Annotated in this window: 42 protein-coding genes and 1 tRNA gene (1 of these 43 running past the window's edge); 35 read left to right on the top strand and 8 right to left on the bottom strand. The window is 37.6% G+C overall.

Features of this window, described 5'->3' with window-relative positions; genetic code table 11:
• The 3 genes from IX38_RS18040 to IX38_RS23580 all read right to left on the bottom strand — a co-directional run.
• Positions 1–305 (bottom strand): LptF/LptG family permease (locus tag IX38_RS18040; protein ID WP_034707274.1); only part of this gene is annotated, 305 nt, incomplete at its 3' end.
• A gap of 110 nt (positions 306–415) precedes the next feature.
• Complete coding sequence (locus IX38_RS18035; RefSeq protein ID WP_034707273.1) at positions 416–1,063, bottom strand: LolA family protein; 648 nt, start codon at positions 1,061–1,063, stop codon at positions 416–418.
• 64 nt (positions 1,064–1,127) lie between these two features.
• Positions 1,128–3,671, bottom strand: coding sequence for an FtsK/SpoIIIE family DNA translocase (locus IX38_RS23580; RefSeq protein ID WP_034707271.1), 2,544 nt, complete (start codon positions 3,669–3,671; stop codon positions 1,128–1,130).
• Positions 3,672–4,169: 498 nt separating this feature from the next.
• On the opposite strand from IX38_RS23580, the gene ccsA reads away from it, so the two are divergent.
• The 3 genes from ccsA (at position 4,170) to IX38_RS18015 (ending at position 9,128) form a co-directional block, all read left to right on the top strand.
• The gene (gene ccsA / locus IX38_RS18025; RefSeq protein WP_034707270.1) at positions 4,170–7,439 is read left to right on the top strand and encodes a cytochrome c biogenesis protein CcsA; all 3,270 of its coding nucleotides are present in this window, start codon (positions 4,170–4,172) and stop codon (positions 7,437–7,439) included.
• A gap of 475 nt (positions 7,440–7,914) precedes the next feature.
• Positions 7,915–8,778: an SPFH domain-containing protein gene (locus IX38_RS18020; protein WP_034707268.1), complete on the top strand. Its 864-nt coding sequence runs from the start codon at positions 7,915–7,917 to the stop codon at positions 8,776–8,778.
• Between the two features lie 152 nt (positions 8,779–8,930).
• On the top strand, positions 8,931–9,128 hold the full coding sequence (locus IX38_RS18015) for a hypothetical protein (protein ID WP_034707267.1): 198 nt from the start codon (positions 8,931–8,933) through the stop codon (positions 9,126–9,128).
• Positions 9,129–9,252: 124 nt separating this feature from the next.
• Here IX38_RS18015 and IX38_RS18010 read toward each other — a convergent pair whose 3' ends face one another.
• Complete coding sequence (locus IX38_RS18010; RefSeq protein ID WP_034707266.1) at positions 9,253–9,453, bottom strand: hypothetical protein; 201 nt, start codon at positions 9,451–9,453, stop codon at positions 9,253–9,255.
• A 134-nt stretch (positions 9,454–9,587) separates the two neighbouring features.
• Here IX38_RS18010 and amaB point away from each other — a divergent pair, with 134 nt between their 5' ends.
• The 11 genes from amaB to IX38_RS17955 all read left to right on the top strand — a co-directional run bounded on the left by amaB (position 9,588) and on the right by IX38_RS17955 (position 21,785).
• Positions 9,588–11,138 (top strand): L-piperidine-6-carboxylate dehydrogenase, encoded by a 1,551-nt coding sequence (amaB, locus tag IX38_RS18005; RefSeq protein ID WP_034707264.1) that lies wholly within the window; start codon positions 9,588–9,590, stop codon positions 11,136–11,138.
• 106 nt (positions 11,139–11,244) lie between these two features.
• On the top strand, positions 11,245–12,570 hold the full coding sequence (lat, locus tag IX38_RS18000; protein ID WP_034707262.1) for an L-lysine 6-transaminase: 1,326 nt from the start codon (positions 11,245–11,247) through the stop codon (positions 12,568–12,570).
• Between the two features lie 62 nt (positions 12,571–12,632).
• Positions 12,633–12,863 carry a DUF2007 domain-containing protein gene (locus tag IX38_RS17995; RefSeq protein WP_034707261.1) on the top strand — a complete coding sequence of 77 codons (231 nt, stop codon included), beginning with the start codon at positions 12,633–12,635 and terminating at the stop codon, positions 12,861–12,863.
• A 261-nt stretch (positions 12,864–13,124) separates the two neighbouring features.
• Positions 13,125–13,637 (top strand): GNAT family N-acetyltransferase, encoded by a 513-nt coding sequence (locus IX38_RS17990; RefSeq protein WP_034707259.1) that lies wholly within the window; start codon positions 13,125–13,127, stop codon positions 13,635–13,637.
• A gap of 116 nt (positions 13,638–13,753) precedes the next feature.
• Entirely contained in the window at positions 13,754–14,209 is a 456-nt protein-coding gene (locus IX38_RS17985) for a P-loop NTPase family protein (protein ID WP_034707258.1), read from the top strand.
• Position 14,210: 1 nt separating this feature from the next.
• A complete protein-coding gene (locus IX38_RS17980; RefSeq protein ID WP_034707257.1) occupies positions 14,211–15,395 on the top strand; it encodes an efflux RND transporter periplasmic adaptor subunit in 1,185 nt (394 codons plus the stop codon).
• A 1-nt stretch (position 15,396) separates the two neighbouring features.
• Positions 15,397–18,543 (top strand): efflux RND transporter permease subunit, encoded by a 3,147-nt coding sequence (locus IX38_RS17975; RefSeq protein ID WP_034707255.1) that lies wholly within the window; start codon positions 15,397–15,399, stop codon positions 18,541–18,543.
• 89 nt (positions 18,544–18,632) lie between these two features.
• Positions 18,633–20,048, top strand: coding sequence for a TolC family protein (locus IX38_RS17970; protein ID WP_034707254.1), 1,416 nt, complete (start codon positions 18,633–18,635; stop codon positions 20,046–20,048).
• 522 nt (positions 20,049–20,570) lie between these two features.
• Positions 20,571–21,059: a GNAT family N-acetyltransferase gene (locus IX38_RS17965; protein WP_034707253.1), complete on the top strand. Its 489-nt coding sequence runs from the start codon at positions 20,571–20,573 to the stop codon at positions 21,057–21,059.
• Positions 21,060–21,063: 4 nt separating this feature from the next.
• Positions 21,064–21,543 (top strand): MarR family winged helix-turn-helix transcriptional regulator, encoded by a 480-nt coding sequence (locus IX38_RS17960; RefSeq protein ID WP_034707251.1) that lies wholly within the window; start codon positions 21,064–21,066, stop codon positions 21,541–21,543.
• A 168-nt stretch (positions 21,544–21,711) separates the two neighbouring features.
• Positions 21,712–21,785, top strand: a tRNA-Ala gene (locus IX38_RS17955).
• Between the two features lie 475 nt (positions 21,786–22,260).
• On the opposite strand, the gene IX38_RS22090 is transcribed toward IX38_RS17955, so the two are convergent.
• From IX38_RS22090 to IX38_RS17940, 3 genes are all read right to left on the bottom strand, one after another.
• Positions 22,261–24,099, bottom strand: a complete 1,839-nt coding sequence (locus IX38_RS22090; protein ID WP_051884857.1) for an acyltransferase family protein — start codon at positions 24,097–24,099, stop codon at positions 22,261–22,263.
• A 545-nt stretch (positions 24,100–24,644) separates the two neighbouring features.
• A complete protein-coding gene (locus IX38_RS17945) occupies positions 24,645–25,004 on the bottom strand; it encodes a hypothetical protein (RefSeq protein ID WP_034707249.1) in 360 nt (119 codons plus the stop codon).
• A 169-nt stretch (positions 25,005–25,173) separates the two neighbouring features.
• Positions 25,174–25,491, bottom strand: coding sequence for a hypothetical protein (locus IX38_RS17940; RefSeq protein WP_034707248.1), 318 nt, complete (start codon positions 25,489–25,491; stop codon positions 25,174–25,176).
• Positions 25,492–25,778: 287 nt separating this feature from the next.
• Here IX38_RS17940 and IX38_RS17935 point away from each other — a divergent pair, with 287 nt between their 5' ends.
• From IX38_RS17935 to IX38_RS17885, 11 genes are all read left to right on the top strand, one after another.
• Positions 25,779–26,600, top strand: coding sequence for an alpha/beta fold hydrolase (locus tag IX38_RS17935; protein ID WP_034707246.1), 822 nt, complete (start codon positions 25,779–25,781; stop codon positions 26,598–26,600).
• A gap of 127 nt (positions 26,601–26,727) precedes the next feature.
• Positions 26,728–27,360 (top strand): hydrolase, encoded by a 633-nt coding sequence (locus IX38_RS17930; RefSeq protein WP_034707244.1) that lies wholly within the window; start codon positions 26,728–26,730, stop codon positions 27,358–27,360.
• Between the two features lie 20 nt (positions 27,361–27,380).
• Positions 27,381–28,769 carry an alginate export family protein gene (locus tag IX38_RS17925; protein ID WP_034707243.1) on the top strand — a complete coding sequence of 463 codons (1,389 nt, stop codon included), beginning with the start codon at positions 27,381–27,383 and terminating at the stop codon, positions 28,767–28,769.
• A gap of 266 nt (positions 28,770–29,035) precedes the next feature.
• Positions 29,036–29,782 (top strand): M17 family peptidase N-terminal domain-containing protein, encoded by a 747-nt coding sequence (locus IX38_RS17920; RefSeq protein ID WP_034707241.1) that lies wholly within the window; start codon positions 29,036–29,038, stop codon positions 29,780–29,782.
• A 2-nt stretch (positions 29,783–29,784) separates the two neighbouring features.
• Positions 29,785–31,674, top strand: a complete 1,890-nt coding sequence (locus IX38_RS17915; RefSeq protein ID WP_034707239.1) for an amidohydrolase — start codon at positions 29,785–29,787, stop codon at positions 31,672–31,674.
• An 11-nt stretch (positions 31,675–31,685) separates the two neighbouring features.
• A complete protein-coding gene (locus IX38_RS17910; RefSeq protein WP_034707238.1) occupies positions 31,686–32,111 on the top strand; it encodes a DoxX family protein in 426 nt (141 codons plus the stop codon).
• Position 32,112: 1 nt separating this feature from the next.
• Positions 32,113–32,586, top strand: coding sequence for a Dps family protein (locus IX38_RS17905; protein ID WP_034707237.1), 474 nt, complete (start codon positions 32,113–32,115; stop codon positions 32,584–32,586).
• Positions 32,587–32,592: 6 nt separating this feature from the next.
• Positions 32,593–33,258: a YoaK family protein gene (locus tag IX38_RS17900; RefSeq protein ID WP_034707235.1), complete on the top strand. Its 666-nt coding sequence runs from the start codon at positions 32,593–32,595 to the stop codon at positions 33,256–33,258.
• 45 nt (positions 33,259–33,303) lie between these two features.
• Positions 33,304–35,565 carry a histidine kinase dimerization/phosphoacceptor domain -containing protein gene (locus IX38_RS17895; RefSeq protein ID WP_034707233.1) on the top strand — a complete coding sequence of 754 codons (2,262 nt, stop codon included), beginning with the start codon at positions 33,304–33,306 and terminating at the stop codon, positions 35,563–35,565.
• A gap of 23 nt (positions 35,566–35,588) precedes the next feature.
• Complete coding sequence (locus IX38_RS17890; protein WP_034707232.1) at positions 35,589–36,941, top strand: sigma-54-dependent transcriptional regulator; 1,353 nt, start codon at positions 35,589–35,591, stop codon at positions 36,939–36,941.
• Positions 36,942–37,408: 467 nt separating this feature from the next.
• Positions 37,409–38,026 (top strand): TMEM175 family protein, encoded by a 618-nt coding sequence (locus IX38_RS17885; RefSeq protein WP_034707231.1) that lies wholly within the window; start codon positions 37,409–37,411, stop codon positions 38,024–38,026.
• 60 nt (positions 38,027–38,086) lie between these two features.
• On the opposite strand, the gene IX38_RS17880 is transcribed toward IX38_RS17885, so the two are convergent.
• Positions 38,087–39,670, bottom strand: coding sequence for a sigma-54 interaction domain-containing protein (locus tag IX38_RS17880; protein ID WP_034707229.1), 1,584 nt, complete (start codon positions 39,668–39,670; stop codon positions 38,087–38,089).
• A 642-nt stretch (positions 39,671–40,312) separates the two neighbouring features.
• Between IX38_RS17880 and IX38_RS17875 the strand changes: the two genes are divergently transcribed.
• From IX38_RS17875 to IX38_RS17830, 10 genes are all read left to right on the top strand, one after another.
• Positions 40,313–41,038, top strand: a complete 726-nt coding sequence (locus tag IX38_RS17875; RefSeq protein WP_034707228.1) for an NUDIX hydrolase — start codon at positions 40,313–40,315, stop codon at positions 41,036–41,038.
• 18 nt (positions 41,039–41,056) lie between these two features.
• Positions 41,057–42,541 carry a xylulokinase gene (locus IX38_RS17870; protein ID WP_034707226.1) on the top strand — a complete coding sequence of 495 codons (1,485 nt, stop codon included), beginning with the start codon at positions 41,057–41,059 and terminating at the stop codon, positions 42,539–42,541.
• 107 nt (positions 42,542–42,648) lie between these two features.
• Entirely contained in the window at positions 42,649–43,977 is a 1,329-nt protein-coding gene (xylA, locus tag IX38_RS17865; RefSeq protein ID WP_034707292.1) for a xylose isomerase, read from the top strand.
• Between the two features lie 81 nt (positions 43,978–44,058).
• The gene (locus tag IX38_RS17860) at positions 44,059–46,917 is read left to right on the top strand and encodes a SusC/RagA family TonB-linked outer membrane protein (protein WP_034707225.1); all 2,859 of its coding nucleotides are present in this window, start codon (positions 44,059–44,061) and stop codon (positions 46,915–46,917) included.
• A 10-nt stretch (positions 46,918–46,927) separates the two neighbouring features.
• Positions 46,928–48,877 (top strand): RagB/SusD family nutrient uptake outer membrane protein, encoded by a 1,950-nt coding sequence (locus tag IX38_RS17855; protein ID WP_034707224.1) that lies wholly within the window; start codon positions 46,928–46,930, stop codon positions 48,875–48,877.
• Between the two features lie 81 nt (positions 48,878–48,958).
• A complete protein-coding gene (gene uxuA, locus IX38_RS17850) occupies positions 48,959–50,134 on the top strand; it encodes a mannonate dehydratase (protein ID WP_034707291.1) in 1,176 nt (391 codons plus the stop codon).
• A gap of 107 nt (positions 50,135–50,241) precedes the next feature.
• Positions 50,242–51,057, top strand: a complete 816-nt coding sequence (locus tag IX38_RS17845; protein WP_034707223.1) for an SDR family oxidoreductase — start codon at positions 50,242–50,244, stop codon at positions 51,055–51,057.
• A 115-nt stretch (positions 51,058–51,172) separates the two neighbouring features.
• On the top strand, positions 51,173–52,591 hold the full coding sequence (gene uxaC, locus IX38_RS17840; RefSeq protein WP_034707222.1) for a glucuronate isomerase: 1,419 nt from the start codon (positions 51,173–51,175) through the stop codon (positions 52,589–52,591).
• Positions 52,592–52,761: 170 nt separating this feature from the next.
• The gene (locus IX38_RS17835) at positions 52,762–53,763 is read left to right on the top strand and encodes a sugar kinase (protein WP_034707221.1); all 1,002 of its coding nucleotides are present in this window, start codon (positions 52,762–52,764) and stop codon (positions 53,761–53,763) included.
• Positions 53,760–54,372, top strand: partial view of a bifunctional 4-hydroxy-2-oxoglutarate aldolase/2-dehydro-3-deoxy-phosphogluconate aldolase gene (locus tag IX38_RS17830; RefSeq protein ID WP_034707220.1) — the 5' portion only. 23 nt of this gene lie beyond the right edge of the window; only the first 613 of its 636 coding nucleotides appear in the window; its start codon is at positions 53,760–53,762; its stop codon lies beyond the right edge, outside the window. Before IX38_RS17835 ends, IX38_RS17830 begins: the two co-directional genes overlap by 4 nt.

The following is a 54,372-nucleotide window of genomic DNA, read 5'->3' as shown; positions in this document are numbered from 1 at the left end:
GCCATGACCCGCGTCAGGGAAATTCCCGCCGCCTTCATTGCAGCAAGTTCGTACCGTTCTCCAAATTCCCCGAAGGACATAATACTTGCCAGAAGGATGGTAAGCGGGAGTACCAGACTGATAACACTCACCCCAAGGTAAAAAAGAAGTTTGAGGATCTGCCAGTAGCTTAACCCTTTCCCCATGAACTGCCCCAGCTGAACCCAGATAATGTTTACAATAAAGATGAAAAACAAAACGCTGAATATAAAGAAAAACGGCCCAAAGAAGGTTTTTATGATATATCGGTCTAGTATTTTTAACATGCGTCAAAATTAATCAAAAAGCCACAAAGTTTACTTGTGGCTCTTATAATTTTTATTACTTTTTATTTAGCAGATAAGGAGATCCATTACTCCTTTTTCATTTTCGCCTTTTAAAGCTCTGTGATTACGTAGTTTTTAAACTTATTCTTGTCAAAAACGAACATATTGGAATCCAGAGTCTGGTTTTCCTTGTATTCTTTGATGGCAATTACAGCTACATCTTTATTGTTTCCGTGCTGTTCAAGCTTTACCATCTGTTTTTTTTCAGAATCTACAAAAAGATATACGTACTGGATACCGTTGGATTTTATAGGAGTTAATTTAATGAAATCTGCATTGACTCCGTTTACATTTTTTTTGCCGTTATAAGTTACGTTATAATCGTTTCTGTAAGTTGTAAGATAGTTAATAGGGGAGAACATACTGCCGCTTCCGTTGGGTTTTGCAACCGTTACTTCCATATCATCTGCATTGATGTTGTAGATTTTACTTCCATCAAAGATCTGTTCCGTATCCATGATCTTCAGCTTATATTTTTCTCCTGCAGAATAATAAATTCCCGGTTCTGTTTTGGTAACCTGTCCGTTCACACCCGTCCCGAAAGAAAATTTGAAGTATGAATTCTTTTTAGACTTATAGTTGGCTGTGATATCATCAAGGATCTTTTTGGCTTTCGCATCAATTTTCTGAGCATCGGCAAATCCTACAGCACCTATTACAAAACTTCCGATTATGATTTTTGAAATACTATTTTTCATTTTTTTATTTAATAAACTTTAAACATTCTAATGCTTCAAGGTTTAATTGATAAGCATTTTTCCTTTAACTACGCAGATCTTCCAAAAACTGTTCCAAAGAATGAAGGTCACTGATAATGACTTCTCTTGCCTTTGCCCCATTAAATCCTCCTACAATACCGGTAGCCTCAAGCTGGTCCATGATTCGTCCTGCTCTGTTGTAGCCCAATTTCAGCTGTCTCTGTAACATGGAAGTAGATCCCTGCTGTGTAGAAACAATGATTCTTGCCGCTTCTTCAAATAAAGCATCCTTTTCATTAGGATCAAAAGTGCCTACTGTACTGGTAGAATCTTCAGAAACAAATTCAGGAAGCAGGAATGCAGATGAATAGCCTTTCTGTTCGCCGATATATTCTGCAAGTCTTTCCACTTCCGGTGTATCTACGAAGGCACACTGAAGTCTTAAGATCTCGTTTCCGTTGAAATAAAGCATATCTCCCTTACCGATCAGCTGGTCTGCACCCGGAGAGTCAAGGATCGTTCTTGAATCCACACTGGAAATTACTCTAAATGCTGCTCTTGCGGGGAAGTTGGCCTTGATCATACCTGTAATTACGTTTACAGAAGGTCTCTGTGTAGCAACGATCAGGTGAATCCCTACGGCTCTTGCAAGCTGCGCAAGTCTGGCGATAGGAAGTTCAACTTCTTTTCCGGCAGTCATGATAAGGTCGGCAAATTCGTCTACAACCAGTACAATATAAGGGAGAAAACGGTGGCCGTTTTCCGGATTCAATTTTCTTTCCGTAAACTTTTTATTGTATTCCTTTAAATTCTTACAGAATGCGTTTTTAAGAAGATCATACCTTGTGTCCATTTCTATACAAAGAGAGTTCAGGGTATTGATCACTTTGTTTGTGTCTGTAATGATCGCTTCCTCAGCATCCGGAAGTTTAGCCAGATAATGTCTTTCAATTTTTGAGTATAATGAAAGTTCCACCTTTTTAGGATCCACCATAACGAATTTCAGTTCGCTCGGATGTTTTTTATAAAGAAGTGAAGTAAGAATGGCATTAATACCTACAGATTTGCCCTGTCCCGTAGCACCTGCCATCAGTAAGTGAGGCATTTTTGCCAGGTCGGCCATGAATACCTCATTAGAAATCGTTTTCCCGAATACAACCGGAAGATCCATGTCCGTATTCTGGAATTTGTGAGAAGCAATAACCGAACGCATGGAAACCATCGTAGGATTTTTCCTCGGCACTTCAATCCCGATCGTTCCTTTTCCAGGCATCGGTGCAATAATTCTGATTCCCAGTGCGGAAAGATTCAAAGCAATATCATCCTGAAGTTTTTTAATTGCAGATACGCGGATTCCTGCTTCCGGAACAATTTCGTATAAAGTAACGGTAGGACCGATCGTTGCTTTGATCTCGGAAATACCAACATTGAAGTTCTTTAAAAGTCCAACAATTTTGTTTTTATTTTCCTCTAATTCTTCCTGATTAATTGAGATTTCTTCGTTACCGTAATCTTTTAGCAATTCCACTGTTGGCATCTGGAAACCTGCCAGGTCAAGCTTGTGATCATACAGGCCGTGTTTTTCTACCAGTTCCTGGGATTTTCTGTCCGAATCATCCAGTATATCAATAACAGGAGCTACCTCTACATTGAACTTAATATTGTCCTGAGGTGGTGTAGAAACTGGTGGAACCGGAGTAATAGGGGGACTCACCGGCGTGATGTCGAAAGCCTGTTCCGGAGTTGAAACAGGGAAGGAAGGTTTTGTATTCAAATTTAAACTGACAGGCTTTTCCTCTTCAAAAGAAGTCTGATTAGGCGTTATGATAGGTTCTAAATCTGTTACAGGCTGAACTTCAGGAAATCCTTTAGGAACTCTTACCGGGTCCTGTTCTTTAGCTTTTGCCTTATTTGAAACATCCGTAACAGTAACATTGTGGCCGGCCTGTTCAGCTTCCTCTTCAAGTTCTGCATCCGCATCAAAGCTTTCCTCTGAGCTTGGCATCATCGATTTAACTTTCCCGATCGTATTATCATTGATCATGTCCAGCTTGGCTTTAATAGAGCTTGGACGAAGATTGAATTCAAGAATGAAATATAAAAGGATGCTTGAAACAAGCACTACCCAAAGCCCTACCGGCCCGATGATGGCGTTCAGATAATCCATGATCTGGTAGCCGTAAACACCTCCTAAAACACCCTGTCCTTTAGTGACAGCTCCCATGAAAATAGGAAGCCAGCAGATAAAAAACAAAGAATGTCCGATAGTTTTCCAGGGCTTGAAGGTTCTTTTTTTAAGAATTAAGGTTCCTACAACCAAAAACAGGAAGGCAATGATAAACGATGCAATACCTATGCTTTCGAATATGAAAATATTCCCCAGCCAGTCACCCACCTTCCCAAAGATATTTGAAGATTTTATAGTTTTATCCGTCATAGTTCCTGCCTGGCTCTGATCTGCCTTCCAGTTCATCAAATAAGAGACGAACGAAAATGCCAGAACAACAGATAACAGTATAAAAGTAAGCCCGAAAAATATACGCGGCTTAGATAAGATTTTGCCTTTGTCAGGCGATTGCGTTTGTTTTGTCTGTGTCTTTTTATCCATAATATCAATGTGGGCAAATTTAATGTTTTTTCAACATTAATAGAATCTTTTTTTGTTCAAAAAGATAGCGTAATTTAGGGTTATTTTTTAAAATTATACAAGCGTTTTCAAGATATTTTTTTGATTAAAATATAATACAGCAGGTGTTTTTAAAGTAATTCAAATGGCAGTTACTGCTCTACTAATTCTGTTCCATAAAGTTTAAAAAAGTGAAAAAAACATGAAAAATACAGGTAAAAAACTTTTAGTATCGTACCTGGCTTTAATTTTAGACAAATAAATTAGGCTGTAAAATACAGGTCTGTAATTCTGAACTAAGCAGGAATTGAAATAGAAGCTTTTATTGTCATTTAAAGCATTGAATTTTCCTTAAAAAAAATAACATTATTAAGAATGATTCAAAATAACTGAAATAGGTCTCAAAGTGACAAAAAACAGCTTTTTTTAGCCTCTTTGTTGTTTATCATCCTTATTTTTGCAAGTCAAGTAAAATAAATCATGAAGAAGCTCCAAGATATTCTTATCTCAACCAGAACAATGGCTGTTCTGTTACTGGTGTATGCATTTGCAATGGCTTATGCAACGTTTTTAGAAAACGACTACGGAACCCCTACAGCTAAAGCGCTAATTTATGAAGCAAAATGGTTTGAATTAATCATGGTACTGCTCATTCTCAACTTCGTAGGAAATATCGCGAGATATAGGCTGTGGAGAAAAGAAAAATGGCCGGTTCTGGTCTTTCACCTTGCCTTTATCCTTATTTTCATAGGAGGTGCTATCACAAGATACATCAGTTTTGAAGGCACAATGCATATCAGAGAAGGTGAAACTTCCAATGAGATTGTGACGGATAAGAATTTCTTTAAGATCCAGATCGAAGAGAAGGGAGATGTTCTTAACTATCAGGATGTTCCTTATCTGATGTCACCCCTGCACAAAGACTTTAACGCAACCTACGATTTCCACGGAAAAGAAATAAAGGTTTTTACCAAAGACTATATCCAGAGAAAAAAAGACAGCTTAATTGCTGAGCCAAACGGTGCGGAATACCTTCACCTGGTATCTACCGGAACTACCGGAAGACAGAATATTTACATCAAGCCGGGAGAGACAAAATCCATCAACGGAACTCTGGTGACGTTCAACAGGGCAATTGAAGGTGCTGTAGAATTCAAAAAAGAAGACGGAAAACTGTTCATCAAAACACCTGTTGATGCAGCCTTTATGACGATGGCAACACAGGCAACCGGAAGTACTAAAAAAGATGAATTCCAGCCTTTGGTATTGAGAAGTTTATATACCATCAATGAATTGAAACTGGTTGTTCCTGAAGGTCTTAAAAAAGGAAGACTGATGGCTTTTGAAGGCGATAAAAAGAAAGATGCCATGGTGCCGGATGTACTGAGAGTAGAACTTCAGGGGCCAAAAACAAAGCAATTGGTAGATCTTTCCGTTGAAAAAGGAAATCCGAATGCATTCAAGCAGGTAACTATGGACGGACTTAATATTATGGTAGGTTTCGGGCCTAAAGTTTATAATACGCCTTTCGCACTGAAACTGGATGATTTCGTGATGGAAACTTACCCTGGAAGTACATCTCCAAGTGCCTATGAAAGCCATGTAAAGATCATTGACGAAGGAAAAGAAACCCCTTATAAAATCTATATGAACCACGTTCTGAATCATAAAGGATACCGTTTCTTCCAGTCGAGTTTTGATCCGGACAGAATGGGAACAGTGCTTTCGGTGAACCATGATTTCTGGGGAACAATTATCTCATACATCGGATACGGACTTCTGTTCCTGGGAATGTTTGTGATCTTCTTCTGGAAAGGAACTCACTTCTGGAAACTGAATAAAATGCTGACCGATGTCAACAAAAAGAAAACGGCAGCAGTACTTTTGGTCTTATTAAGTTTAGGCTTAAATGCACAGAAAATTGAAACCCATGGTACAACAGACGGAAGCAGGGAACATATTCATGTGGAAGGAGACAATCATTCTCACGCGCCGGCTCCGTCTACCCAACCGCTTGATGGGGCTGCTCCAAAGCAGAACTCTCTGGCAACACCAATGGGCAAAATGAGATCTATCTCTCCAGATGAAATTATTGCAAGAAACAAAATCAGCAAAGAACATGCAGATAAATTCGGATATCTTTTGGTTCAGAATTTTGAAGGAAGGATTGTTCCTATCAATACGGAAGCATTGGATATTTTAAGAAAATTATATAAAAAAGACGAGTTCAAAGGAACAGACGGAAAGTCTCTTACGGCTAACCAGTGGTTCCTGTCCATCAATACGGATACACCAAGCTGGACGATGGTTCCGATGATCAAAGTGGGAACGAAAGGAGGGGATGAGTTGAAAAATAAAACCAAAGCTGATGACGAAGGATACACTTCACTGATGAACCTTTTCCCGGCAGATGCCAACGGTAACCTGACTTATATCCTCGAACATGATTATAACACGGCATTCCGTAAAAAACCTTCCGAGCAGACCAATTATGATAAAGAAGTAATTTCTGTAAACGAAAGAGTACAGATCTTCAACGAGTTCTTCAGCGGTCAGTTTATGAGAATTGTACCTGTGAAAAATGATGCCAACCATACATGGCATTCATGGTTAGACCAGAAATTCGAGCCGGATATGGAATCGCAGCAGGTAATGGGACCTTATTTTGCGGAAGCTCTTACGGCACAGAAAACCGGAAACTGGAGCAAAGCAGATGCTGAACTGGCAAAGCTTTCGGAATACCAGCAGAAATGGGGGAAAGCAGTAGTTCCTGCAAAATCTAAAGTGGATCTTGAGGTGTTCATGAACAAAGTGAATATCAATTTCAAATTATTGATTTTCTATACTCTGATTGGCGGACTTCTACTGATCTTAGGATTTGTAGAATTATTCAAAACTAATAAGGTTTTAAATAAAGTAATCAAAGTAATCATTGCACTAGGTTTAGTAGGGTATTTCTGTCACTTCCTGGGTCTTGTAGCAAGATGGTATATCTCCGGGCATGCACCATGGAGTAACGGGTATGAGGCGATTATCTTCATCTCCTGGGTAGGTATTACGGCAGGACTTATTCTATACAGAAATTCCAATGCACTTATTCCGGCAGCCGGATTTATGGTGGCGGTTATTATGATGGGATTTGCGCACGGAGGTTCAGCACTTGATCCGCAGATCACACCGCTTGTTCCGGTATTGAAATCTTACTGGCTGATTGTTCACGTAGCAATTATTACATCAAGTTACGGTTTCTTTGCCCTGTCCATGATTATTGCTGTAATATCTCTGGTATTTTATATCATTTCAAATAAAGACACCTACAAGCTTCACCATGATACAACATTAAAAGAATTGGTCATTGTTTCTGAAATGTCACTGACGATCGGTCTTTTTGCTTTGACTGTAGGAAACTTTTTAGGAGGAATCTGGGCTAATGAATCGTGGGGAAGATACTGGAGCTGGGACCCGAAAGAAACATGGGCTTTCATTTCCATCATGGTATACGCATTCGTATTGCACATGAGATTGGTTCCGGGATTAAGAAGCAGATGGGCATTCCATGTAGCAACAATGTTTGCATTCTGTTCTATGGTCATGACCTATTTCGGAGTTAACTATTACCTGAGCGGACTTCACTCCTATGCTGCAGGAGATCCGGTTCCGGTTCCGGCCTGGGTATATATCGGATTGGGAACTATGATTCTTTTATCAGCAGTTTCTTACTTCAAGTTTAAAACCTTAACGAAGAAATAAAACGTTAACAATATAACAACTGAAATCCTGGAATTTTTTTTCCGGGATTTTTTTTGTTCGGGTTTCGGGATGCGAGATGCGGGGTCAGGGTTGGGGTTATAAATTATGAGTTATGAATAATGAGTTTATTGTGAGATGAGATTTTTGTGATTCAGGATGCTGTCTGCAATTTCTATGGATCACCAATTTATCTAAGCCTTCATTCCCATTCCCTGAAGGGGTGAATTTTTGCAAAGCAAAAATACGGGTAGCTAAAAGAATTATAAACCCGTCAAAGCATTCAGATTGTACCACTCATCAAACACTCATCCAACCTTTCAATTCTATGCCTATAACCCCGAACCCTCACACCTCGCATCCCGTATCTCGAAACTCGCATCCCGAAATCCAAAAAAACTCCTCACCCATCACTCAAAATTCAAAACTAATTTATATCTTTATGATATCAAAATAATATCAAATTAAAATTACAATCATGGAAAAAGTTTTAAAGCCAATGTCAGGCTATCTGGCATTAGTATTCTGTCTGATTTTATTTGCCGGAGCCGTTTACTTTTTTATTTCCGGCGTTGAGCAGAGCATCACCTTTGTTGTCCTTGCCATGCTGTGCTTTCTGCTGTTCTGTTTCTTTCTGAAGGGACTGATGATCATTCAGCCGAACCATTCAAGAGTATTGAATTTCTTTGGAAAGTATGTGGGAACAGTGAAAGACAACGGACTGTTTTTTATCAATCCTCTGTATTCATCGCAGAAAATGTCATTACGTTCCGAGAACCTGCAGGGGCAAACTTTGAAAGTAAACGACAAGATGGGTAACCCAATTGAAATCGCGGTGGTAATGGTCTGGAAGGTAGGAGATACCTATAAGGCAGCTTTCGATGTGGAGCGTTATTCAGATTTCGTAAGAATGCAGAGCGAAGCTGCGGTACGTCATTTGGCGATGAGTTTTCCTTATGATAATTTAGAAGATGACCATGCCCCGATTACTTTGAGAGAAGGTGGTGATAAGATCAATTCTATTTTGGAGCAGGAGCTTACGGACCGTCTTTCAAAGGCTGGAATCACTATCCAGGAAGCGAGAATTTCTCACCTTGCCTATGCTTCAGAAATTGCAGGAGCCATGCTTCAGAGACAGCAGGCAACGGCAATTGTAGCGGCAAGAACAAAGATTGTAGAAGGTGCTGTTGGAATGGTGGATTTGGCATTGAAAAAGCTTTCAGAAGAAAATATCGTAGAGCTTGATGATGAAAGGAAAGCAGCTATGGTAAGCAATTTAATGGTGGTGCTTTGCGGTGAAAAAGCAGCCCAGCCCATCTTAAATGCAGGAACTCTTTATTAAAATGAAGAGAGAAAAGTGAAGAATGAATAGATTTCATAACAAACTTAGCTGATTAAAACGCCTTTGCGAACTAGTATAAAAGCTTATTTAAACGAAATCTTTGCGTCTTTTGCGTTATTAAAAAATATTACTAAACAGGCAAAGAGAAAAGAATGAAATCGGAAAAAACCTCAAAACCCTCCGAAAGCAAAGGCAAAAAATCCTTTGTCATCAGGATCGATGAATCTACCTATAAACAGGTAGAGAAGTGGGCAAATGACGAATTCAGGAGCGTAAACGGGCAGATTGAATACCTGCTGCATCAGAGCCTGGTCAATTCAGGAAGGAAAAAGAAAGATGAAGAAGGATAGGAGGGCAATGGTGAAAAACAATTTTATAATCTGACCAATAAGAGAACAATAACAATTCAGTTAACCTTACTAAATACAAAAAGCAGAGAAAATTTTCTCTGCTTTTTGTCAATATATCAAGTATTTATTCAAATAATGTAGTAAAGTAATTGCTGATCACTGTCCAGAAATTTTTACCGAGAAAATAAATAAGGGTAGAAGTAATGATTCCTTTTACGGTGAAGAATATAATCCCGCCTATCCCGAATTTTTTAACCAGGCTTTTCCATTTGGACATCTTCTTTTCTTCCATTGTATTATCCTGCACTGTATTATTATTTTCCATTCCTGAAATTCAAAAGATTACCCCGCAAAGATAAGCATGTTTATAATTAGTCCAAATAAAAAGGATGTTAAAAATTAAAATTTTGAGGTTCGCATAATATTTCTATCTTTAGAGGAAACGAAAAGTAACATTTTATGTCTAAAAAAGTAAAGGATTTCGGAATCGAGAAAACACTCAAAAACCTTGGTATCAAAGAAGAAAATAAGGGGACTTCAGTGGGCGGAAAATATTTTGCTTCGGGGAAAACGATAGAAAGTTTTTCTCCCGTAGATGGCAGATTAATCGCCAGAATTAAGACTTCCGGAGAAAGTGATTATGACAAAGTAATTGAGACGGCTCAGAAGGCGTTTCAGGAGTTTAGATCCATCCCTGCTCCTAAAAGAGGTGAGATCGTTAGGCAGTTAGGCCAGAAATTAAGAACATATAAAGACGACCTTGGAAAACTGGTTTCCTATGAAATGGGTAAATCCCTTCAGGAAGGCCTTGGAGAAGTTCAGGAAATGATTGATATCTGCGATTTCGCAGTGGGGGTATCCAGACAGCTTCACGGCTACACGATGCATTCAGAAAGACCCGGTCACAGAATGTACGAGCAGTACCATCCGCTTGGCGTGGTAGGAATTATCACTGCTTTCAACTTCCCGGTTGCCGTTTGGGCCTGGAACACAGCTTTAGCATGGATCTGTGGAAACGTTACCATCTGGAAGCCATCAGAAAAAACACCATTATGTGCTATCGCATGTCAGAATATTATGGCTGAAGTAGTGAAGGAAAACAATCTTCCTGAAGGTATTTCAAGCGTATTGGTTGCTGATCACGAGATCGGACAGAAACTGGTTGATGATAAAAGAGTTTCATTAGTATCCTTCACAGGTTCTACAAGAGTAGGAAGAATGGTTTCTTCTAAAGTAGCCGAAAGATTCGGAAAATCTATCCTTGAATTAGGAGGAAACAACGCGATCATCATCTCTAAAGATGCAGATATTGATATGTCTATCATTGGAGCTGTTTTCGGAGCCGTAGGTACTGCAGGACAGAGATGTACGTCAACAAGAAGACTGATCATCCATGAAAGTGTTTACAATGAAGTGAAAAACAGATTGGTAAAAGCTTACGGACAGCTGAAAATCGGAAATCCGCTAGACGAAAATAACCATGTAGGACCGCTTATTGATGTAGACGCAGTGAATCAGTATGAAGAAGCCATCAAAAAATGTAAAAAAGAAGGCGGAAAATTTGTAGTTGAAGGAGGCGTACTAAGCGGAAAAGAATACGAATCGGGATGTTATGTGAAACCATGCATCGCAGAAGTGAAAAACTCTTACGAGATCGTTCAGCACGAAACTTTCGCGCCGATCTTATATCTTATCAAATATAAAACATTGGAGGAAGCTATTGCTATCCAGAACGATGTTCCTCAGGGATTGTCATCTGCGATCATGACCCAGAATCTTAGAGAAGCAGAATTATTCCTTTCTCATGCAGGTTCAGACTGCGGTATTGCGAACGTAAACATCGGAACTTCAGGTGCAGAAATCGGAGGAGCTTTCGGTGGTGAAAAAGAAACCGGAGGCGGAAGAGAATCAGGTTCAGACGTTTGGAAATACTATATGAGAAGACAAACCAATACTATAAATTATACAGCTCAACTTCCTTTAGCACAAGGGATTAAATTTGACCTGTAAGAATTTACTTTAAATTATTATTAACGATTTGAAAATTTAAAAACTGATAACCTGGAATGTTTAAATCCTTTTATTCATTCAATTTTTGAATCAAGCACAATTAATTATGGAACAGACAATTGATATAAAAGCAAATAAAGTAAAAGAAACCATAGGCAGACACGTTTTGGCAGATGGCTTTGATTTTGTGATGGATATTGAAAAATCCCACGGATCATGGCTGTATGACAAGCTTACCAACAAAGAATATCTGGATATGTTCTCTATGTTTGCATCAGCTTCAATAGGGTATAACCACCCTTATCTTGTCGAAAGATCCGAGTGGCTGGGCAAAATGGCCGTGAACAAACCCACTTTGGCCGATGTGTATTCAGAAGAATATGCTCACTTTCTGGAAGTTTTTGAAAGAGTGGTGATTCCTGAAGAGCTGCAGTATGCTTTCTTTATTGAAGGAGGAAGTTTGGGAGTAGAAAATGCAATGAAAGCCTGCTTCGACTGGAAAACCCGTAAGAATTTTGAAAAAGGACTTCAGACGGAAGCCGGAATCTGCATCCATTTCAGACAGGCATTCCACGGAAGAAGCGGTTATACACTAAGCTTAACCAATACTTCCGATCCAAGAAAATATCAGTATTTCCCAATGTTTGACTGGCCAAGGATCTTAAATCCTAAGTTATCTTTCCCTATCACAGAAGAAAATTTAGAGGAAACCATCAAGAACGAAAATTTGGCTCTTCTTCAGATCGAGGAAGCCATCCTTATGAACCCTGATAAAGTTGCGTGTATCATCATTGAGCCTATCCAGGCTGAAGGCGGTGACAATCATTTCAGAGACGAATTCCTGTTAGGCTTGAGAAAACTGTGTGACCAGAATGAAATCTTACTGATCTTTGATGAAGTTCAGACAGGTATCGCGATTACAGGAAAAATGTGGGCATTCCAGCATTTTACGGCAAAACCGGATATCATTTCTTTCGGTAAAAAAGCACAGGTTTGCGGCGTTTTAGCGAATAAAGAAAAATTCGATGAAATCCCCAACAACGTTTTCAGAGAAAGTTCCAGGATCAATTCCACTTTCGGAGGAAATTTTATCGACATGCTCCGTTTCCAGTTGGTAATGGAAGTGATCGAACAGGAAAATCTGGTAGAAAATGCAAGAGTAGTGGGTGATTATCTTCTGGAAAGATTAAAAGAACTGGCTCAGAAATATCCTGGGAAAATTTCAAATGCAAGAGGAAGAGGCCTGATGTGTGCCATAGATCTGCCTTCAGCAGAAGACAGAAACCATTTAATGAACGAGCTTTTCAAAGACGGATTGATCATTCTTTCGTGCGGGGATCAGTCTCTTCGTTTCAGACCACATCTTAATGTTACCACGGAAGAAATCCAATTGGCAATAGATAAAATTGAGAATAATCTTAATAAAATTTAAAACCAAAGATTTGTAATTTTAAAAAAAACATTGTACATTTAGATACTCAAACGATATAGAATATGGAAAGAAGTACGAGAGTGTCGGTTTTTGAAAGTGATAAGCCTTCAGAAATCCAGCTAATAAAGTCTAAATTGGATGATGCACAAATTACAAACAGCGTCGAAAACAATTATCTTACCTTCACGACAACGCCTACCGCAACGTCGTTGAAAATTATGGTAGACTTGGAAGACGAGAAGAATGCATTTGAAATTATAGATGCTTATCTTCAACAAAATGAAAATCAATAAAAAAATTTCATAATTTTAAATTTTACTACTTCGAACCGAAAATTAATTTTAATTAGTTTTCGGTTTTTTGATTCAAATAATGATGGTTTATTTAAAGATTTAAGAATTAAATGATTAAAAGATGAAGAATTGAATGGTCTTGGTTTTAATATTTACTGTAATTTTATTAAATGAACTCAAAATCAAACCATTGCAATTCCATTTTCAGCCAAACTTAAAATACCAATTTCCCCACTCCCTTAATTTAATATCAAAACAATAATGAATTTAGAAACTAAACTAAGAAAAGCCGAAATTGAAGATAAAGATACCATTTGGGCCATCATTCAGCAATCCATTGAAAGAAGAAAACAGGATGGAAGTACCCAGTGGCAGAACGGATATCCAAACATGAATACCGTAGAAAATGACATTGCGAAAGGCTTTGGATACGTTCTTACCGTAGATGGGAAAATTGCTGTATATGCAGCATTGATTTTAAATGACGAGCCGGCTTACAGCACTATTGAAGGAGCCTGGCTGAGTAACGGAGAATTTGTTGTTGTTCACAGAGTAGCCGTTGATGGAAAATTTGCCGGACAGGGAATGGCTAAAAAACTTTTTGACCATATTGAGGATTTTACAAGATCAAAAGGGATCCAAAGTATAAAAGTAGACACCAATTACGATAACCCGGCCATGCTGAAGATCCTGGAAAGCAAAGGATATTCCTATTGTGGTGAAGTCCTTTTAAAAGACGGAATGAGGAAGGCTTATGAGAAGATTATAATTTAACCGGAAAGTTAAATCCATTCTCATTGAATTTTTAAAAGAAGGTCTATTTATAAACTCTATCGGGTTTGTTCGTTTAGTTCTGAACTAATTTATACTTTTGTGAAAATTTTTATATTATGCACCAAAGTATAGAAATTGATGAAAAAATTTTTCAGGATGCCGTAAAATTTTATAGCACCGTTTTCAATCTACCGCCTTTAGCTTCAAAAATTTATTCCTACCTTCTTTTCGATTATGAGAAAGTAGGGATTACATTTGATGAATTTGTCGAAGTGCTTTCTGCAAGCAAAAGTTCTGTTTCCACCAGTATTTCATTACTGCTGAATGCTCAGCTTATTATCGACCACAACAAAATGGACGAGCGGAAACGGTATTTTTTCATCAATGACGAGTACAAGAAGATCAGATTTGAAAAAATTGTTCAAAAAATGAAGGATGAACTCAAACTGCTGGATGACCTCAACAACTTTAAAAAAAATCATGACAATGAGTACAACGAACGGATAGAAGCCTATAAAGCACTTTTATATAAAAACATAGAAAATATTCAGGAATCTCTTAATAAACTTTAAAATGAATAATAAGCTAGTTATACTTTCTATTGCAGCGTTTTCACTTACAGCCTGCAAAAAAGAAGCTCCAAAACAGGATGGCCCGAAAACTTTTCCTGTGGTTTCTGTAGAATCAAAAAATATAGTGGGCTATCAGACTTTCCCGGCTACCATACAGGGAAGGGTCAACAATGATGTCCGCGCAAAAATACAGGGATATATTACTCAGGTGTTGGTAGACGAAGGACAGTATGTTACAAAAGGACAGCCATTGTTCCGTCTTGAAACCAATATCCTTACCGAGAATGCTGCTGCCTCCAAAGCCGGTATCGGTGCTGCGGAATCTACAATTGCAGCAGCACAGGCTTCTGTAAATGCAGCGCAGGTGGAAGTCAATAAACTGAAACCTCTTGTTCAGAAAAATATCATCAGCAATGTTCAGCTGCAGACGGCACAGGCCAATTTAGCCCAGGCCCAGGCTCAGCTCCAGCAGGCTAATGCTGCCAAAAGACAGGCCGTTGCCAATTATAAAGGTGTGGAAGCCAATATCGACTATTCAGTGATCCGTGCACCTATTTCCGGAGTTATCGGAAAGCTTCCTTTAAAAGCAGGAAGTTTGGTGGGACCAACTGACCAGACTCCTTTGACGACAATTTCAGATACATCTCAGATTTTCGCTTACTTTTCAATGAACGAAAAAGAATATTTCGACTTCCTTGAAAAATCTCCGGGCTCATCTATGCCCGACAAAATTAAAAATCTTCCAATGGTGGAACTTCAGCTGGCCAACGGAAGTCTTTATCCTGAAAAAGGAACAATTGAAGCCATTACAGGCCAGATCGATCCTACAACGGGAACTATTCAGTTCAGAGTGGCTTTTAGCAATGAACAGAAATTATTAAGTAACGGTAACAGCGGAACCATCAGATTCCCTCAGCATTATGACAACGTATTGGTAGTGCCGGAAAGCGCAACGTACGAGCAGCAGGGAATTGTCTATGTTTATAAAGTTGAAAAAGATACAGCTAAAAATGTTGTGGTGAACGTCATAGACAGAATAGACAATCTTGCCCTTATAAAATCCGGTATCAATAAAGGAGAAATTATTGTAGCGGCAGGTATTGGAGGCCTGAAACCGGGAACAGCCATTAAGAAGAAACCCGTTAAAATGGATAGCCTTGTTCAATCAATAAAACCGAAATTCTAAGATGATTAAAAATTTTATAAACAGACCGGTTTTATCCACCGTAATCTCAATTCTGATTGTGATTCTCGGTGTTCTGGGACTAGTCTCGTTACCGGTTACACAGTATCCGGACATTGCACCGCCAACGGTAAGCGTTAGTGCAAGCTACACCGGAGCCAATGCGGAAACGGTCATGAAAAGTGTGGTAGTGCCTTTGGAAGAGCAGATCAACGGGGTGGAAGGAATGGATTATATTACTTCCAGTGCCGGAAATGACGGTTCTGCGAGCATCCAGGTATTCTTTAAACAGGGAATTGACCCGGATATCGCTGCGGTAAACGTACAGAACCGTGTGACAAGAGCTACACCTTTGCTTCCAAGTGAAGTTACGCGTTCCGGCGTTGTTACCCAGAAACAGCAGACCAGTGCTTTGATGTATATGTCCTTCTATTCTGAAAACAAGGACCTGGATGATGTATACCTTCAGAACTTTCTGAATATCAATATTATTCCAAATCTGAAAAGAATTAACGGGGTAGGTGATGCCAACGTTTTCGGGGGTAAAAATTACTCCATGAGAGTCTGGCTGGATCCTGCAAAAATGGCAGCTTACAGCATAACTCCTACGGATGTTACCAATGCCATCAACGAGCAGAGTAGAGAAGCTGCTGCCGGTTCTATCGGGCAAAACAGCGGAAGCTCTTTTGAATACATCATTAAATATGTAGGTAAATTCAACAACAAGGAACAATATGATAACATCATCATTAAATCTCTTGGAGACGGCCAGAACTTAATGCTGAAAGATGTTGCTAAGGTAGAACTTGCAGGTCAGTCTTACACAGGAGTCGGGGAAAACGGCAACAACCCGTCCATCAGTATGGGGATCTTTCAGACACCGGGTTCCAATGCCCAGGAGATCATTAAAAATATTAAAACCTACCTGAAATCATCGGAAGGAAGCTTTCCCGAAGGAATTAAATATACGTTCAACTTCGATACCAACGAATTCCTGGATGCGTCTATTGAAAAGGTTGTTCATACCTTAATTGAAGCATTTATCCTCGTATTCATTGTGGTGTATATTTTCCTTCAGGATTTCAGATCCACACTGATTCCGGCCATTGCTGTTCCGGTATCCATTGTAGGTACGTTTTTCTTTTTGAACCTTTTTGGATATTCATTAAACTTACTGACATTATTTGCTTTGGTTCTCGCAATCGGTATCGTTGTGGATGACGCTATTGTCGTCGTCGAGGCCGTGCATGCCAAGATGGAGCACGGTATTTCGGATGCTAAGAAAGCAACCGTAGAAGCAATGGATGAGATTACAGGAGCGATTATCTCTATTACCTTGGTAATGGCGGCTGTATTTATTCCGGTGACGTTTATTACAGGACCTACCGGGGTTTTCTATCAGCAGTTTGGTATTACACTTATTATTGCCATCATTATTTCTGCTGTTAATGCATTGACTTTAAGCCCGGTTTTATGTTCTTTATTTTTAAAGCCTCACGATGCACATCATACAGAATACAAAAAACTGAATTTCCTTCAGAAGTTTTTCTATAAGTTTAATATTGCCTTTAAAACAGGTACTGAACGTTACGGAAGAGGATTCGTATTCTTGTTAAGACATAAATGGGTTACATTAATCATTTTCGCTGTTACAGGAGGCATTTTATTCTGGGCAAATTCTACAATGAAGAAAGGGTTCGTACCTACGGAAGACAGGGGAATTATCTTTACAGATGTTCAGCTTCCTCCGGGTGCTTCTATGGAAAGAACATACAATACTTTGAAAACGCTTCAGGCCAATGCTATGAAAGTTCCCGGAGTACAGAATGTTACCATATCCACAGGTAGGGGCTTTCTATCAGGAAACGGCAGTAACAATGGTCTTGCTTTCATTAAGTTGAAACCATTCGACGAAAGGAAAAAAGACGGACAGACGTCAGAAGATATTACTAAAAAGCTGTTTGGTATTTCAGGAAAAGTTCCCGATGCCAAAGTCGTGTTCTTCCAGCCTCCGAGTGTTCCCGGTTTTGGTAACAGTGCCGGTTTCGAAATGGTATTGCTGGATAAATCAGGTGGCGAATATGCAGATTTGGATAATAAAACGAATGAATTCATCGGTAAGCTGATGGAGAGACCCGAAATTGAATTTGCGCAGACCTCATTCAACACAAAATATCCTCAGTACCAAATGGAAATCAATGTTCCTTTGGCCAAACAAATGGGAGTTTCTGTGAGTGATATCCTGTCAACCATGCAGGGCTACATCGGGGGTGTTTACACCGCTGACTTTACAAAGTACGGAAAACAGTTCCGCGTAATGGTTCAGGCGCTTCCGGACAACAGAAAAAGTATTGATAACCTCAATGAGCTGTACGTAAAAACAGGTTCCGGAGTAATGTCTCCGATCTCACAGTTTGTAACGTTGAAAAAAGCATACGGACCACAGTCGGTAAGCCGTTACAACCTTTTTACTTCAGTGAAAGTGACAGGGGCAAACTCCGCAGGATACAGTTCCGGAGATGCGATCACTGCAGTACAGCAGGTTGCTAAAGAAACACTGAACCAAAATTACGATGTAGAATTCACAGGATTAACAAGAGAAGAATTAAACTCAGGGTCCCAGACTTTATTGATTTTCGGATTAAGCTTGATTTTCGTTTACTTCATCCTTTCGGCCCAGTATGAAAGTTATATTCTTCCGCTTATTGTGGTAATATCTCTTCCGCTTGGGGTAATGGGGGCGTATTTCGGGCAAAAAATCATGGGTCTGGAAAACAACATTTACTTCCAGATTGCCTTGATTATGCTCGTCGGATTATTAGCAAAAAATGCCATCCTGATCGTCGAATTTGCCGTTCAGAGAAGGCATCACGGTGAAACGATCGTCATGTCTGCCATTAATGCTGCAAAAGCCAGGTTAAGACCTATCCTGATGACATCATTTGCATTCATTTTCGGTCTGCTGCCGCTGGTTCTTGCAAGCGGAATCGGTGCGGTTGGTAACAGATCAATTGCAACGGGAGCGGCAATCGGGCTATTAATAGGAACCATTTTAGGACTTTTCGTAATTCCTGTACTGTATGTAATTTTTGAATATTTACAGGAAAAAGTAAAGCCCCTTAAAAAAGAAGAAATCAATTTAGCAGAATAATTTAATTAGAGAAGTTAGAGGTTAGATTTTAGAAATTAGTTTTTAAATCTAGCTTCTAACCTCTAGTTTCTAACTTCTAATTTCAAATAATGAAGAGTTTATTAAACATCATAAAAGGAATAACTTTTTCAGTCGCAATTCTTGGTGCTGTTAGCTCCTGTATGGCCAGAAAAGAATATGAAAGACCCAAAAACGTTGTGGACGAGAAGCTTTTCCGTACAGATATGCTGCCTTCTGACAGTACAACGGTTGCCAATGTTTCCTGGAAAGAAATATTCACCGATCCCATACTTCAAAAGCATATTTCGAAGGCTTTAGATAATAATTTAGATATAAGAATCGCCCTGCAGAACATCAATTCTGCAGAAGCTTATTTAAAGCAAAGTAAAGCAGCTTACGAACCGACCTTAACGGTGGGGCCGGGCTATACTTTTCAGACCCAGTCTTTAAATACGCAGACCGGACAATTGTTTGGGCAAAGACGGTATATCAATCAGCTTGACATTACAGCAAGTTTAGGCTGGGAAGCAGATATCTGGGGTAAAATGAAAGCCCAGGAAAAAGCTCAGTTAGCCACTTATTTAGGAACCGTTGCGGCGCATAAGGCCGTAAAAAGCGATTTAGTTGCCTCTGTTGCTTCCGCTTATTACCAGCTGCTTACTTTTGATGATCAGAAAAGAATCATTACAGAAACCATTGCAGTTCGTGAGAAAAATTTAGAAACAACCAAAGCTTTAAAAATAGCAGGAACAGTAACGGAAGTTGCCGTTCAGCAAAGTGAGGCGCTGGTTTTCAATGCCCAATCTTTATTGATTGATATGGATACTCAGATCCAGCTCCTTGAAAATACAATGAGTCTGCTGATGGGAGAGCCTTCACATACCATTGAAAGATCAACGCTGGAAAGCCAGAATGTTCCCGGTGATTTAAAATTAGGATATCCTGCCCAGTTACTCGCCAACCGTCCCGACGTAATGAGAGCGGAATTTAATTTAATGAATGCTTTTGAGCTCACCAATGCTGCAAAAGCCCAGTTTTATCCTACCTTAAAGATTACAGGAAACGGCGGAATTCAGTCTCTTGATATTGACCATTTATTCAGTGTCAATTCATTGTTTGCAAGTGTAGTGGGAGGTTTGGCCCAGCCGATTCTAAACAGGAGAGCAATCAAAACCAATTATGAAGTCAGCCTGGCCAACCAGGAAACCGCTTATCTGAATTTTAGAAAAACGGTTCTTACAGCCGGAAAAGAAGTTTCAGATGCGATCCGGGTATTTTCAGTGCAGGATTCATTTATTGAATTAAAGCAGAAAGAGCTTAATGCTTACAAAAACTCGGTGGAGTATTCCCAGGAACTGGTTAACTACGGTATGGCAAATTATCTTGAAGTGCTGAATGCAAGCGTCAATTCATTAAATGCAGAACTGAATATTTCCAATGCAGAATACAGTAAAATGAAAGCTGCTGTAGAGCTTTACCAGGCTCTTGGTGGTGGATGGAAGTAGATGCTTCAAACCAAAAAAATAGTAAAACGTATGTCAGTAATGATGTACGTTTTCTTTTTAATTCTTATCCCGGATACAGGTTAGTTAATAAATCTGTTTAAACTTATATTTTAATAGTTGGCCAATCGCAAAAGCACAAATTATAGTAAAGAAAACGTTTCAAGGCGCAAAGATTTTATCTGCAATAAAATTTTAAGGGATTGTTTAATTTTTAAAATCTCGCGGATTTGGCAGATTACGCAGGTTTTTATAGCTGAAATAAGTCTGCAAAATCTCCTTAATCAGCAAGAGGAATATGTTTTTTAGTATTATTTCTGCATCATAATTTTGTTGAATAAAATCTAAACAGGCTTTAGCTTTTTACTACAGAATTTTGCTGAAAATCTTTGATTTTCTTGCGCCTTTGCGATTTTCCAACAAAGAAGTTTAAACAAATTCAATGTTAAAAAAAGATAAAAGAATAATTTTATTTGTATATATGTAGTAGACTACGTAGTTTTGTTATGTAAAAATAATAAAGATATGAAAGTACTTATTCAGCAACTGGATAACGCCTATTCTGATGAACTGATCGATCTGATCCTTACGATCCAGCAAAAAGAATTTAACGTACCTATTACCATTGAAGATCAGCCGGATCTTAAAAAAATTGAAAGTTTTTATATGGAATCTGGCGGAAATTTCTGGGGAGCTTTTATAGAAGGCGAGCTGGTAGGTTCCATAGCACTGGTTAAATTTGATGAAAGAGCAGGTGCAGTGAGAAAGATGTTTGTAAAAAAAGAATTCAGAGGGAAAGAGCTTAATATAGCGCAGGTGCTTCTGGAAGTTTTAGTTGCTTTCTGCCGTGAAAATGGAATAGATACGATATACCTGGGAACAGTAAGTGTGTTGAAAGCAGCCATAAGGTTTTATGAACGGAATCATTTCCTGCAGGTTGAAAAAGAAAATCTGCCGGCCCGTTTTCCACTGATGAGTGCGGATAATGTTTTTTATTATTTAAACGTAAATTAGTCTTATGAATATAATAGATGAATCAGGGATCCTGGCCATATCAACAAGGCTTCAGCGTTTAAGTGAACAGCTCAGAAAAGACGGTGTACTGATCTATAAATCTTTTGATATTGATTTTGAACCCAAATGGTTTCCGGTGATCTTTACATTGCACCATAAAAAAGTATTGAGCGTTGTGGAGATCGCCAGTGAAATAGGATATACCCACCCGTCAACTATAAGTCTGCTGAAAGAGCTGGAGAAGCAGAAGCTTATTCAATCGAAAAAAGACAAACAGGATGAGCGCAGAAGACTTATTGCTCTTGCTCCAAAAGGGATTGAGCTCATCGAAAAAATGAAACCTGTCTGGGAACTGATGTCAAAAGTGCTTGGGGAGATTGCCGACAATGAGAACCATCTTTTGGCCGCTATTAATGAAGCGGAAGAAAAGATTGCTGAACAGTCTTTTTATCAAAGAGCTTTGCAATTAAAAAACGAAAAGTAAATCAATTGATTTCCAGTTGTTTGTTAAGTATTATATTTGTTTTTTTGCTAGGATCGGTTCAGATTCTGGGAAGAAGAGGGAAATTCAGTATAAATTTCTGATAAAAAAGAGGAGAAAATATTTGGAAATGTAGTTTAAATACTTACTTTTGTACCGCTTTAAGAAAAAGGGGAATTAGCTCATCTGGCTAGAGCGTTAGACTGGCAGTCTAAAGGTGACGGGTTCGATCCCCGTATTCTCCACTACTTCAAACCCTTTCCCATAAAGGGTTTGATTCAAATCAACTTTTTGAAAGCGTATTAATAGGTAACAAAAATTAATACGTATGAAAAATCTAAACTTCGGATGCAAACGCTCCGAATTCCTGGTAACCAGTTCAAACGATGACTGGTTTATTCAATACCATTTCTATGAGCCTGACAGATTACAGGCATAACCAATACAAGAAAATGCTGTCTTCATTATTACTGACTTAGTAGACGGAATCATGTCTAAAAGTGAATGCATGCACTGGAATCAAATCTAAAAAAGCATTCCGGTTGTTGATCTTTTAAGGAAGGAGTCGCCAATATTAGGAGCATTACTCAATACACCATTGATAGGCTTCACCCTAATAATGATTTGTATAAGGTAATTTCAAACATGATCGCAAAAACTCGATATTATAATATGAACGCAAAAATTACAGATTTATTTACATCATAAATGGATAAATATTTATTTTAATTTTTTTGTAAGGAAATATCTGTACTGCTCTGTTCCGTAATAAGATAAATGATTTGTATCATAAATGTAAGGTTCTCCATAATACGAAATTTCTTTTACTTTTAAATTTAAGATATCAATATACTTGTCACCTAATTTACTGATTAAAAACCTATTAGTTTTATTATTGTTTTCCTTTATTAATCTATTATTTTTATGATCAATATTAAAATTATTTTTCACATAATAAGATGTCGGAAAATCTAAATAATATGTATTTGTTTGACCAATGTAAAAAACTTTAGTTCCGTATTTTTTAAAATATTTTTCTGAAAAAGATATATGTTCTGATACTTCTTCATTTAAATATCCGGCGTAATTGCTGTTGATGATCACCAAATCAATCCTATTATAATGTTTTGGGAAAAATTCTTTAAAAAAGTAATTAAAATAATCTTTAGGTCCGGGATAATTTGTCTTTGAATTAATCATTGGATAAGTTGCATCTGCAGTAACTTGAATCAGATTATATTTGTCTTTAGGGAAAATATTATGAAGAGTTTGGGAGAACATTGCCGCATGACTATCACCCAGCAAAATAACATTCATTTTTTGAGGCAGTACCTTGAGTTTATCCAAATTATATTCAGTCAGCCTTTGATAATACATAAAGTGCTTATCATCTAAACTGTATTGCTTTTGAGCCTGGCTACTGTACTTATAATTAGCTGTTGCAACCGCCATATTGGCATTGTAATTATCTAATATATAATTAGGGTTTGTTTTTGTAATAGTGAGAGATAATGCAAATAAAACTATCGTTGAACCCAGTACTAATTTGTATTTATTATTGTAGTTTCTTTTCTCTATGAAATAGTACGATAGAATAGCAAATAAAAGAGACAGGACAATAAATATTACTTTAAACCTGAACCTCTCATTTACATTAAAAAATATGCTTAAAACGTAGAATGGCCAATGCCATAAGTATAGAGAGTAAGAAATATTCCCCAGAAAATTTACTGGCTTATTATTAAAAAGTTTCAAATCAATATTGACTAATAAAATTAGCATTGTTGAAACAACCGGAATAATAGTTATTATTGACGGCCAAGTAATGGAGTGTTCGTTTGTTACCACAATAAAAATACCCAGAATAACAATGCTTATGCTTATTATTACAAGTTTTATATTGAATTTTATAGTTTTTACTCTGTCTTCAAATAAAAATGCTAATCCTCCGAACATCATTTCCCAGGCACGAGTATAAAAAATGAAAAACGAATATGACTTATCATATACGCTATGAATCAGCATTGATGCAAAAGAAATAGATATCAAAGCACAGAAGCATATCAAAAAAGCATTTTTTCTTTTTTGATATACACTTTTAAATAAGAGTAATATCAATGGATAAATCATATAGAACTGCCATTCTACTGACAAAGACCAGGTATGCAATAAAAAATTAAATTGTGACTGTTGATCAAAATAGCCACTATTTAGATAGTAATAAATATTAGAGAAAAAGAAACTGCTTGAAAAATACGATTTTAAGTAGCTTAAAAACTGTGTAGGCAGTAAAAAATAGATAAGAACTGCAAAAAAAGTAATCATAGCTAATAAAGCCGGGAAAATTCTTACAACTCTTTTCTTGTAAAATTCCAGTAAATGAAAATTATCATTTTTAAATCCAGAAAGTATAATTCTTGTCATTAAATATCCAGAAATCACAAAAAATATATCAACACCTATAAAACCTCCTTTAAAAAGTGAAAATTTATAGTGATATAGAATAACAGCTATCACAGATATTGCACGTAGAAATGTGATATCATTTCTAAATTTCATTATTTGCTTGTTTTCAACAAATATAGTAATATTAGACCATTAATAAAGCCCCGGACATTAGGGTACTGAAACCTAAAAAGTTTTGACCTGAATTTTTTTTCTGAGCTTCCAACTGATTATACTTACATATTAAAAAAACGTCGTTTAAACGCTGTTAATACGCATTAATAAATTGATTTTCAGATTGTGCAGTTTAAAGGTGACGGGTTCGATCACCGTATTCTCCGCAAAGCGGATGATTAAAATCTCATCAAAAAACGCTTGAAAAGCTTTAAACCCTAATTTTGATATTGCTCCGTCTCATTCAATGTAATTCTTAATAAAAAAGTTATTTCCGGAAAAAATTGGATTGTTCAATTAGTTTCCTGGAAATAACTTTTCTGTTTATATCTGTAATTGCGCTTTACAGATATGGGTTTTACAGTTCAAACTGGTTAAAATAATTTACTTGATAACAAAGCCGGATTCTGCATCTTTTCCATAACTTCAGAAGTATCAGATTACTCAGGAAATCATGTTAAGGGTAGAAGATAAGGCTGCTGGTTTTAATTGAGCTGATAGTTAACAAGTACCAGACTCAAAATAAAATGTACATAATCCTGATCGGCTGCCTGCCTGTTAATCAGCCTGTTTTTATAATCATAAGAATTCAGGACTTTTATCAGTTTCTGATACGTTTCAAAATGATCTCCTTTAATTTTGACTCTTCCGTTATCGTTCCTCGTTTTGATGATAACGTCATCCAGAGTTCTGATTTTAAACAGAACGTAAGATAATTTCGGATTGGAATTCATTCGCCCTGCATATCTTTCAACTATATTAACCTTGAACGAATCAAATACGATTGTGTTAAATACAATATTAGAGTAAGGCTCCTGCGTATTGAGCTCAAGTGTATAGTTCATAATTTTATTTTATACAAATTTAATCCAGAATCTAAAGAAATCAAAGAAAATAGTGAATTAACAGACATATTAATAAACAGCATTAATGAAACAGCGTTAATAACCAGTACTTTGCACAGTGAATTTTTCTGGACAAATTTTATATCGTTCAGGAAATTGCTGTATAATTTTAATGATGTCTTATTCCTTTTTGATGGTAAGTAACATCTTTATTGCCTGACTGATAATTTTTAGGAATAACGGTTTTGGCTTCGTCATGAGGAATTGGAGGTGTATAAGATTGCTGTCCTGTTTCAGGGGTGCTGAAATGGATTTGTTTCCCGTTTTTATACAGTTTATCATCATAAGTCCTGTACATCTGGTTTTCCTTGTACATATTCCCGTCAGGAGCCATAAATGTTTTCAGTTTTTTATTTTTTTTTCTTAATGCCAGAAGAAGTAACGACCCGCCCAATAAGCCCAATGCTATTTTTACTTTATTATTCATAATGATAAGTTTGCATTTATAGAACAAATTTTTTGCCAAGACTGAAACTGGTCTTCCTTTTTAATCACAAATGCGGTTATTTCGTTACCCGGATTGATGTAACCATCAAAATTATCACGTCTTTTTTCTCATTTTTAAATAAAAGGTACATAAAATTACGATATATCGTAATTTTATTTTATAGGTTTATTTTGTAATTTTTTGATTTTCAGTTATTTAAAAACATAGTGTGCTTTTTGTAATTAATGGTATGAATTCAATTATTAATTAACAAAAAATCTACAACAATGAGCACATTAAAATTAAAAGACGGGACAGAAATTTTTTACAAAGATCAGGGAAAAGGACAGATATTAATGTTCCACCACGGATGGCCTTTATCATCAGACGACTGGGATGCACAGGTTATTTTCTTCTTACAAAAAGGTTACAGAGTTGTGACGCACGACAGAAGAGGTCACGGAAGATCAAGCCAGGATATCTACGGTCATACCATTGAACAATATGCTTCTGACGCAGCTGAATTGGTAGAATTCTTAGACCTGAAAGACGTAGTTCATATCGGACACTCAACAGGAGGTGGTGAAGTGATCAGATATGTGAATAAATATGCTAACGGAAGAGCTAAAAAAGCAGTTTTGATAAGTGCCGTTCCGCCGATTATGGTGGCAAGTGAAAGCAATCCGGATGGTGTTCCTATGGAAGTTTTTGATGGCATCAGAGACCAGACACTGAACAACAGACAACAGTTTTATATTGATTTAACGTTCCCTTTCTACGGCTACAACAGAGAAGGTGCAAAAGTAAAAGAAGGTGTACAGAGAAACTGGTGGAGACAGGGAATGATGGGCGGAATTGTTTCGCATTACGACGGAATCAAAGCATTTTCTGAAACTGATTTTAATGAAGATTTGAAGGCTGTTGAGATTCCTGTTCTGGTTCTTCACGGAGAAGATGACCAGATCGTTCCTTACCAGAATGCTGCTTTAAAATCCATTAAATTACTAAAAAACGGTAAAATAATCACCTATCCGGGTTTCCCCCACGGTATGCCGACGACGGAAGCGGAAACAATTAATAAAGATCTTTTGGCATTCATCACTGAATAAAATCCATTTAAAATTATTCTAACTCAAAAAAATCATGGAAAATTCAGGTATGAAAATCTGAATAATCTGCTAAATCAGCCAGATTTTAAAAATTTAAACAGGCTCTAAACAATAATAAATAACTTTTATGAAACCATCACCAAAATTATTATCTCCGGATAACCATGCTCTTGTACTCATTGATTTTGAAGGTCAAATGGCATTTGCAACAAAAAGTATCTCCATGAATGAACTGCGTAACAATGTTGCGGTAATCTGCGGAGCATCAAAAATATTCAACGTACCGACTATCGTAACAACAGTTGCTGAAGAAAGCTTTTCAGGACCTGTTTTCCCTGAAATTGAAGAAGTTTATCCAATGGCAACTTCCGGTTATATCGACAGAACCACGATGAATACCTGGGAAGATGAAGCCGCTTACAAAGTGATCGTTGCAACTCAGAAACAAAAATTGGTTTTTGCAGGTTTGTGGACGGGCGTATGTATCGTAGGTCCTGCATTATCTGCATTGGAAGAAAATTATGATGTCTACGTAATCACCGATGCCTGTGGTGATGTGAGTGATGAAGCGCACGAAAGAGCCATTCAGAGAATGATTCACGCTGGTGTAAAACCAATGACTTCGATCCAGTATATTTTAGAATTACAGAGAGATTGGGCACGCCAGGAAACGTATGTTGCAGTGACAGATCTGATGAAAAAATACGGCGGTTCTTACGGATTGGGAATTCATTATGCCCACAATATGATTAAGCATTAAACACTATCTACACCTTTTCAATGTTGAAATCTGCAAATTACATATCATCCTTAAAAATTATCATTTTTGTTATCTTTTTCTTTTCAGAAAGCTTATCGGCCCAGAGTTTCAAGCTTCTGCGTTACGATGAAAACTATGAATATTTAAAAGATTCTGCTGATACTTTTTATAATAAGGTTAAATTTTTTCCGCTCAATGAAAAGAAAAATAGCTATCTGTCTTTCGGAGGAGAAGCGCGATATGAATATGTAGATTTCAACAATGAGGATTGGGGAAGGCTGAATATCGGTCACAATAACTTTTTTCTGCAACGCTATGATGTTCATGCCGACCTGCATTTGGGTGAAAATGTAAGAGTTTTTTCACAAATTCGGAGCGCTTTACAAAATGGAAGAAAAAACGGTTCAAGAGGAATTGACGAAGATCAGCTGAGTATTCAGAATCTCTTTGTTGATGTCAGTGTTTTTAAAAATCAGGAGAAAAAACTGATTACCAGGGTTGGGCGGCAGGAACTGGATTATGGCTCTGGAAGATTAATTTCCGTACGGGAAGGTCCGAATGCAAGACTTTCCTTTACAGGAGCTAAATTGATGTATTCCGGGAAAAACATTTCAGTCGATGCCTTTGCCATGATGGCAGACAGCATCAATGTTGGAGTTTTTGATAATAAAATATCAAAACAACTTAATTTGTGGGGATTATATTCCAAAATCATTTTTCCAAAAGCAGGAAACCTTGATTTGTATTACATAGGAATCCGAAGAGACGAATCTGTTTTTGAAGCGGGAACAGCCAAAGAAAAACGCCACACTATTGGCGGGAGATTCTGGAAATACGGTGGAGGATTTATTTACAATCTGGAAGCAGCTTATCAGTTCGGAAGTTTTGGAGATGGAAATATCAGCGCATGGACAGGTTCTATAGATGTAGGATATCTGTTTGAAAATGTTAAGTTTAAACCAAGTATTAATCTTCGTAACGATTACATTTCCGGAGACAAATCGAAGGACGACGGAAAACTCAATACGTTTAATCCATTGTATCCGAAAGGCGGTTATTTTGGCTTCAGTCCGCAGGTTGGACCGGTTAATTTAATTGATATTCATCCCTATGCCACGTTGGATTTAACATCTAAACTTAAAATGCAGGTCGATGTTGTTTTCAATTGGCGATATTCTCTAAATGACGGTGTTTACAGACCAAGTGGAGTCCTCAATCGTCCCGGAAGCAGTTCAGATAAAAGGTATATCGGAACAGCTTATCTCACCAATTTTACTTATAGTTTTAATCGTTTTATTTCTTTGGTAAGTGGTATTCAGTACTTCCAAAAAGGCAATTTTATTGAGGATATTATTCCCAATGCTAAAAGCGGAGTCTTCTACAATATCCGTTTAGGATTCAAATTTTAATCATCAAGTGTATTTTGAACTTTTATAAAAAACTAAAGAAGATATTTTGTTGGTCATCGCAAAGGCACAAGCTTTTTATATGTTTCTGTTCTTAGCGAAAGAAAATCAAAGATTTTCAGCAAATGCTCTTAAGAATTAAAAGAATGAAATTTTATCATAGATAAAATCCTTGCGCCTTAAAACATAGCCTATAGTACAATTTGCGCCTTTGCGGTTACCAACTTTTAAAATTAAAGTGTAAACAAGTTATCATTAAATCATTTATTATGCAAAATTCAATTTCAAAATATTTTAATTGGTCTAAAGCGATGTTTGTCGCATTGGTACTAACAACTTCAGCGGCCAATTTTGTTTCAGCACAAACAGCAACTGAAACAAAAACAACGGTCGGAACTACGAAAATTTGGGGAACAGTAGACGGAGTTTCTATTGTGGGTCTTGTGCAGGGTCCTTCTGCAGCAGTAGCAGATCTCCAGATTGCCTGTGTTTTCGAATATACGGAAGGTGATATTTTCAACCTGCCTGCACTTCCGAAAGAACTGAACGGGATGGTTCATCTGGATGAGGCTTTACAGGGAATTATTACCGATGTCAGAAAAACCGGAAAATTCAAAGGTCAAGCTTTGGAAACCTTATTAATTGATCCTCCAAAAGGAAGTCTATCATCTAAAAAATTACTGTTAATCGGGTTGGGAAACAAAAATTCTTTCAATGCTGAATTGATGAAAGAAGTCGGAAGTGTAGCCATGAGAGAAGCTTTAAAACTGAAAGTGAAAACTGCTTCTTTTGCCAGCGATATCAAAGATGCAGGAATCGATTCTCCGACCGCTTTGGTAGCAGAAAATGTGGTTTTGGGAGCTTTTGAAGCTTATCGTGCACAGTCTTATTTAAATGAAAAACATTTTTCAGATAAAATGAAATTACAAAAGTTGATTTTATTGGCCGGACCATCATTTTTTACTGTTGCCGGAGGTGGAATCAAAGATGCCATTACAAAACTTAATAGTAAATAATCATGAAAGCAGATCTTATTTTATACAACGGAAAAATTCACAGTTTCAATAAAGAAACGCCGGATATTTCTGCAGTTGCCATTAAAGAAGGAAAAATTATTGCTGTTGGAAATGACAGTTTGGTGGATCAGTTTGCAGAAGAATCGACAAAAATTATCGATTTAAAAAAGAAAAGAGTGGTTCCGGGAATCAATGATTCTCATATTCATTTGATTCGTGGCGGATTAAATTTTAACCTTGAACTAAGATGGGACGGTGTTCCTTCATTAGCGGATGCGTTGAGAATGTTAAAAGAGCAGGTTGACCGTACACCATCTCCTCAATGGGTGCGTGTTGTCGGCGGTTGGTCGGAATTTCAATTTTCGGAAAGAAGAATGCCGACGTTGGAAGAAATCAACAGGATTGCTCCCGAAACGCCTGTTTTTATCCTGCATTTATACGACAGGGCATTGATGAACAGAGCTGCTTTAAAAGCAGTTGGTTACACAAAAAATACGCCGGCTCCTCCAGGCGGACAAATTGAAAGAGATGCCAACGGTGAACCTACGGGATTGATTATTGCTACTCCAAATGCGATGATTTTATATTCAACCTTGGCAAAAGGTCCGAAACTTTCGTACGAACATCAGGTGAATTCTACCAGACATTTTATGAAAGAATTAAACCGATTTGGTATTACGAGCGTAATTGATGCAGGTGGCGGTTTTCAAAACTTTCCGGATGATTATCAGGTAGTAAATGAACTGAATGAAAACAAACAGCTGACCGTAAGAATCGCCTATAATTTATTTACTCAAAAACCAAAAAATGAGTTTGAAGATTTCAGCGAATGGATTGACACCGTAAAACTTTATCAGGGTGATGATATGTACCGTCACAACGGAGCAGGAGAGATGCTGGTTTTCTCGGCAGCAGATTTTGAAGACTTTTTACAGCCAAGACCCGATTTGCCTGAAAATATGGAAGCCGATCTTGAAAAGGTTGTTCGATTACTGGTTGAAAACCGCTGGCCTTTCAGACTTCACGCAACATATAACGAAAGTATTACCAGATTTTTAAACGTTTTTGAAAAGGTGAATCAGGATATTCCTTTCAACGGGCTTCCGTGGATTTTTGATCATGCAGAAACCATTGATGAAAAAAATATCGAAAGAGTAAAAAGTTTAGGCGGAGGAATTGCCATCCAAAGCAGAATGGCGTATCAGGGAGAATATTTTACAGATCGTTATGGCTCGGTGGCGGCAGAAAGTACCCCTCCAATTAAAAAAATGATCGAAATGGAAGTTCCTGTTGGCGGCGGTTCTGATGCCACGAGAGTAAGCAGTTACAACCCATGGGTTTCCATGTATTGGCTCACGGTCGGGAAAACGGTTGGCGGACTTCAGTTGTATACCGATACCCGATTGGACAGAAATACAGCTTTGGAATTGTACACAAAAGGAAGTGCCTGGTTTTCTCAGGAACAGCAGAAAAAAGGTGATATTCAGGTGGGAATGTTTGCCGATCTGGCGGTTTTAGACAAAGATTATTTCACGGTTGAAGATGAAGAAATCAAAAATATCGAAGCTGAAATGACAGTCGTTGACGGTAAAATTGTCTACGCAAAAGGAGAGTTTTCATCATTTGCACCTCCGTCAATTCCCATTCTTCCGGATTGGTCTCCAACGAATCTGTACAACGGATATTATCCGGTTGGCGGACCCACCCAGACAGCCATTGAAAAAAATGCAAAAGCGGATTTTAAAACACCTTTAACTTCTCAAATTCATAGTTGCGCCGGGAACTGCGATATACATCATCACAGTCACGACGCAGCAAGAATGAGTTCTGTTCCCGTTAATAACTACCATTCGTTCTGGGGCGCGTTGGGATGTTCCTGTTTTGCTTTTTAAACATTAAAATTATGGAAATTTTAAAACAAATTTTATCCTCAGATTTGGGATCATCATTTAACGATATCGCTTTTCTGATCTTTAGAGTACTTTTGGCAGTTGAGCTGTTCAGAGTTCACGGACTGAAGAAATTCAGATTAGAAAACGGACAAAAAGAAATCATACCGAATCCGCTTGGACTTCCCGATAAAATGAATGCTTTGGTAGCTTCGTTTTCAGATTTGGTGGTTCCTTTTTTAATTATTTTGGGATTGGGGACAAGACTCGCAGTTTTGCCGACGATTGGTGTGACAGCGATTGGTTATTTCGTGGTCCACAGAAAAGATTCTCTGGAAGTACGTGATGTTCCTTATATGTATACTTTGTCTTTATTGTTGATTCTTGCATTGGGTGCAGGAAAATATTCACTCGATTATTATTTATTAAATCTACTTTAAAATGAAAACTTCAATTGGAATAAAAAACGAAAACCTGGTGAAAGTTGCTGAAGTATTGATTCAGACATTAGCAGATGAATTTGTACTTTACACCAAAACAAAAAAAGCCCACTGGAATGTGGAAGGTGCAGATTTCTACAACAAACATCTGTTTTTTGAAATGCAGTATGAGCAGTTGGATCAGATCATTGATCAATTGGCTGAAAGAATCAGAATGCTGGGACATTATGCTCCGGCTACGTTGAGAGAATATCTTGGACTGACTCATTTGTCTGAGCATCACCTGGAATCCAATGACAGCCTGACTTATATGAAAGAACTGCTGTCTGATCACGAAAGCATTATCATTCATCTTCGTGAAAATATCGAAAATTTTGCAGTAGAATTTCATGACGCAGGAACCAGCGATTACATCACCGGATTGTTGGAAACTCATGAGAAAATGGCCTGGATGCTTCGTTCACATTTAAAATAAAATATCATGGAAATAAAACATAATATAGGATTCGTCACGTTCTTATTAACCATGATTGCAGGGTATTGTGATACAGTAACTTTTGTTTCGGCAGATTCTATTTTTTCTGCGCACGTTACGGGAAACTTTATTGTATTTGCCTACCAGTTTGTAAAAGGTTCTGATATTCATGCATGGATAAAGCTGCTTACATTTCCTGTTTTTATTCTGGCGGTGATTGTCGGGGGAAGAATTGCCGGAAAAGTTCTCAATCATTATACGATTTTGTTTTGGGAAGGATTTTTACTTCTTTTAGCCGGGATTTTAGTTGCAGTTTTTAATTATAACGGAATGTTTACAGAAGTAATCATGTACACGGTTACCATGATTGCCGTTTTTGCGATGGGACTTCAGAATGCTTTCGGGAAATTGTATGCTAAAGAAACACACGGTCCAACGACAATGATGACGGGAAATGTTACGCAGGCTTCACTGGATTTCGGAAATTTAATTAAAAATGGTTTTCATGATGCTGATGCATTGATGAGCTTAAAGAAACAGCTTATTTTAATTATTGGTTTTTTAGGAGGGTGTTTTTTAGGAGCTTTTGCAGGAAAGCAGTTTGGGCTTGTGACATTGGTTTTTCCGGGACTGGCGATGATTATTTGCTATCTTTATCACCGCAAAATCTAGCGGCAAAAACTGGTACATCATCAGATAATGAATTATCTTTAAAAAATGAATTTTACCTCTCTTATTTCTGTCAAAAATTATCTGCGCATCGTATTTTCGGTGTCATTGTTTCTGCTTGTAAACATTCAGGCAGCTGCACAGGTAAAAGAAGATCCGGATCTATTGGAAAAGAAAATTGCCAATGCCGAAAGTGACAGCCAAAAGGTTGAATTACTGATCACTTTAAGCAGCTATTACCTTACTAAACCGGGAGAGCTTAAAGCAGATCTTGAAAAAGCAGATCATCTGAATATTGAAGCAAAAAAGTTAAGCAATACCTTAGGCTATACACTTGGTAATGGAAAAACAATGCTTTTGGATGCTCAGATTCATAGAGAAAAAGGTGATTCCAAAAATGGGTTAGAGAAAACCAATGAAGCACTTGCTTATGCTAAAAAAAATAATTTATATGTCCTTACAGCTGATGTTTACAGAGAACTTTGCGCCTATAAAGGGTATGAAAAAGAGGATGTAGAAGAAAAAATAAAATATCTTGAATTAGCCATTCCGCTTTACAAAAAAAATAAAGCACTAAAAAAAGAAGCGGATGCTTTGAAAGATCTTGCGGATTATTATGGCATTATAGAGCAGAATCAAAAAGCGTTGGCACTTCTTGAAAATGCGGTTGTTATTTATAAAGCGATTGGTTTCAAGGAACTCCAGGGTATTTATACCTTAATGTCAAGTAATTACGGGATATTACAAAATTCACAATTATCACTGAAGTATGCACTGTTGGCGGAAAAAACCGCAGAAGAAGTTCATGATACCAGTTACCAGTTGTGCACAATTTACAATCATTTGGGGCTTGCTTATTATGACCTGCTTAAATTTGACCTTGCATTTTCCAATTTTGAAAAATCGCTGAATATTGCCTTAAAAAATAAAAATGTAGATGATATCAATACAATAACTTATAACCTTGCATCACTCTACTGCCAGAAGAAAAATTATCCGGCAGCTCTGCGAACGCTGAAACGAACTGAAAAGAATTATCCTCCAAAGGATGAAATTACCAAAATCAGACAGCTCTTTATATTTGTAGTCTCTTATTCTATGCTCAAACAAACAGATAAAGCCAAACCCTATTATGAACAATTGCTAAAAAAATACAAGGAATCGGATGTTGGACTTTTCTATAAATTAACCGGAATTATCATCTATTTACAGCAGTCCGGCCAGGTAGAAAAAACATATGCGTATATCGAAAGATTCAAAGAATTTGCTAAAAAATCAGATAAGCTTATCTTTTATTCACAAATCGAACTTTTATCTTTTCAATCGGATTATGCCAGTAAAAAATACGAATCGGCCATTAAACATTTAAAACAGCATCAGGTATATAAAGACTCTATTTTTAATTTGGAAAAACTAAAACAGTCTGCGACACTGGAACTGCAATTTGAGACAGAAAAAAAAGACAAAAATATCAAAGTGCTTACACAGCAAGGGAAATTACAGGAAATAAAAATTCAGAACGATAAGGTTATCCGGTATGTATTTATAGGAAGCTTGATTGCTTTGGTCCTTTTTTTAGCTTTTTTATACAATAGTTTTAGATCTAAAAAGAAAAAAAACGAAGAATTAGAATTAAAAAGAAATCAGATCGATGAACAGAACGAACAGCTGAAAAAACTTTTGTCTGAAAAAGAATGGCTTTTAAAGGAAATTCATCACAGGGTTAAGAATAATCTCCAAATTGTCATTAGCTTATTAAACACGCAATCTGCTTATCTGGAGAATGAAGATGCGTTGATGGCGATCCAGAACAGTCAGCACAGAATGCATGCCATGTCTCTGATTCATCAGAAATTATACCAGTCAGACAATCTGTCGATGATCGATATGTCGTGGTATATTTATGAGCTGATCAGCTATATCAAAGAATGTTATTTATCAGAGAAAAACATCAAATTTGTGTTGGATACCGAAAAAGTATTTCTGGATGTGGCACAGGCGGTTCCGATGGGGTTAATTGTGAATGAAGCAGTCAATAATACCATAAAATACGCATTTCCAAAGAATAAAAGCGGTGAAGTGCTGGTTTCATTTAAAAATACAGGAGAAAATAATTACCGGCTTATTATTTCAGATAATGGAGTAGGACTTCCCGAAGGTTTTGATCTCGATGAAACAGAATCTCTCGGAATGAACCTCATGAGAGGACTTACCGACCAGCTCGACGGAACTTTTTCTCTGGAAAATAATAACGGCTTAAAAATAATAATAATATTTGCTAAAAATACAGAGATTGAAAATCACGGATAATGTGAGCGATATCTTTAGATAAAATGAAAGAAAAAATACTAATTGTAGAAGATGAGTTTATCGTAGCCAATGATCTTAAACTGATGCTTAAAAAAGCAGGTTATCAGGTTACAGGAATTGCGTCTTCCGTTGTACAGGCAAGAAAATCCATTGCCGAAAAAAAACCGGATTGGGTACTTTTGGATATCATGCTGAAAGGCGATCTTACCGGAATCGATCTGGCTTGGGAATTACGCAAAATAAACATCCCTTTTCTCTATATTTCTGCCAATACCAACCAGTCTACGCTGGAATCCGTGAAAGGAACGCAGCCGTACGGATTTATGGTAAAACCTTTCCGGGAACGGGATCTTATTGTGATGCTCGATATTGCGAAATACCGTTTTGATATCGAAAAAAATGCTGATGTTCAGGAATCCGAGAGTCACGGAGAAATAAAGGGAATTATCGGGAAAAGTCCTTTACTTCAGGAGGTTGTTGAAAAAATAAGAGTCGTTGCGCCAACAGATACTTCCGTTCTTGTGGTTGGAGAAAGCGGTACGGGAAAAGAAAAAGTGGCTCATTCTGTCCATAATCTTTCCGGTAGAAATGGCAGTCCGATTGTGATTGTCAACTGTGCAGCTTTGCCTCATTCTTTAATTGAATCTGAACTTTTCGGACACGAAAAAGGGAGCTTTACAGGAGCCAACGCCATGAGAATCGGAAAATTCGAACAGGCAAACGGAGGAACCATATTTCTGGATGAAATTGGTGAATTACCCTTGGATTCTCAGGTGAAATTACTGCGGGTTTTACAGGAAAAAGAAATCGAAAGATTAGGAGGAAATAAAACAATTAAGGTCAATGTAAGAATTGTAGCCGCCACCAACCGTTCTCTGGAAAAAGAAGTGGCAGAAGGGCGGTTTAGATTAGATTTATATTATAGATTAAATGTGTTCCCGATAGAATTACCTCCTTTAAGAGAAAGAAAAGAAGACATTGAACTATTAGCTAATTTTTTTCTGAATAAATATACGGCTGCTTCAAGAAGGAATATTAATTCAATCAGTGAAAGTGCTTTAGAACAACTCTATAATTACAGTTGGCCCGGAAATATCCGTGAATTGGAACATCTTATTGAAAGAAGCGTTCTTTTAGCTAAAACGACAGAAATTGAAAATTTTGAACTTCCGAAAACAACAGAAAAAATTTCGTCCGAATTTCAAGGTCAACTGAAATCGATGGAAGAAATGGAAAGAGATCATATTATGAATGCACTGCAAAGTTGTGGGGGAAAAGTTTCAGGAATTGGTGGCGCAGCAGAACTGCTGAAAATCCAACCGCAAACATTATATTCTAAAATGAAAAAACTGGGAATTGATAAAGGGTATAAATAAATACAACAATCTATTTATTCAATAGGATCGGACTTTAGCCCGCTTTCATAAAAACATCAAAAAAGGCTTCAGCCAAAACTTATTTAAATTTTTGAAGAAAATAGTTTAAGTTTCGTCAATTCGAGTGATTTTTCGAAACAAAGTGAAGAAAAATTGTATCGAGAATTTATATTTTATAAGCATCCTTAAAATTTGCTTAAAACAAAGTGAAGAAAAATTGTATCGGGAATTTATACTTAATAAGCATCCTTAAAATTTGCTTAAAACAAAGTGAAGAAAAATTGTATCGGGAATTTATACTTAGTAAGCATCCTTAAAATTTGCTTAAAACAAAGTGAAGAAAAATTGTATCGGGAATTTACACTTAATAAGCATTCTTAAAATTTATTTAAAACAAATTCCCGATACAAAATTCTTTCAGAATTTCACTCGAATTGACGAGTCTACCAACCAAATTAAAATCAATAATGGAAAAAGAAACGGGCAGGATAGAAGGATTCAGTGATGGCGTTTTTGCGATTGCCATTACGCTTTTGGTGCTAGATCTTCACATACCTGAAGAAAATTCAATAACAAATGGAAATGATCTGCTGATTTTTATGAAAAATCAATGGCCGACATTTTTGGCTTTTATTCTTTCGTTTTTCAGTATTTTTATCATGTGGGTGAATCATCATAAAATTTTTAAGCAGATCTACAGCCGTAATTCGGCGATTATGTTTGCCAACGGACTGATTCTTTTCCTGGTTTCAGCAGTTTCTTATCCTACGGCTCTTCTTGCCCGTTATTTCAATGGGGAAGCATCATCTGTGGTTGTGGCGATCTATACCGGGACTTTTGTTCTGATCAATCTTGCATTCAATTTACTTTGGTTTTTGGCAAGTAGGGATAAAAAGCTTCTTCGCCCGGGAATTACCGATCAGGCGATTAAAAAAATCCATAATAACTATTTATATGGACTTCCGGTTTACATTATTGCTTTGCTTTTTTCGTTTTGGATTCCTTCAGTCTCTCTGATTATTATTTTAGGACTCTGGATTTTTTGGGCTTTATCTTCCGGTAAAATTGAAATGAGTACGACATAATCAAACAAGAATTTTAATCATTAAACAGTTAATATTACCTTTAACATCACAGTTTGAAATTTATTCATTTTCCTTAAAATAATGACCTTTCTGTATTCCGAGTTTCTGCATTTTGGAAATAAGTGTTGTAGAAGGCAGCCCCAATAAAACAGCAGCTCCGTGTTTACCTGAAATTCTGCCGTTACATTTTTCAACTACTTTTAAAATATATTCTTTTTCTACCTGCTGCAATGTTTGAATCTGAAATTCCTGATCTTTATTTTGAGGAAAAATACCTTTCGGAAATTCCATTTCTTTGATAATGCTGTCTTTTGCCGTTAGAATGCTCCTTTCAACCATGTTTTCCAATTCACGGATATTTCCCGGCCACGGATTTTCACACATCGCATGTATCACTTTTCGAGAAAAACCGTTAATTTTCTTACCTGTTTTTAAATGATGTTTTTCTAAAAAATAATGGGCAAGTAACGGAATGTCCTCTTTTCTTTCACGCAAAGCCGGAAGATGAATCGGGAAGACATTCAGACGGTAAAAAAGATCACTTCTGAATCTGCCTTCTGCCACTTCTTTTTCCAGGATCCGGTTAGTGGCAGCAATAATTCTTACATTGACCTTAATTGTTTTATTTCCTCCGATTCTTTCAATTTCCTTTTCCTGCAAAACTCTCAGTAACCTTCCTTGAAGAATTAAAGGGAGTTCCCCAATTTCATCCAGAAATACAGTTCCTCCGTTTGCCTGTTCAAATTTCCCTTTACGCTGTTCCGTAGCCCCCGTAAAACTGCCTTTCTCGTGCCCGAAAAGCTCACTTTCTATAAGGTTGGCAGGAATAGACGCACAGTTAATCCTGATCATGGCATGATGAGACGAAGAAGAAAGCTCATGGATCGCTTGGGCTATCAGTTCCTTTCCTGTTCCGGTTTCTCCATAGATGATCACATTGGATGGGGAAAATGCGACTTGGGAAATTTGTCTGTAGATCTGCTGTATGACTTCGCTGTTTCCAATGATTCCGTTAAATCCTTCTTTACTTCTTTCCTCATCTTTTACATTTTTAATCTCTTTTTGAGGATTGGATATCTGGCTCTCATAAACGTCCAGCCTTTCAGAGAAAGAAACATTCCTGACGGTGATGGATAACTGTGTGGATATACCTCTCAATATCCTTTCTAACCGGTCATTGAATTCAGTGAAATTTTTATAAAAAAGGAAAACCACATTTTTATGATCTCCTACAGGGGGAAGGAAAAAACCTATTGCCATATGCATTCCCAGTTTTTTTCCACGGGTAAAATAAGGTATTGACACTTTTCTTTCAGAGAAGTCCTTTAGGTAAAAAACAACGGGTTCAGGTGATTGTATACATTGCCCGAAATAAATATCCAGGGAATCGGAGTTATTGTTATCATGCTCTTCGGTGATCATAGAGCTGTAGAAGATCTGCTGTTTATTGTCCTGTGCAGTAAGGATAATCACTTCATTAAATAGGAATTCATTTTTAAAAGATTGATTTAAAACACTGCTGAAATGTTTTTTATCCAGGACTTTGGCAAAAGCAGCAGTTATGGATGAAATCACCAGATATTCTTTCTGCATTTCCTGAAGCCGGGTTATTAAATCAATGTTTGGATCAGACAGTTTGTTCATAAAGATCTATTGATTGAAAGGTTAAAGGTAGGAAAAACACTACTATTTTGGAACAGCACAAATTAATTAATCTGAATTCAGGCTAATTAATCACAATGGGCCCAGAACTGTTTTTGTATGAGAAGATTAGACATTCATAAACCCTTTTGAAGTAAATCAGGTACATCAGATCTGCACGTCTTGTATATTTATAATGAAAACCCTTTTTAAAACCTTCCGTAAAAGTTTCAAAATCTCCTAACTGTGTACAGAAAAATCGTATGATTTGACAACTTTTTAGCTCTTAGGTTAAATAAATGTAAAAAATACACGTCTTAAATATATGGATTTGAGCAAAAAACAGGTGTTTTTCTTATACTTTTTTTAAAAAAAATGAAAGAACTTTATAATTTTCTTATCATAAATTAAATAAAAATAAATATTAATTTTTTAAGTGTCATTTTTACATTTAAATTGCTGTGTATTAAGGTTTTTCGTTATAATAATCATTATATTAATGATAACCTTATCATAATTTATAGATAATTCTTATCATAAAAAATTGATATGTAAACAGTTGATATATAGCTCGTAATGTATATTTTATTTTTTTTTCTCATTTGAATTTTTATATTTGTGATGTTACGTAAATGTTAATATAAGATGAACCCAGATTTTATTCATACCTATGTTTCTGTTGATTGTGTGGTATTCGGATTTGACTATGACAACAGACTCAATATTCTACTTGTGCAGCGCCGCATAGAGGACTTACCGGTAGACAGGCAGAGAAAATTGCCGGGTAGCCTTATTTTCAGTAACGAAGATGTGGATGATGCGGCTCATAGAGTTCTTCATGAATTAACAGGAATAAAAAAAATGGTTCTCAAACAGTTCAGATGCTTTGCAGATCCCTTTCGGGCAAGCAATAAGAGCGATATTAAGTGGATGGGAACCGAGTATATGCATAATATTGATCGGATTATTACAGTGGCTTATCTCTCTTTATGCAAGATCGATCATAAAATTAACAGCACCAAGTATGATACCGTAGACTGGTATCCTATAGATCAGGTTCCTGCATTACCTTTTGATCACAATAAGATCATCAATGAATCCTTGACAGAGATCAGAAGGTGGATTGAGACAGATTTTTCTATTATTTTTGAATTGCTGCCGAAAAAATTTACCATAAGGCAACTGTATCAGCTGTACAGCGCGCTAAGTGAGAAGCAAATCGACATCAAGAATTTTCATAAAAAGATTTCATCATTTAACTATATTATTCCTTTGGAGGAAATAGAAAAAAATGTATCGCACCGGGCAGCAAGATATTATAAGTTTGATGCTAAGATCTACAAGAAAAACAATACTAAACTAATCAAATAAATACCCCTTTTTCAAATTATGTATTTGCTAGGATATGACATAGGCAGTTCTTCTGTTAAAGTTTGTCTCATTGAGGCATCCAGCGGGAAAATTATTGCATCAGACTTTTCTCCGAAAAAAGAAATGAAAATCACCGCAGTCAACCCGGGTTGGGCTGAGCAGAACCCTTCTGACTGGTGGCTGAATCTGAAGCTGGCGCACGAATCTGTGATGCACGAATCCGGAATCAACGCCGAAGATATCAAAGGAATAGGGATCACCTGGCAGATGCATGGACTGATCCTGGTTGATAAAGATCAGAATTTGCTCCGTCCTTCGATTATCTGGTGTGACAGCCGAGCTGTTCCCTATGGTGAAAAGGCTTTTCAGGAAATAGGAACGGAAAAATGTTTATCCCATCTTCTTAATTCGCCGGGAAATTTCACCGCATCGAAACTGGCATGGGTAAAGGAAAACGAACCCGAAATTTTTGAAAAGATAGATAAAATAATGCTGCCGGGAGATTATATCGCCATGAAGCTTTCCGGAGAAATAGGAATGACCATTGAAGGACTTTCCGAAGGCATATTTTGGGATTTTAAAAACAACTGTATCTCTGAAGATGTCATTAATTATTACGGAATTCCTAAGAGCTTCTTTCCTGAAATTATTCCTACTTTCGGTATCCAGTCAACCGTTTCTGCACCGGCTGCTCAGGAATTAGGATTGAAAGAAGGAACCCCTATTTCATACAGAGCGGGAGATCAGCCCAATAATGCACTCTCTCTGAATGTTTTCAATCCCGGAGAAATCGCTTCAACAGCGGGTACTTCAGGAGTGGTATATGGAGTGCTGGATAAGCTGGAATATGATACACTTTCACGGGTAAATACATTTGCCCATGTCAATCACAGCCCTGAGCAAACCAGATTGGGAGTTTTACTGTGCATCAACGGGACAGGGATTTTAAACTCATGGCTAAAGCACAATTTTGCAACCTCGCTTTCTTCCTATGGTGATATGAATGATCTGGCATCACTTTCCCCCATAGGATCAAAAGGATTAAGCATCATCCCTTTTGGTAACGGGGCAGAAAGAGTGTTGGAAAACAAAGATACCAGCTGTTCTATGCACGGGATCAATTTCAACATTCATACAAAAGGAGATATTCTGCGGGCGGCACAGGAGGGAATTGTCTTTTCTTATGAATATGGAATGAATATCATGAGGAATATGGGCATGGACATCCAGGTCATCCGTGCAGGAAATACGAATATGTTTTTAAGTTCAATTTTCCGGCAATCACTTGCCAGTGTAAGCAATGCGGTGATTGAGCTTTACGATACGGACGGAGCGGTAGGAGCAGCCAGAGCCGCGGGAATGGGAATAGGTTTTTATGCCGATTCTAAAGAAGCATTTTCTTCCCTGGAAAAAATTGCAGTCATAGAACCAGAAACAGAAAAAAGAGAACAATATTTAGAAGCATACTCAAGATGGAAACAGCATCTTAAAGAAATCATTTAATCATTCTGCAACGAAGCTATTCATTGTACCTGTGGACCTATAAAATCAGCAGGCAGTGGATTCTTATATCAAATTATAAAAACAAACTTAAAATAAAATCAAATAATATGAACATTTTAACAGAAACAAAAACGTTTTTTCCAGGTATTGAAAACATCAGATTCGAAGGTCAAGAAAGCAGAAACCCTATGGCGTTCCGTTATTACGACGCAGATAGAATAGTGATGGGCAAGCCGATGAAAGAATGGATGCGTTTTGCAATGGCATGGTGGCATACCCTGTGTGCAGACGGTAGCGATCCATTCGGGGGAGCAACTATTCACCATCCCTGGGATATCGGTACTGATGCCGTTTCCAGAGCCAAGCATAAAATGGATGCAGGTTTTGAATTCATGTCTAAAATAGGATTCCAATATTACTGCTTCCATGATGTAGACTTAGTTGCACCGGCAGATAACTGGAAAGACTATGAGAAAAACCTTCAGGCTGTTGTAGAATATGCCAAAGAAAAGCAAAAAGAATCAGGAATCAAGCTTTTGTGGGGAACAGCCAATGTTTTTACGCATGAAAGATACATGAACGGAGCTTCTACCAATCCCAATTTTGATGTTGTAGCCTGTGCAGCAACTCAGGTTAAGAACTCTATCGACGCAACCATCGCTCTTGGTGGTGAAAATTACGTTTTCTGGGGTGGCAGAGAAGGCTATATGAGTCTTTTAAACACAGATATGAAGCGTGAGAAAGACCACCTGGCCCGTTTCCTTTCCATGTCCCGTGATTATGCACGCAGCCAGGGCTTCAAAGGGAATTTCCTTATTGAACCAAAGCCGATGGAACCTACCAAGCACCAGTACGATTACGATTCTGAAACAGTGATTGGCTTCCTGAGACATTATGGTCTAGACAAAGATTTCAAACTTAATATTGAAGTTAACCATGCTACTCTGGCAGGACATACTTTTGAGCATGAGCTTCAGGTAGCGGTTGATGCAGGATTATTGGGAAGTATCGATGCCAACAGAGGAGATTACCAAAACGGATGGGATACCGATCAGTTCCCTGTGGATTATCGTGATCTGGCTCAGGCATGGCTGGTACTGCTTCCGGCAGGAGGATTAGGAAGCGGAGGAGTTAATTTTGATGCGAAGATCAGAAGAAATTCTACCGATCCGGCAGATTTATTTATCTCTCATATTTCAGGAATGGATGTTTTTGCCAAAGGATTATTGGTTGCAGCAGATATCCTGGAAAACTCCGATTACAAAAAGTTACGTACAGAACGCTATGCTTCTTTTGACAGTGGTAACGGGAAAGCTTTTGAAGAAGGAGGTCTCACATTGGAAGATCTGCAGAGAATTGCACATGAAGCAGGAGAACCTCAGGCTAAAAGCGGAAAACAGGAGCTGTTTGAAGCAATCGTGAACATGTATATCTAATAATTATAGAAAGGTTTTCATTACAACACTAAGAATATTAATAACAGCCTTTCTATTAAAAAATATTAAAAAATAATAATTATGAACAGATTTCATTTTGCTAAAACCAACAGGGCTGCAATATTTTTTGCAATGGCCTTGTTACCTTCAAGCTTAGCTTATTCTCAGAGTAAAAAAGATACTGTTGCCAAAGAAAATAAGATAGAAGAAGTTATTGTAATTGGATACGGAACACAGAAAAAAGAAGCTGTTACCGGATCAGTATCGTCCCTGGGTGGCACCGCTCTTAAAGAAGTTCCCTCAGCCAACATAACCGATGCGATACAAGGACGTCTTCCTGGAGTTGATATTGGCAGGACTTCTACAAAACCCGGCGCTGTACAGCAGATTCGTATCAGGGGAGAACGCTCGTTAACGGGTTCCAACGATCCTTTGATAGTACTGGATGGAATTCCTTTTGTGGGTTCTTTAGGTGATATCAGCCCATCGGATATTAAAAGTTTAGATATCCTTAAAGATGCTTCCGCCACGGCGATTTACGGGTCGCGTGGTGCCAATGGAGTCATTTTAATAACAACAAACAGAGGCGTAAAAGGCCAGAAAGCACGATTTACCTACAACGGATATACCGGATTTCAGACCATTTTCTCAAAGTATCCATTAATGGACGGTCCTAAATTTGCCAAATTACGTGCAGATGCCAAAATGTTTACTAACGGACAGGATGAAAATAATGATATAAATACAGACTGGCAGGATAAATATTACGGGGTAGGACTGATGATGAACCATGATGTAGGTGTTGCAGGAGGAAGTGAAAAGGGTAATTATAACTTTGGAGTTGCCTATTTTCAGCAAAATGGAGTAGTACCTTTGCAAAGTTATAAAAGACTCTCTATCAGAGGTTCCCTGGATCAGGAAGTAAGTAAGTGGATAAAAGTAGGTTTCTCTACCAATTCAAACTTTTCCATCAATGATTTTAATGGAGTGAGCGGAGCACCGGTGTTAGGTTATTCTCCATTGGTTAGCCCTTACAATGCTAATGGAACTCCAAGGACAGTAATGTATAGTGCAATTGATCAGACAGCCATCCAGACGAGAGGTATTCTTGAAAGTTTAGGTGATGCTTATGCAGATCGTACCAATGCTTTCAGTTCATACAATAATCTTTATGGAGAACTGAAAATACCGGGGGTGGAAGGCCTTAAATACAGACTGAATGTTGGGCTTACCTACAGAAATTCAAACAGTGGAAGCTACACGGGAACTGGCGTATTCAACGTAAACCCTGCTACTGAATCTTCGGCAGCAATAGGAAATTCCCTTACTACACAGTGGGTATTGGAAAATATATTGTCTTACGACAGAACCTTTGGTAAGCATAAAATTAATGCTACAGCATTATATTCTACAGAACAGACAAAGTATAACGGCTCCTATATATCAGCAAGAGATGTGCCTATCGGAGCGTTTCAATATTTTAATTTAGGGCACGCACAAGGTGAGGTGACAATTGATCCGAATAATCAGGGATATTATAAAAGAGGTCTTATGTCTTTCATGGGAAGAGCCTTATACCAATACGATAACCGTTATATGCTTACTGCTACTGTTCGTTCAGACGGAGCTTCAGTTTTGGCGAAAGGGCACCAGTGGCATACCTATCCTGCAGTTTCAGTAGGCTGGAATGTTGCCAATGAAAGCTTCCTTAAAGATTCAAAATACATCAACGTATTTAAGCTGAGAGCAGGTTATGGACAGACTTCTAACCAGGCGGTGGTTCCATATACCACTTTTGGTAGCCTAAGCACTTTTCCTTATAATTTTGGTGATGAGTATGTTATAGGAAATCATGCAAATACTGCTTCAAATTCATCTCTGGGATGGGAGTTTTCAAAAACCTGGAATTATGGGGTAGATTTTACTTTATTCAACAGGAGAATTAACGGTACTGTAGAATATTATGTTACCAATACAGAACAATTATTGTTAAACAAAGGATTACCATCATCCAGCGGTTTAACGTCAGTAACACAAAACGTGGGAGCATCCCAGAATAAAGGTCTTGAAATATCACTTAATGGTGTTATTTTCAATAATCCTGACGGGTTCAGCTGGGAAGTAGGAGGTAATTTATATACCAACAAAAATAAAATTACAGCATTGGCTGCCGGAACCGATCGAAACGAGGCGAACCTATGGTTTGTAGGGCATAACATTAATGCATTATATGATTACCAGTATGTAGGCCTATGGCAGAATGGAGATCCTTACCTTAGCGTATTGGAGCCCGGAGGAAATGTAGGGATGATCAAAGTTTTATACACAGGCGGATATAATGCAGACGGAACCCCGAGCAGAGCTATCGGACCTGCTGACAGACAGATTATTGATACCAATCCGGATTTTATGGGAGGTTTCAATACAAGATTGGCTTATAAAAATATCGACCTTAGTGTGGTTGGTGCATTTCAGAAAGGTGGAGTATTAATCAGTACACTATATGGCTCTTCAGGATATCTGAACAGGTTATCAGGTAGAGGAAACAACGTGGATGTTGATTACTGGACTACAGAAAATCCAGACGTACGCTATCCGAAACCAGGTGGAATGATGAACGGAGACAACCCGAAATACGGTTCAACCTTAGGCTTATTTGATGGTTCATATGTAAAAATCAGAACCATTACAGTAGGGTATAATTTTGATAAAAATACCTTAGATGATTTAGGAGTGAGCAGCCTGAGACTATATGTTACAGTACAGAATCCGTTTGTTTTCGGTTCTCCTTACTACAGAGAATCTGGTATGGATCCGGAACCAAACTCAAGAGGTGATGAGAATCAAGCTGTAAATTCATACAAGAAAAACCAGTTAATAATTGGTACAAATAATCCTTCTACAAGAAACTATATGATGGGGCTAAACCTAACCTTTTAAAAGAAAAATCATGATCAATTTAAATAAAAAATTTATCGCTGCTCTATTTTTAGCATCATTAACATTCAGTACAGGATGTAATGAGATATTGGATGAACAGCCAAGAGGCATATATACACCGGAAGATTTTACGACAGAAAGAGGTATTACACAAGGTGTTACGGCTATGTACAGACAAATGAGAATGCTTTATGGGAACGGATATTTCTTAAACTCTACTATGACAGGTACCGATGAGGCAACCTGGGGAAAAGATGCAGATGGAAATTTTAAAGTATTGGATATGTCTAATAATGGCAATATTGACAGCTCAACTTTTCCAACAAGTATGGTGTGGGGATCTGTTTTTCCTGCCATCAATTCTGCAAATGGAGTTATACAAAACGGCCCTTTAATTAATGTACCCGAATCTCTGATTTCAGAAGCAAGATTTTTCAGATCATTTTATTATTTCTTACTGGTTCAGACCTATGGCGGTGCGCCGCTGGACTTAGGAGCAGGAGAATTGAAATTTAATACCCTTCCGGCAACCACTTCGGTAAGAAATACCGTTTCGGAAGTTTATACAAAAGCCATTTTCCCGGATTTAATCAAAGCTATTGATAATCTTCCCGCAAGCCCAAGGGTTACCGGTGGTGTTACCAAAAATGTTGCCAGATTATATCTTTCAAAAGCATATTTAACGTATGCCTGGTGGCTTCAGAATCCAAACAGTATCCCAACCTATCCGGAGACAACGAGAACAGATCCTGATGGGCACAATGCACAATGGTACTTCCAAAAAGCTTACGATATTGCATTGGACGGAATCACTAATCCCGGACCTTATGCTTTAGAGCCTACTTATTATAATTTAAATGTAGGATCAAATGACCGTAATAAGGAGTGTATGCTTTATGCAGACCATACAGAGACAAGTGCTTACTATAATGAAGGTATTATTCAGGCAAGTTATGGGGATGGCTGGTCTCCAAATAATTTTGCTGCATGGATGATGACCTGGAATTATCCCAATATCAGAAGCAGTACTTCCAGTACATCATGGTCTGCCGTAAGCTCTGTACAGAGAGCAGCAGCTCAGGATTTAGGACGTCCATGGACGCGTATGGCTCCTACCATTGAAGTTATTAAAAATACATTTGCCGACAAAACAAACGATTCCAGATATGACGGAACATTCGTGACCACCTACCGCGGTAACTGGGACAAAGCAGGGATGACTCAGACTACCTTGTATAATGCCAATAATCTTCCGGTACATCCTGGTGATGCTATCTTAACGTTCCTCAATGACGATTCTGCACAGCCAACGTATCCTTCCAATGCTGGTAATAGCAATATTGGGGCAGGAACACTTTCAGGAAGAGCAGACTGGGTAGTTGCACCGAATGGTGTCAGCAGAGTAGTATACCCGGGTATATGGAAAATAGGAACTTATCGTACAGATAATGGCAGCGGTTTAGGATACCCGAACCCAAGTTTAACCCGTCCGTTTGTAGCCGCTAAATTTTCAGAATTTTATTTCTTGGCAGCTGAAGCAGCGGTTAAAGGTGCTTCCGGATCTATGAGCCCTAGAGATCTTATCAATGTAATCAGAGCCAGAGCAGGAAAATGGGTATGGAGTGTTGGCGGAAACGTTGCAAAAGTACAGGATAACAGTGCTGCAATGATTGCTGCTACACCAAATACCATTACACTAGATTACATTCTGGCAGAAAGATCCCGTGAGTATTATGGCGAGGGATACAGATGGTATGATCTGGTACGTACACAGAAATGGGAAGAATATGCAGCTACTTATAAAATTGGAGGTCCTAATTATGGAGATCATACACCTCAGACAGTAACACGTAATATTCAGAAATTCCATTATCTGAGACCAATTCCTCAGGGACAGCTTGATGCTATGGAAGTTTCAGCAGATATCAAAGCTAAATACCAAAACCCTGGTTACAACTAATATTTATACACATTCATGTTAACAGAAGCAAAGTAGGTGTTACATTACACCTGCTTTGTTTTAATGAAAAAAATAAAATGTATGGAAAAAACATGGCGTTGGTTTGGTAAAAAAGACAAAATACAATTAAATATGCTCCGCCAAATCGGAGTAGAAGGCATTGTTTCTGCGCTTCACGACATTCCTAACGGAGAAGTTTGGACGTTGGACGCAATTAACGATTATAAAAATTATATAGAAAGTTTCGGACTTCGCTGGTCTGTCGTAGAAAGTCTGGCAGTAAGTGAAGCCATAAAATATGGAGGGGAAAACAGAGATCAGTTAATAGAAAATTATATTCAGAGTATTGAAAATCTTGGAAAATCTGGTGTAACAACGGTTTGTTACAATTTTATGCCGGTTCTGGATTGGGCTCGTACAGATTTGTTTTATCAGTGGGAAGACGGTTCGTCGTCACTGTACTTTGATAAAGCTAAATTTGCTTATTTTGAAATTCATATTCTGCAAAGAAAAGGTGCAGAAAACGATTATAATTCAGAGATTCTTCAGAAAGTAGAACAATTAAAAAATACTTTAACGGAAGAAGACAATAATGATCTGATAGACTCGATCATTGTAAAAACACAAGGTTTTGTTAACGGAAACATCAAGGAAGGTGACAAAAACCCAGTACAATTATTCAAAAATCTATTAGCATTATATGATGGAATTGATAAAAATCAGCTCCGTCAGAATATGAAATATTTCCTGGAAAAAATAATGCCTGTCTGCGGAAAGTGGAATATCCAGATGTGCGTACATCCAGATGATCCGCCATTTTCATTGTTAGGTTTACCAAGAATCGTCACCAATGAAGAAGATATCGACTGGCTTTTAAACGCCGTCGATAATCCTCACAACGGACTCACATTCTGTACAGGTTCTTTAAGTGCCGGTCTTCAGAATGATGTTCCGAAGCTTGCCCAAAAATATGCTCACCGAATAAAATTTGTCCATTTAAGAAGCACCAATGTCTTTGAAAACGGAGATTTTATCGAAGCTCATCATTTAGGTGGAAGAGGAAAATTAATCGAAGTAATCAAAATCTTTGAAAAAGAAAACCCGGATTTACCAATGCGTGTGGATCATGGCAGACTTTTGACGGATGATATTGACAAGGGTTACAATCCAGGCTATTCATTTTTAGGAAGAATGCTCGCTTTAGGACAAATCGAAGGTGTGATGGCTGCAGTACAAAACGAAATGTCAAAACAATAACATCCGAACCCCGAAGGGTTCAACAATAATAGCCGCAGGTAAAACCTGTGGAATTTATAAACAAATGAAACGAATCCGAAGGATTCAATATCATAAATTATAAAATAATGAACGAAATATTCAGCATAAAAGATAAAGTTGCCGTAATTACAGGAGCTTCCGGCGTTCTAGGCGGAAGTCTGGCTAAAAGTTTCATCGAGGCCGGAGCGAAAATTGTTGCCCTTGGAAGAAATCAGGAAACTCTGGATGCTCGTGTGAAAGAACTGACAGCTTTAGGAGGCGAAGCATTTGCTGTGGAAGCTAATGTAATGAATGTTGAAAGCCTTGAATCTGCTTCAAAAAAAATTCTCGAAAAATACGGCAAGATCGACATTCTCCTCAATATTGCAGGAGGAAATATTCCTTCCGCAACATTAGCACCTGACCAATCCTTTTTCGACCTGAAAATGGAAGCCTGGAACGAAGTAACCGATTTAAATATCAACGGAACGGTTTACCCAAGCTATGTTTTCGGAAAAGTAATGGCAGAGCAGGGAAATGGAAGTATTGTCAATATTTCCTCAATGGCGGCTTATTCTGCAATCACAAGAGTTGCTGGTTATTCAGCTGCAAAATCTGCAATTACCAATTTTACCCAATGGCTGGCTTCAGACGTAGCTTTAAAATTTGGTGATAAAATCCGTGTCAATGCCATTGCTCCCGGATTTTTTATCGGAGATCAGAACCGCGCAATTTTATTAAACCCGGATGGCTCTTTAACTGATCGAAGCAAAAAAGTCATTGCAAAAACCCCAATGGGACGTTTTGGAAATGCAGATGAACTCAACGGAGCTGTTCAGTTCCTTTGTTCAGACGCAGCAAGTTTTATCACTGGTGCTTTATTGCCTATTGATGGTGGTTTCAGTGCATTCAGTGGTGTTTAAGATTAGTAATATTTTTCTTCATATAGTAGTTGCAAGGCCTTAGATGATATTATAGATTTCAATTAAGGTCTTGCTTTTAAAGATTTTTACAAAATCAAATCATTTAAATTGAATAATGACTCATTCCATTAAAAATAAAGAAGTTTTCGGAGAATCGTTTTTGCTGGAATCGGCAAAGGCAGAAAATCTATATTTCGGATACGCAAAAGAAATGCCGATTATTGATTACCATAATCATCTTGAGCCAGATGTAATTTCAAATAATCAGAATTTCCGTTCGCCAACGGCGATTTGGCTGGATGGTGATCATTACAAATGGCGGGCAATGAGAAATTTCGGGATTGATGAACAATTCATTTCCGGCAAAGCTTCAGACCTTGAAAAATTCAAACAATGGTCAGAAGTTGTACCATATACACTTCGCAATCCATTATTTCACTGGACACATCTGGAACTCAAAAATCCTTTCGCAATAAAAGAATATCTGTCTCCGAAAAATGCAGATTTTGTTTATCATCAGATGAATGAATGTTTGCAGACCTCAGATTTTTTACCACAATCCATCATTCAGAATTTCAAAGTAGAAGCACTTTGCACAACAGACGACCCTTCTGATGATTTGACTTATCATAAAGCATTAAAAAAAAGTGGTTTTAAAATTCAGGTTTTACCGGCTTTCCGTCCCGATTCTTACATCAATATCATCAATCCTGAGCAATATCTTTCAAACATCAAAAAGCTTGAAAATGTTTGCGAAACTTCAATCGAATCAGTTTCCGACTTATTAAATGCACTTCAATCCAGAATCAATTATTTTGCAGAAGTAGGAGCTAAAGTTGCCGACCACGGTTTTGAATATTTTCCAGATACCACAAAATGGAATATTGAATTAGAAACCGAATTTTCTGAATTTTTAAAGGGAAATAATCCAACATTTTCAAATCCTGAAGCATTGTGCGGCTATCTGCTGAAAGAGCTTTGCAAAATGTACGCTGAAAAAGACTGGGTTCAGCAATTTCACGTTGGAGCAACCAGAAATAATAATTCCGAAATGCTTAAAAAAATCGGAATTAATGCAGGTTATGATGCCATCAGCGAACAATATTTTGCTCAAAGATTGAGTGTTCTTCTGGACGAACTCAATTCTGCCGGACAACTCACCAAAACCATTATTTATAACCTTAATCCCACTTTTAATGAAGTTTTAGCGACACTTGCCGGGAATTTCAATGAAGGCGGAATTAAGTCCAAAGTACAGTTTGGTGCAGCCTGGTGGTTTCTCGACCAATTAGACGGAATGAAAAAGCAGATGAACACGCTTTCCAACATCGGTCTCATCAGCACATTCGTCGGAATGCTGACCGATTCGCGAAGTTTGCTGTCATTCTCAAGACACGATTATTTCAGAAGACTTTTGTGCAATATGTTCGGCAGCGAGATGGAAAAAGGATTGCTTCCCAATGACGAAGAATGGGTAGGAAAAATCATTCAGGACATCTGTTATCACAACACGAAAAATTATTTTGAAATATAAAAATCCCGAAGGGACGACTTAGCAAAGGATAGGATGAAAATCCTATCAAAAAAATTAATTCGAATTCAATAAACCTCATAGGTTTTTAAAACCTATGAGGTTTTAAAAGACAGAATCCGAAGGGTTCAATATTAATAGCCATAGGCGCAACCTATGGAAAGAACGATTTAATGACAGACAGTAATAAAATATTATGCTTCGGGGAACTTCTTCTTCATTTTGCCCCGGATTCCGAAGGAAACTGGCTCAATGACCAGTCTCTGAAAATCTTCGTGGGCGGTGCAGAATACAACGTGGCTTCTGCTCTTGCACAATGGAAAAATCCTGTTAAACTTCTTTCAGCTTTGCCGGAAAATTTTGTAGGAAATCAATTGAAATCTCAGCTGGAAAATAAAGGAATCGAAATTCTTGCAGAAAAAAATAACGGCAGAATCGGAACATTTTACCTGTCTTCGGACGGCGATATGCAAAACGCATCGGTAGTTTACGACCGTTTTCCGTCAGTTTTCACGGAATCTGATTTTAGCACTTTTAGTTTAGATGAAACATTTTCAGAAGTAAAATGGCTTCACATCAGCACCATTACACCGGCTTTGAGTGAAAATGCCTATCAGAAATGTCTGGATTTAATGAAAGAAGCAGCGTCAAGAAACATCACGGTTTCTCTCGATTTGAATTACCGTTCCGCCCTTTGGCAGAACAGAAATCCGTTTGAAAAAATTATCGCATTGATGCCTTTTGTTAATGTTTTGATGGGAAATATCTGGTCAATCCAACAGTTTTTGGAAATTCCGGTAGAATATGAATTAAATGGAAGTTTTGATGATAAAAACCTTTTAAAGCAGGCAGAAAAATCAGCATTAGAAATTCAGAAAAAATTTCCTAATGTAAAATTGGTTGCCAATACATTCCGGTTTACGAACGGCGAAGAAGTCAATTATTTTGCGACTTTATTTGCTGATGATAAGCTTTTGGTTTCGCAACAATATCATTCAGACAAAATTGAAGAAAGAGTAGGAAGCGGCGATTCTTTTATGGCAGCTTTGATTCACGGAACTTTAAAAGGAAATTCCTCACAACAGATTCTAGAAGATGCTACAAAAGTCGCTTTCAAAAAACTTTTTGTAAAAGGCGATACGATTAATGACAGTATTAATATTGAAAAATTATGAGTGTAATACTACAAAAGATAAAAGACCAGAAAATTGTTCCGTTATTTTATAGCGAATCATTCGAGGTTTCAAAAAATACCGTAAAAGCTTTGTACGAAGCTGGAATCCGTGTGATAGAATATACCAACCGAGGTATTCAGGCATTGGAGAATTTTACTAAATTAAAAGAAATCTCTGCCAACGAATTTCCAGAACTTTTACTGGGAATCGGAACCGTGAAAAATATAAAGGAAATGGATGATTATGCCGATGCAAAAGCAGATTTCATCATTACACCTGTCATCACTGAAGAGCTTGTAAAACATTCAGTTTCAAAAAATATTATTTTAATTCCGGGCTGTTTCACACCTTCTGATGTCAATGTAGCCTTCCAAAATGGACTTCGCTTAGTAAAGATTTTTCCGGCAGATGCTTTAGGCAAAAATTATATCAAATCCATTCAACCCGTTTTCCCTGGAATGAATTTTATGCCAACTGGAGGAATAAATGCTGATGTAGTTGACATTACAGAATGGCTTAATGGCGGCGCAATTGCTGTCGGATTAGGAAGTTCGCTCATCAAAACAGATTTTACGGCAGAACAATTGACTGAAAAAGTTCAGAATTTAT

The organism is Chryseobacterium luteum, assembly GCF_000737785.1.
Lineage (GTDB): Bacteria > Bacteroidota > Bacteroidia > Flavobacteriales > Weeksellaceae > Chryseobacterium > Chryseobacterium luteum.
The sequence above is the reverse complement of the archived record's forward strand: the minus strand, read 5'-3'. Positions and strand labels throughout refer to the sequence as shown.

What these genes read in the sequence shown, in the direction of transcription:
- IX38_RS18035 (WP_034707273.1), bottom strand. Translation starts at nt 1,063, where the DNA reads ATGAAAAATAGTATTTCAAAAATCATAATCGGAAGTTTTGTAATAGGT.
- IX38_RS17940 (WP_034707248.1), bottom strand. Translation starts at nt 25,491, where the DNA reads ATGAATAATAAAGTAAAAATAGCATTGGGCTTATTGGGCGGGTCGTTA.
- IX38_RS17965 (WP_034707253.1), top strand. Translation starts at nt 20,571, where the DNA reads ATGAAAGTACTTATTCAGCAACTGGATAACGCCTATTCTGATGAACTG.
- IX38_RS17870 (WP_034707226.1), top strand. Translation starts at nt 41,057, where the DNA reads ATGTATTTGCTAGGATATGACATAGGCAGTTCTTCTGTTAAAGTTTGT.
- IX38_RS17845 (WP_034707223.1), top strand. Translation starts at nt 50,242, where the DNA reads ATGAACGAAATATTCAGCATAAAAGATAAAGTTGCCGTAATTACAGGA.
- IX38_RS17900 (WP_034707235.1), top strand. Translation starts at nt 32,593, where the DNA reads ATGGAAATAAAACATAATATAGGATTCGTCACGTTCTTATTAACCATG.
- IX38_RS17855 (WP_034707224.1), top strand. Translation starts at nt 46,928, where the DNA reads ATGATCAATTTAAATAAAAAATTTATCGCTGCTCTATTTTTAGCATCA.
- IX38_RS17835 (WP_034707221.1), top strand. Translation starts at nt 52,762, where the DNA reads ATGACAGACAGTAATAAAATATTATGCTTCGGGGAACTTCTTCTTCAT.
- IX38_RS22090 (WP_051884857.1), bottom strand. Translation starts at nt 24,099, where the DNA reads ATGAAATTTAGAAATGATATCACATTTCTACGTGCAATATCTGTGATA.
- IX38_RS17875 (WP_034707228.1), top strand. Translation starts at nt 40,313, where the DNA reads ATGAACCCAGATTTTATTCATACCTATGTTTCTGTTGATTGTGTGGTA.
- IX38_RS17915 (WP_034707239.1), top strand. Translation starts at nt 29,785, where the DNA reads ATGAAAGCAGATCTTATTTTATACAACGGAAAAATTCACAGTTTCAAT.
- amaB (WP_034707264.1), top strand. Translation starts at nt 9,588, where the DNA reads ATGTCTAAAAAAGTAAAGGATTTCGGAATCGAGAAAACACTCAAAAAC.
- IX38_RS17860 (WP_034707225.1), top strand. Translation starts at nt 44,059, where the DNA reads ATGAACAGATTTCATTTTGCTAAAACCAACAGGGCTGCAATATTTTTT.
- IX38_RS17905 (WP_034707237.1), top strand. Translation starts at nt 32,113, where the DNA reads ATGAAAACTTCAATTGGAATAAAAAACGAAAACCTGGTGAAAGTTGCT.
- IX38_RS17980 (WP_034707257.1), top strand. Translation starts at nt 14,211, where the DNA reads ATGAATAATAAGCTAGTTATACTTTCTATTGCAGCGTTTTCACTTACA.
- IX38_RS17885 (WP_034707231.1), top strand. Translation starts at nt 37,409, where the DNA reads ATGGAAAAAGAAACGGGCAGGATAGAAGGATTCAGTGATGGCGTTTTT.
- IX38_RS17925 (WP_034707243.1), top strand. Translation starts at nt 27,381, where the DNA reads ATGTTGAAATCTGCAAATTACATATCATCCTTAAAAATTATCATTTTT.
- IX38_RS17970 (WP_034707254.1), top strand. Translation starts at nt 18,633, where the DNA reads ATGAAGAGTTTATTAAACATCATAAAAGGAATAACTTTTTCAGTCGCA.
- IX38_RS18020 (WP_034707268.1), top strand. Translation starts at nt 7,915, where the DNA reads ATGGAAAAAGTTTTAAAGCCAATGTCAGGCTATCTGGCATTAGTATTC.
- uxuA (WP_034707291.1), top strand. Translation starts at nt 48,959, where the DNA reads ATGGAAAAAACATGGCGTTGGTTTGGTAAAAAAGACAAAATACAATTA.
- uxaC (WP_034707222.1), top strand. Translation starts at nt 51,173, where the DNA reads ATGACTCATTCCATTAAAAATAAAGAAGTTTTCGGAGAATCGTTTTTG.
- IX38_RS17930 (WP_034707244.1), top strand. Translation starts at nt 26,728, where the DNA reads ATGAAACCATCACCAAAATTATTATCTCCGGATAACCATGCTCTTGTA.
- IX38_RS17890 (WP_034707232.1), top strand. Translation starts at nt 35,589, where the DNA reads ATGAAAGAAAAAATACTAATTGTAGAAGATGAGTTTATCGTAGCCAAT.
- IX38_RS18010 (WP_034707266.1), bottom strand. Translation starts at nt 9,453, where the DNA reads ATGGAAAATAATAATACAGTGCAGGATAATACAATGGAAGAAAAGAAG.
- IX38_RS17910 (WP_034707238.1), top strand. Translation starts at nt 31,686, where the DNA reads ATGGAAATTTTAAAACAAATTTTATCCTCAGATTTGGGATCATCATTT.
- IX38_RS17995 (WP_034707261.1), top strand. Translation starts at nt 12,633, where the DNA reads ATGGAAAGAAGTACGAGAGTGTCGGTTTTTGAAAGTGATAAGCCTTCA.
- IX38_RS18015 (WP_034707267.1), top strand. Translation starts at nt 8,931, where the DNA reads ATGAAATCGGAAAAAACCTCAAAACCCTCCGAAAGCAAAGGCAAAAAA.
- ccsA (WP_034707270.1), top strand. Translation starts at nt 4,170, where the DNA reads ATGAAGAAGCTCCAAGATATTCTTATCTCAACCAGAACAATGGCTGTT.
- IX38_RS17895 (WP_034707233.1), top strand. Translation starts at nt 33,304, where the DNA reads ATGAATTTTACCTCTCTTATTTCTGTCAAAAATTATCTGCGCATCGTA.
- IX38_RS17960 (WP_034707251.1), top strand. Translation starts at nt 21,064, where the DNA reads ATGAATATAATAGATGAATCAGGGATCCTGGCCATATCAACAAGGCTT.
- IX38_RS17920 (WP_034707241.1), top strand. Translation starts at nt 29,036, where the DNA reads ATGCAAAATTCAATTTCAAAATATTTTAATTGGTCTAAAGCGATGTTT.
- IX38_RS17985 (WP_034707258.1), top strand. Translation starts at nt 13,754, where the DNA reads ATGCACCAAAGTATAGAAATTGATGAAAAAATTTTTCAGGATGCCGTA.
- IX38_RS17975 (WP_034707255.1), top strand. Translation starts at nt 15,397, where the DNA reads ATGATTAAAAATTTTATAAACAGACCGGTTTTATCCACCGTAATCTCA.
- IX38_RS23580 (WP_034707271.1), bottom strand. Translation starts at nt 3,671, where the DNA reads ATGGATAAAAAGACACAGACAAAACAAACGCAATCGCCTGACAAAGGC.
- IX38_RS17935 (WP_034707246.1), top strand. Translation starts at nt 25,779, where the DNA reads ATGAGCACATTAAAATTAAAAGACGGGACAGAAATTTTTTACAAAGAT.
- xylA (WP_034707292.1), top strand. Translation starts at nt 42,649, where the DNA reads ATGAACATTTTAACAGAAACAAAAACGTTTTTTCCAGGTATTGAAAAC.
- lat (WP_034707262.1), top strand. Translation starts at nt 11,245, where the DNA reads ATGGAACAGACAATTGATATAAAAGCAAATAAAGTAAAAGAAACCATA.
- IX38_RS17990 (WP_034707259.1), top strand. Translation starts at nt 13,125, where the DNA reads ATGAATTTAGAAACTAAACTAAGAAAAGCCGAAATTGAAGATAAAGAT.
- IX38_RS17945 (WP_034707249.1), bottom strand. Translation starts at nt 25,004, where the DNA reads ATGAACTATACACTTGAGCTCAATACGCAGGAGCCTTACTCTAATATT.
- IX38_RS17880 (WP_034707229.1), bottom strand. Translation starts at nt 39,670, where the DNA reads ATGAACAAACTGTCTGATCCAAACATTGATTTAATAACCCGGCTTCAG.